Source organism: Olsenella sp. oral taxon 807 (assembly GCF_001189515.2).
Taxonomy (GTDB): Bacteria; Actinomycetota; Coriobacteriia; order Coriobacteriales; family Atopobiaceae; genus Olsenella_F.
Window position 1 is genome coordinate 978,983 of record NZ_CP012069.2, and the last position, 57,671, is coordinate 1,036,653.

At 61.8% G+C, this 57,671-nt stretch carries 44 protein-coding genes and 1 pseudogene (2 of these 45 running past the window's edge); 38 read left to right on the plus strand and 7 right to left on the minus strand.

Annotation, left to right across the window (positions count from 1 at the left end):
- The 21 genes from ADJ70_RS04195 to ADJ70_RS04300 all read left to right on the plus strand — a co-directional run.
- Positions 1-265, plus strand: the 3' portion of a protein-coding gene (locus ADJ70_RS04195) for a hypothetical protein (protein ID WP_050343778.1). 389 nt of this gene lie to the left of the window's left edge; the window shows 265 of its 654 coding nt (coding positions 390-654); the start codon falls outside the window, past its left edge; its stop codon occupies positions 263-265.
- A complete protein-coding gene (locus ADJ70_RS04200) occupies positions 262-711 on the plus strand; it encodes a hypothetical protein (protein WP_050343780.1) in 450 nt (149 codons plus the stop codon). Before ADJ70_RS04195 ends, ADJ70_RS04200 begins: the two co-directional genes overlap by 4 nt.
- Before the next feature lie 10 nt (positions 712-721).
- Positions 722-2,296: an AAA family ATPase gene (locus tag ADJ70_RS04205; protein WP_050343781.1), complete on the plus strand. Its 1,575-nt coding sequence runs from the start codon at positions 722-724 to the stop codon at positions 2,294-2,296.
- 159 nt (positions 2,297-2,455) lie between these two features.
- Positions 2,456-2,947, plus strand: coding sequence for a hypothetical protein (locus ADJ70_RS04210; protein WP_050343783.1), 492 nt, complete (start codon positions 2,456-2,458; stop codon positions 2,945-2,947).
- 1,177 nt (positions 2,948-4,124) lie between these two features.
- Entirely contained in the window at positions 4,125-4,973 is an 849-nt protein-coding gene (locus ADJ70_RS04220; RefSeq protein ID WP_050343787.1) for a LytTR family DNA-binding domain-containing protein, read from the plus strand.
- Between the two features lie 41 nt (positions 4,974-5,014).
- Positions 5,015-5,851: a hypothetical protein gene (locus ADJ70_RS04225; RefSeq protein ID WP_050343789.1), complete on the plus strand. Its 837-nt coding sequence runs from the start codon at positions 5,015-5,017 to the stop codon at positions 5,849-5,851.
- Positions 5,852-6,045: 194 nt separating this feature from the next.
- The gene (locus ADJ70_RS04230) at positions 6,046-8,079 is read left to right on the plus strand and encodes a VWA domain-containing protein (RefSeq protein ID WP_050343791.1); all 2,034 of its coding nucleotides are present in this window, start codon (positions 6,046-6,048) and stop codon (positions 8,077-8,079) included.
- A gap of 32 nt (positions 8,080-8,111) precedes the next feature.
- Positions 8,112-11,567 carry a tubulin-like doman-containing protein gene (locus ADJ70_RS04235; protein WP_050343793.1) on the plus strand — a complete coding sequence of 1,152 codons (3,456 nt, stop codon included), beginning with the start codon at positions 8,112-8,114 and terminating at the stop codon, positions 11,565-11,567.
- A gap of 70 nt (positions 11,568-11,637) precedes the next feature.
- Positions 11,638-13,653 (plus strand): hypothetical protein, encoded by a 2,016-nt coding sequence (locus tag ADJ70_RS04240; RefSeq protein WP_050343795.1) that lies wholly within the window; start codon positions 11,638-11,640, stop codon positions 13,651-13,653.
- A gap of 8 nt (positions 13,654-13,661) precedes the next feature.
- On the plus strand, positions 13,662-14,366 hold the full coding sequence (locus ADJ70_RS04245) for a hypothetical protein (protein WP_050343796.1): 705 nt from the start codon (positions 13,662-13,664) through the stop codon (positions 14,364-14,366).
- Positions 14,367-14,409: 43 nt separating this feature from the next.
- Positions 14,410-16,029 (plus strand): hypothetical protein, encoded by a 1,620-nt coding sequence (locus tag ADJ70_RS04250; RefSeq protein WP_050343798.1) that lies wholly within the window; start codon positions 14,410-14,412, stop codon positions 16,027-16,029.
- Between the two features lie 32 nt (positions 16,030-16,061).
- Positions 16,062-18,620 (plus strand): hypothetical protein, encoded by a 2,559-nt coding sequence (locus ADJ70_RS04255; protein ID WP_157051392.1) that lies wholly within the window; start codon positions 16,062-16,064, stop codon positions 18,618-18,620.
- On the plus strand, positions 18,607-19,761 hold the full coding sequence (locus ADJ70_RS04260; protein WP_050343803.1) for a hypothetical protein: 1,155 nt from the start codon (positions 18,607-18,609) through the stop codon (positions 19,759-19,761). The genes ADJ70_RS04255 and ADJ70_RS04260 overlap by 14 nt, the downstream gene beginning before the upstream one ends.
- 101 nt (positions 19,762-19,862) lie before the next feature.
- The gene (locus tag ADJ70_RS04265; protein ID WP_050343805.1) at positions 19,863-20,303 is read left to right on the plus strand and encodes a hypothetical protein; all 441 of its coding nucleotides are present in this window, start codon (positions 19,863-19,865) and stop codon (positions 20,301-20,303) included.
- 17 nt (positions 20,304-20,320) lie between these two features.
- Positions 20,321-23,341: a tubulin-like doman-containing protein gene (locus ADJ70_RS04270; protein WP_050343806.1), complete on the plus strand. Its 3,021-nt coding sequence runs from the start codon at positions 20,321-20,323 to the stop codon at positions 23,339-23,341.
- 96 nt (positions 23,342-23,437) lie between these two features.
- The gene (locus ADJ70_RS04275; protein ID WP_050343809.1) at positions 23,438-26,458 is read left to right on the plus strand and encodes a tubulin-like doman-containing protein; all 3,021 of its coding nucleotides are present in this window, start codon (positions 23,438-23,440) and stop codon (positions 26,456-26,458) included.
- 95 nt (positions 26,459-26,553) lie between these two features.
- Entirely contained in the window at positions 26,554-26,868 is a 315-nt protein-coding gene (locus ADJ70_RS04280) for a hypothetical protein (RefSeq protein ID WP_050343811.1), read from the plus strand.
- The gene (locus tag ADJ70_RS04285; protein ID WP_050343813.1) at positions 26,865-27,770 is read left to right on the plus strand and encodes a hypothetical protein; all 906 of its coding nucleotides are present in this window, start codon (positions 26,865-26,867) and stop codon (positions 27,768-27,770) included. The genes ADJ70_RS04280 and ADJ70_RS04285 overlap by 4 nt, the downstream gene beginning before the upstream one ends.
- Before the next feature lie 5 nt (positions 27,771-27,775).
- Positions 27,776-29,110 carry a type IV secretory system conjugative DNA transfer family protein gene (locus tag ADJ70_RS04290; protein ID WP_157051393.1) on the plus strand — a complete coding sequence of 445 codons (1,335 nt, stop codon included), beginning with the start codon at positions 27,776-27,778 and terminating at the stop codon, positions 29,108-29,110.
- Between the two features lies 1 nt (position 29,111).
- Complete coding sequence (locus tag ADJ70_RS04295; RefSeq protein WP_050343816.1) at positions 29,112-30,335, plus strand: hypothetical protein; 1,224 nt, start codon at positions 29,112-29,114, stop codon at positions 30,333-30,335.
- A 1-nt stretch (position 30,336) separates the two neighbouring features.
- Positions 30,337-31,167, plus strand: a complete 831-nt coding sequence (locus ADJ70_RS04300; protein ID WP_050343818.1) for a hypothetical protein — start codon at positions 30,337-30,339, stop codon at positions 31,165-31,167.
- 141 nt (positions 31,168-31,308) lie between these two features.
- Here ADJ70_RS04300 and ADJ70_RS04305 read toward each other — a convergent pair whose 3' ends face one another.
- From ADJ70_RS04305 to ADJ70_RS04320, 5 genes are all read right to left on the minus strand, one after another.
- Positions 31,309-31,758, minus strand: a complete 450-nt coding sequence (locus ADJ70_RS04305; protein ID WP_050343820.1) for a hypothetical protein — start codon at positions 31,756-31,758, stop codon at positions 31,309-31,311.
- 163 nt (positions 31,759-31,921) lie between these two features.
- A complete protein-coding gene (locus ADJ70_RS04310; RefSeq protein ID WP_083443802.1) occupies positions 31,922-32,854 on the minus strand; it encodes an Abi family protein in 933 nt (310 codons plus the stop codon).
- Positions 32,855-33,043: 189 nt separating this feature from the next.
- Positions 33,044-33,430, minus strand: a complete 387-nt coding sequence (locus ADJ70_RS04315) for a hypothetical protein (protein ID WP_050343824.1) — start codon at positions 33,428-33,430, stop codon at positions 33,044-33,046.
- A 517-nt stretch (positions 33,431-33,947) separates the two neighbouring features.
- Positions 33,948-34,103: a hypothetical protein gene (locus ADJ70_RS14500; protein ID WP_157051394.1), complete on the minus strand. Its 156-nt coding sequence runs from the start codon at positions 34,101-34,103 to the stop codon at positions 33,948-33,950.
- Positions 34,104-34,150: 47 nt separating this feature from the next.
- Positions 34,151-34,507 carry an ATP-binding protein gene (locus ADJ70_RS04320; RefSeq protein WP_050343827.1) on the minus strand — a complete coding sequence of 119 codons (357 nt, stop codon included), beginning with the start codon at positions 34,505-34,507 and terminating at the stop codon, positions 34,151-34,153.
- A 172-nt stretch (positions 34,508-34,679) separates the two neighbouring features.
- Here ADJ70_RS04320 and ADJ70_RS04325 point away from each other — a divergent pair, with 172 nt between their 5' ends.
- From ADJ70_RS04325 to ADJ70_RS14015, 4 genes are all read left to right on the plus strand, one after another.
- Positions 34,680-35,903 (plus strand): tyrosine-type recombinase/integrase, encoded by a 1,224-nt coding sequence (locus ADJ70_RS04325; protein ID WP_050343829.1) that lies wholly within the window; start codon positions 34,680-34,682, stop codon positions 35,901-35,903.
- A 306-nt stretch (positions 35,904-36,209) separates the two neighbouring features.
- Entirely contained in the window at positions 36,210-36,929 is a 720-nt protein-coding gene (locus tag ADJ70_RS15630; protein WP_172674438.1) for a tyrosine-type recombinase/integrase, read from the plus strand.
- A 385-nt stretch (positions 36,930-37,314) separates the two neighbouring features.
- Positions 37,315-37,482: a hypothetical protein gene (locus ADJ70_RS14920; protein WP_172674439.1), complete on the plus strand. Its 168-nt coding sequence runs from the start codon at positions 37,315-37,317 to the stop codon at positions 37,480-37,482.
- Positions 37,483-37,560: 78 nt separating this feature from the next.
- Positions 37,561-37,872, plus strand: coding sequence for a tyrosine-type recombinase/integrase (locus ADJ70_RS14015; protein ID WP_172674440.1), 312 nt, complete (start codon positions 37,561-37,563; stop codon positions 37,870-37,872).
- Here the strand turns inward: ADJ70_RS14015 and ADJ70_RS04340 are convergent.
- Positions 37,781-38,830: an RNA-binding domain-containing protein gene (locus ADJ70_RS04340; RefSeq protein ID WP_050343837.1), complete on the minus strand. Its 1,050-nt coding sequence runs from the start codon at positions 38,828-38,830 to the stop codon at positions 37,781-37,783. The two genes, ADJ70_RS14015 and ADJ70_RS04340, sit on opposite strands and share 92 nt — an antisense overlap.
- Positions 38,831-39,940: 1,110 nt before the next feature.
- On the opposite strand from ADJ70_RS04340, the gene ADJ70_RS04345 reads away from it, so the two are divergent.
- From ADJ70_RS04345 to ADJ70_RS04390, 10 genes and pseudogenes are all read left to right on the plus strand, one after another.
- Positions 39,941-40,465 carry a hypothetical protein gene (locus tag ADJ70_RS04345; protein ID WP_050343839.1) on the plus strand — a complete coding sequence of 175 codons (525 nt, stop codon included), beginning with the start codon at positions 39,941-39,943 and terminating at the stop codon, positions 40,463-40,465.
- Positions 40,437-40,745, plus strand: coding sequence for a hypothetical protein (locus ADJ70_RS04350; protein ID WP_157051396.1), 309 nt, complete (start codon positions 40,437-40,439; stop codon positions 40,743-40,745). Before ADJ70_RS04345 ends, ADJ70_RS04350 begins: the two co-directional genes overlap by 29 nt.
- Before the next feature lie 18 nt (positions 40,746-40,763).
- Positions 40,764-41,105: pseudogene (locus ADJ70_RS15635) on the plus strand (hypothetical protein); the annotation flags it as partial.
- Positions 41,106-41,329: 224 nt separating this feature from the next.
- The gene (locus ADJ70_RS14505; protein ID WP_157051397.1) at positions 41,330-41,506 is read left to right on the plus strand and encodes a hypothetical protein; all 177 of its coding nucleotides are present in this window, start codon (positions 41,330-41,332) and stop codon (positions 41,504-41,506) included.
- Between the two features lie 98 nt (positions 41,507-41,604).
- Complete coding sequence (locus tag ADJ70_RS04360; RefSeq protein ID WP_050343846.1) at positions 41,605-42,204, plus strand: type IV toxin-antitoxin system AbiEi family antitoxin domain-containing protein; 600 nt, start codon at positions 41,605-41,607, stop codon at positions 42,202-42,204.
- Between the two features lie 1,122 nt (positions 42,205-43,326).
- Positions 43,327-43,722, plus strand: a complete 396-nt coding sequence (locus tag ADJ70_RS04370; protein WP_172674441.1) for a hypothetical protein — start codon at positions 43,327-43,329, stop codon at positions 43,720-43,722.
- Positions 43,723-44,130: 408 nt separating this feature from the next.
- The gene (locus ADJ70_RS04375) at positions 44,131-45,738 is read left to right on the plus strand and encodes an ATP-binding protein (protein WP_050343851.1); all 1,608 of its coding nucleotides are present in this window, start codon (positions 44,131-44,133) and stop codon (positions 45,736-45,738) included.
- Positions 45,739-45,861: 123 nt separating this feature from the next.
- Entirely contained in the window at positions 45,862-46,935 is a 1,074-nt protein-coding gene (locus ADJ70_RS04380; protein WP_050340811.1) for an IS5 family transposase, read from the plus strand.
- 796 nt (positions 46,936-47,731) lie between these two features.
- A complete protein-coding gene (locus ADJ70_RS04385) occupies positions 47,732-48,166 on the plus strand; it encodes a peptide deformylase (RefSeq protein ID WP_050343854.1) in 435 nt (144 codons plus the stop codon).
- Positions 48,167-48,373: 207 nt separating this feature from the next.
- Positions 48,374-49,609 (plus strand): alpha/beta hydrolase-fold protein, encoded by a 1,236-nt coding sequence (locus tag ADJ70_RS04390; protein ID WP_050343855.1) that lies wholly within the window; start codon positions 48,374-48,376, stop codon positions 49,607-49,609.
- A gap of 121 nt (positions 49,610-49,730) precedes the next feature.
- Here the strand turns inward: ADJ70_RS04390 and ADJ70_RS04395 are convergent, their stop codons facing one another.
- On the minus strand, positions 49,731-50,345 hold the full coding sequence (locus ADJ70_RS04395) for a hypothetical protein (protein ID WP_050343857.1): 615 nt from the start codon (positions 50,343-50,345) through the stop codon (positions 49,731-49,733).
- 355 nt (positions 50,346-50,700) lie between these two features.
- Between ADJ70_RS04395 and ADJ70_RS04400 the strand changes: the two genes are divergently transcribed.
- The 3 genes from ADJ70_RS04400 to ADJ70_RS04405 all read left to right on the plus strand — a co-directional run.
- The gene (locus ADJ70_RS04400; protein WP_050343859.1) at positions 50,701-52,008 is read left to right on the plus strand and encodes a glutamate-5-semialdehyde dehydrogenase; all 1,308 of its coding nucleotides are present in this window, start codon (positions 50,701-50,703) and stop codon (positions 52,006-52,008) included.
- Positions 52,009-53,518: 1,510 nt separating this feature from the next.
- Complete coding sequence (locus tag ADJ70_RS14510) at positions 53,519-54,178, plus strand: hypothetical protein (protein WP_157051398.1); 660 nt, start codon at positions 53,519-53,521, stop codon at positions 54,176-54,178.
- A 362-nt stretch (positions 54,179-54,540) separates the two neighbouring features.
- Positions 54,541-57,671, plus strand: the 5' portion of a protein-coding gene (locus ADJ70_RS04405; RefSeq protein WP_157051399.1) for an MBG domain-containing protein. The gene runs 2,752 nt beyond the window's last position; only the first 3,131 of its 5,883 coding nucleotides appear in the window; its start codon is at positions 54,541-54,543; its stop codon lies off the right edge, out of view.

Sequence of the window (57,671 nt, forward strand, 5' to 3'; positions counted from 1 at the left end):
GGCCGATGAGGCCAACGATATGGATACGCTTGCACCTAAAGGCACTGCAGGTGACCCAAGTCCTGCCGACAACGGTGTCGGCAGGATGTTCGCGAGTGTCGACGTCGGCACGTTCGTCAGCCCACGCCCGGTCAACAACGACGTCGGCAAGGGTAACGAGAGCGTTATGGAAGCTTATCCAACATTCGCGCAGGGTTTACCTGATTGGGATCTGACTCCCCCCAGTAGTATGGTTATTCGACATGTTAGGATGGCTCAAAAATGAGAAGCCCCCATACATATGCAGAGTGGGTTGAGGTTATCGACATATTCGGCAATAGGCTTGACGACGATGGCGCCATCTCGGCCATGCGTTCGGGAACTCTCGATTGGCAGGCGGGTGTATCGGATAGGTTTCTTCAAAAGCTTATCGGTGCCGTCAACAAGAGGATGAACGCCGCAGTAGACGCCTTTCAAAAGAGGCAGAGGCGGTCGGTGGCTGACGAGAGATCAATAACCGAAGCTTTGCTTGCGTTTCGTCGAGAGTTCATCACCTTGATGAATGCGGTGGATATTCCAGCTATGCCTGAAAAGTATCGTGAGGAGTGCCGATCTCTCATCCGAGGCCAAGCTGATGCCAATCAGTCAAGCCTCGAGGACTCTGCACCCAGAGTGGACAGAAGCGGCAAGCTTCTTTCCATCATCCATAAGACTCCAGTTAACAAATTCTGAGGTAGCCCGAATGAGCAGCAAGCATGAGACGAGGGACTTGTTGGTGCGCTATGCGAAGGCCCGCATCCCTCTCATAACCATCAAGACGGATGAGAGAAGGCGGGCTATCGAGATCTTGACCGAGGTCGCCGAAGAGCTTGGGGTCAAGGTATATTGCCACACCAAGTCAAAGGGGATCTATGACGTCACATCCATGCAGACCGTCTGCGATGGGGAAAGTGTCTACGAGGCCTTTGATTTCATGCGTGAGCAGATGAAGAAGCGTAGCCAACTTACCTTCGCGTTGTCAGAGACGGGGGACATCTCCACCGAGACGGGAGATGCCCAGGATCTCTACGACCTCGTGCAGTCAGCAGTTGATGCCTCAACCACCATCATTGTGATCACCAACAAGGACGTGTGGGGGCAACTCCAGCAGACGGGGCTCGTAGTCGTTCTGGACCGTCCCAACGAGGAGGAGGCCTATGCTGTCATCAGGGGTCTGATCGATCAATACCGGGGTAGCATCCCCATTGAGTGGACGGATGAGGAGGTTCGTGAGGCCGCCAGCGCATTGGCCGGGGTCTCCCAGATCGAGATCGAGAATACAATCGCCTCCCTTATCGCGAACGGGCACATTGGTGAGGATGATCTCGTCGAGATCCGCGGCTCAAAAGACAAGCTCTTCTCGAACATCAGTGGACTTGAGAAGATACAGACCAGTAAATCCGATGCAGAGGTCGGTGGCCTTGCAGCCTTGCAGGAATGGTGCAAGGAAAAGAAGGAACTGCTTACCCCCGAGAAGCGCGACGCCCTTCTCAAGATGGGGTTGAAGCCTCCCCGCGGGATTTTGCTTGTTGGCGTCCCGGGTTGTGGTAAGTCCCTCTCAGCGAAGTCAATTGCGTCAAGTTGGAAGTTGCCCCTCTATCGCCTTGACTTCGCAACCGTTCAGGGTTCCTATGTTGGCCAAACCGAGAGGCAGCTCAAGGAAGCCTTTACTATGGCGGAAGCCGTCTCACCCTGCGTTCTCTGGATCGATGAGATCGAGAAGGGGTTGTCTGGTGCCACCGCGTCAGCCGGCGATGGCGGCGTGTCCACTAGGATGGTCGGCCAGTTCCTGTTTTGGCTCCAGGAGTGCATGAAGATGGTGTTCGTCATTGCCACCGCGAACAACGTCTCACAGCTACCGCCCGAGTTACTCAGGCGCGGGAGATTCGATGAGATATTCTTCGTCGATCTACCCACCACCGAAGAACGTCAGTCCATCATGTCACTCTATATGAAAAAGTACCTGAGTCTTAATTTCGCAGGACCCCTTGCCGATGAGCTGGTGGAGCTTACGGAGGGATTCAGCGGGGCGGATCTTGAGTCAACAATTCGAGATCTGGCATATCGGAAGGTCGCGAATCCCCAGCTTTCCATTACTGCGGATATTATTAGAAAAGCATTCAACAATGTTGTTCCCCTGTCGCAAACCAGTCCCGAGCAAATCGAGTCGATTCAAAATTGGGGGCGTGAACGTGCCGTCCCTGCCTCGGGCAAGCCAATCGGATCACATCCTCTCCAAAGGTCTGAGGGGCCGCGCGTTCGAGAAGTCCTCATATGAGGGAGTCAGCTTGGTCGATCGTAGGGCTTCCCTAAGCCGCATAGATGCACTCCCAAGACTCGTTGAGCTTGATTTCGCTCCGCGAAAGTCCCGGCCAGCTCGCTACGTACGCGTCAGGATAGCCGCACATTTTGAATCAAGGAGAAAGGAAGTATCCAGATGCCACGCCAGCTACTTAACGTTCATGCAAACAGTAGACGACAGCAGCAACTCGATGTGCAATCTAGCTCAAAAAAGGCTCAACAGAAAGTAAATCCCGTCACATTTGAGCGTGCACTTCGCAAGCATCGATCGAAGCGCTACATCGAACTCATGAAAAAGCTCGACGCTGGGGGACACGTTACCAACCAACAGCAGGTCAATTACTTGATCGCAGCGCTTCGTAACGAGCTCGGAGAGCTTGATGAGAGCCTCTCAGACTCTTTGCGGGGCATTGTCTCAAAATGCTATCTGGGTGATCCATACGAGGTTCATACGCTTGATGTGGCCCAATGCATAATTGACCATTACGCGCGAGGCGAGCGCCTTCCTGGCACGCTCGAGAAAGTTCGAGGAATCGCCATGCTGGGCGGATATGACTTCATCGAGGTCTACGATGGCTATTTCTGCGCGGTAAGCGATTCTGGCTCTGTGTCTGTGATCAGGGGATAGGCTCCATCATCACTGGTCCTCTTCGATCGTGAGCCGGTGCGCATCACGCGCATCGGTACGCTGCCTTGGGCGGCAGACGGGAGATACACGCAAGAGCGTCACCCGCCCATAATCAGGCATGGAGCGGGATTCCGGCAGGTTAAGGTTGGTGATTGGCTTCAGGTTCTGGTTATAAGCTCATAAGCGTGTCGCTAGCCTGGCTGGCCATGGGAGTTCACATCCATGAGCGACAGGGCAAAGTCTGTCAGCGCGCCAAAGGTTGAACCGGCAGCCATGAGGCCACGGTCGGGAATGGTGATCTTGAATTCTCTCTCGATCGCCAATAGCAAGCCAATAACAACACAACGAGCTGCATGGAGTCGACGCCCAGTTCCCCACAAAAACTCGTTTCGCCCGTGATGCCAGACACCTTCAGTGCCGATTCCACGAGCGCGTGCAGACGCTCCTTGGCGTCGTCTTTACCTGCGTCACTAGCTTCTCTCACTATCATTGCCCTCTCAATCCGCCGAATCTCCCTCGCTGCCCGACGGGTGGTCCCGCCTCACCTGTGGCGCGACGTGATATGCCTCGCTACGCTTTGCGGATCTAGGCAGAGGGTGTCGTCGATGTTGGCAAATACGGATTTCAGACTATTTTTGAAGATCATGTGATTTTATGCGCCGTCGCAAGGAGACGCACCGAGGAGAGCACGAGGATGTCCGGCATGATACCGCGAGAGATGTTGTTCTGTGGCGCAAATTTCTTAAGGATCCTCAACCAGAGGGTCTGCGAGACCGGCGTCTCGGCACGGGTGCTGATGACGCAGTGGCCCGCGTGAAGATGACGGGATGGTGGCCAGACAGGAGAGGTTGATGGGCGATCGCGCACTACGACGGCTATGAGGGCAGTGTCTTTGCCCTCATAGGGGCGTGCGCTTGCCCTGCCTTGGGGACGCCGCCTCGCACTCATGTCGCCCAGCCGCGATTTTGTCAAATTCTGCTGCGAGTATATCTTCTGGTGCATCAAGAAGACGTTAACAAAGAAAGTTACAGAAGGTATCACGAAAAGAGCTGTAATATAACTGAATATTGACTAGCGTCTTGCGTTGTGGGACCGCCGTCGGGCGTTTGTGAGGATGGTGTTGATATGATTGCAGACATAACACATACATCTGAAAGCAAAGTATCGGGGGGGGGTAATGGACCTTCATATTGCCGTGTTTGATGCGGACGCGAACCAGTCACAGAACTTGGTGGGCCTGATAGGGAAGCTCGGCCTCACGTGGTACGGCTCCCCAGGCCATCTGGTGCCGACGGTCGTCGAGCGCAGCGCGTATCCTGATCAAGGCATTGACGACCTGGACGTCTTCGTGCTGAGTGGCGTGGACTCGCTTGTGAGCCATGTTCCGGATGTGCTCTTCATTGCCAGCAAGCTTGGCGGAGTGGACGATGCCATCCGAGTGGTGAGCGGCTTCCTCTCCGATAGGCATACGACCCAAATCATATTCATAGTACCCTCGGACGTGTCTGTGGCGCACGGCCACACGGTGCAGCATGTGGGGTTTTTGGTGTGTCCCATCTCCCTCGACAAGCTCGAGCTTGCCCTGAATAGGGCCGTTCTCACCCTGTTTCTCGAGCGATGTCAGCTAGGCTTCGATTGTCCCCTCTGCCTGCGTGGCACCAAGGCGACGTTCTATGTTCTCGTAAGTGACATTCGCTATGTCGAGAGTCGTGGGCGGACGCTGCACATTCATCTGAGGCCTCACTCAAAGGCCATGAAGAAGGACGACGTCTCCGACGGGATGGCCTCCGCCTCCGGCATCCTCGACGAGGTGATTCCTGTCACCATGTCGCTCAAAAAGTTCCAGACCTTCGTGCCAGACACGTTCATTCGCTGCCACAACAGCTTCCTCGTTAATCTGAGCTGTGTCTTCAGGCTCTCGCGTGACACCATCACGCTCAGGGATGGGACCTGCATTCCCGTGAGCGAGCGCAAGAGGCAACACGTGCAGCAGCAGCTCTGTCGTTACGGGAGGGTCGTTGCCTAGCACGTGCGCGGCCCTTGGGAATCGGTATGGGAAGGGGAGCCATGGGACTGTGGGGAGTCGTCATCATCCTCGTGTTCTTGTTCATGATCTATAAGATTATTTTAAGGGGATTCAAGACGGGAGGCAGCTCCGGTTCCCTCGTGCTGCGCCTCATCCTCGTGGTGTTCGTGCTCGTGCTGGTGCCCTACGTCATCCTGATGCTGGTGGACGCCATGTCCATCTCCATGGGTATCGACATAGTGCGGTTTGCGGACGTGGGGCTGGAGAAGTGGCCTGCCGGAAAACTCATCAAGGGGATGCTTGCCCGCGGCACTCCCGTCTCCCCGCTCGACGTGGTTGTGGGCACGCTCCAGGCGATCTGCGTGGCTTTCGTGCGGGCCCTTGCCCCGGAGGTTCCCATCAGGGACTCCCTCGAGGAGGAGCATGAATACGACCTTCGCAACGACAGGCCCCGCCGGAGCCTGAGGGGCTGGATCGGCTGGGTGCTGCTAGCGACACTCGCGAACTCGTTCGTCACGGTGCTCATCAGCACCATCATCGGCCTTATCTTCTCTTCTCCCAAGGAGGTGTTGCCCCTCTTTGGGGTGATTGGGGTCATCGTTGCGGTGATTCCCGCATTTGGTCTTGGCTTCGTCTTTGTCAAACGCATTTTGCACGCACGGGTACTCCAAGGCAGCGAGGGGCCCAGGTTCAAGTATCCCAACATCACGCTTGCCTTCAAGATGTTTATGGCCATCGGGCAGTACGCCTGCATCACGGCAGGCCTGATTGTGATCTCGCAGAACGCCTACCTCGGGGCGTGTGCGGCCCCGTTCTTTCTCGCGGGACATGAGGTGCTGGGCATGGTGAAGAATGCCGTGAAGCTCGACATCGAGTAGGCTGGGGACCTGCAGTCATCGCCGCGATCGTGTACGCAGCGCCGGCAGTCATGAGCGAAGCTCATTCAGATATACACCTCACAGCTGCTATGAGTTCCATTTAGCAACAAGACTCCTTAAACTAGGAAAGTCTTGTACTGGTACACAGGATTGCTGGAATGTATCTGGTAGGTTTGATGTTACGGGGGTGTGGCATGGGGGACAGGCGACGAGCCCGAGGCTTTGCCCGCGCACTTCGTGCGACGGCCCTGCTGCTCTGCGCGACGACGCTCTGTTTGCTGTCGCTCTTGCGCGCGAGCGTGGCCTACGCGGCAGGGTCGGATCTTAAAGGTGACCTTACGAATCGCTACAACGTGGTGATAGTGACCGACGAGAGCGGTTCCATGAGCCGGACCGATCCGGACAACCTGCGAGGCGCGGCGATCGCCCGCTTCGTGGCGCTGCTTGCCCAGGAGGGGAACCGGGTAGGTGCCGTCGCCTTTGGCGAGGGAATCCCCCTGCAGTCCGACCTCAGGGACCTGACGAGCGTCCAGTTGCGCCAGGAGTTCGTGCAGAGGATGGACACGGTCGCGCTCGAGAATTGGACGAACATAGGCGAGGGGCTTAGGGCTGCCGTCGGTATGCTCGACGGCCAGAGGGACGCTAGCATACCCTCGATCATCCTGCTCCTCTCTGACGGCAACACGGACATGCCCAGCGACGAGGCGCGCCAGGCCTCCCTCCAGACTAAGGCCCAGGCCATAGAGGCGGCGCGCGGCGCGGGCTACAAGATCTACACGGTCAGCCTCAACGCGAACGGTGAGGCCGACTCCAACGAGCTGAGGCAGGTCGCCTCGGCGACGGGTGGGGAGTTTCGCGAGGTCACCAGTGCCTCGGACCTCCAGGGTGTCTACGACCTGTACTACTCGCTCGTGTTCTCGGCCAAGGCCGACCAAGGCAGCGACGTCGTCATACCAGACTCCGGCATCGTCAGTGGCGCCTTCGACGTCGCGAGCATCGGCGTGGAGGAGGCAAACGTCCTCATAACGGGGACACCGACGGACTACTCGTTCACGAGGCCCGATGGCACGAGCGTCACGCGCGACCAGCTAGCTGGCTCGACGTTCTCGACGGAGGCGCTCACGGCGGTGAAGGTGAGAGAACCTTTGGCAGGTACCTGGCGCTACACCGTACGCGGGGTGCCCAAGGACCATGTTCGCGTCGATATCGTCCGCAACACCGATGTCTCCGTCCGGCTCGAGTCGAGCGCCAGCGGCAGCAAGCTCTCTGCTGGTGACAGCGTGGACTTCACGGCGACCATCCTCGAGTCCGGAAGACCCGTCAAGCCCGAGGTCTACGGGAGCTTCTCCGGTGAGCTTGTGATCGAGGGAGCAGGCGGCTCAAAGCAGGCACTGGCGCTCACGGCTGGCGAGGGCGGCTTTGCCCTGACGGTTCCCTTCCCAGATAGGGGCAGCTTTGCGGTGCATGCGACGGCCTCGGGCGAGGGCTATGAGCTTTCCACCCAGACGCTGAGCCTCAACGTGGGAAACAGCGCACCTGTGCCCGGCGAGACCATACAGGCGACCGTCAACCTCTGGCCCTTCATCGACAACACCGCGACCATAGACCTCACGCCTGGCGCGACCGACACGGAGGACGGCGAGCTCTCCTATGAGGTCGAGTCGAGCGCCTTCATGCCCGACGAGTACAAAATCGACGGCTCCAAGCTGGTCCTCAGCGGCTACAGCCTTCCCGAGGGGTCGTTCACAGTTCGCGCGACCGACTCGGACGGGGCGTCGTGCACGTTCGACGTGCACGTGAAGACCGTCAACATAGGCCTCATCACCTGTGTTGTCATCCTCGGGGCCATTCTGCTTGCCCTTGTGGTGGCGGGCGTCCTGCTGCGGATCCTCCTGAACAAGCGCTTCTACGGTACTTGCTACGTGCGCCCCATGGACAACGAGAGCTCCGAGTACCAGAAGGAGACGAGCCTGGAGGGGAGCCGCGGGCGCATCAAGCTCGCTTTGTTTGGGGTCGAGACCTATGGCATAGACCCGCAGGCGTACTTCCAGGCGTCGGGCAAGGACTACGTGACCTTTGTCTCTAAGGTACCGGTGTACAGCGGCGGGCACATGCAGAGGAAGGTGCGTGTAGGTGGCAACGGCTACGAAGTCCCGATCGCCGTGGACGAGAAGGGACAGAAGGGCGTGGTTGTTCGGTTTAAGAGTGAGCTGAGTCGTTCAAGGTGAGCTAGACGCTTCTAAGACGAGGGGAGAAGTATATGAGTGGGCAGGATTCTGGAAACAACGTCGGTAAAGTTGTTGATGGTAACAGCGATGAAGTTGTTGATGGGGGACAACGGTTCATCCAAGATGACTCTGCCGTTCTCGCCATCGGCCTTGGGGGTACGGGGGTGGACTGCCTGCGAACCCTTAAGAAGAGGGTTTATGAGCGCTTACAGTCGGACAATCCCGGCGAAGTGGTACCCAGCTACGAGCACATTAAGTTCCTGGCAGTGGACTCGGACGCTGATGGCATGGGGAAGGCGGCAGATTCGTCTGTGTATGCTCCCTACAAGCTTAATATGGACACGGAGTTCTTTGATGTCTCTTGCGCGGACAATCTCTCAGAGATATTTGGGAAAAATCGAGTCAATCTAGCGAAGGACCCCGCGTACCGTGAGTGGCTCCAGTTCGATGACATCAATAAGGTGGGCACGGCCACCGATGGTGCGGGTGGCGTCCGCCAGATAGGTCGCTACCTGCTGGTGAGAAGGGCCTCCGAGTTCGTGTCGACAGTTCGTGACATGGTCACCGAGGCGATGGAGGATGCGAACGGCAACAAACGCAAGGTGTACGTGCACGTCTTCTCCGGTCTAAGTGGCGGTACGGGCTCCGGGACCTTCCTCGACGCGTGCTACCTCGTCCGGGAGGCATTGAGAAGGGCGGGCGCTAATGGCAACAGTGTCATGGGCTACCTCTTCCTGCCCGACGTGAACCTCGCCGACAAAGCTATCCCCACTAACGTGAGGACGTACATAGAGCACAACGGCTACGCTGCGATGCAGGAGCTGGACTACTGCATGGGCTTCGGGAGAAACGGTGACGTCTGGCACCAGACCTACCCCCGCGTGGGAGATGTCCGCTGGGAGACGCCGCCCGTGGACCTCTGTCACCTCGTGGCCGGGAAGACGTCGAAGGGTGTGCCCCTTCCCAAGATGTACAAGCATGCGATGAGTGTCGTGGCGGACTACGTGATGGACTTCCTTGCCAAGCCTGCACAAGTTGCGTTCAGTCTTAAATCTCATCTCAGTAATGTGCAAACCATCAGGGATGCGGAGAGGAACGAGCAGGACGCCGGCGCCTGCTACGACTATCTCGTCCTCGGGGCCTCGTGCGCCGTCGTGCCGTACGGCAGGATCATGACCTACCTCGTCTCGGGCTTCTTCCAGAGGCTCGAGGGGCTCGGCATGCGCGGCAGGGTCCCGACGCAGCAGGAGGTGGAGCGGTTCCAGGAGGGCGTTGGCCTCACGCACGACGCCCTGCTGCGGGAGCTGCAGAGGGGCGTCGGGGTCGACCCCGACTACTACGGCGCGAGGCCGGCCGACGCGCAGAAGAAGAGCCCGAACGTGGAGGATCACTACATGAAGCTCGAGGCCGCCGCGAAAGGTGCCCTCGCCCAGAACCTCTCTGACCTCTCGAGGGATGTCCCGGGCCACGTCCGGAGCGGGCTGCCCACCGACGGCAGGGCCCAGGCCGTGATGGCCAAGGTGGTGAACGCCGTCCTCGACGCCATGGTTGACCCCGAGCGCGGCCCCTGGTACGCCTCCGCGCTCTTGAGATCCGCCAAGGTCACCGACCTGCTCGCGGCGGCCCGGGGCATCGAGGCTAAAGCGGAGAGGGAGCGTGTGCAGGAGGAGGCCCAGGATGAGGAGGGAATGCCCATCTTGGACGACTTCGTCAGGGCGCGAGATGAGTTCTTTAACTGCTCGTTCCGACTGAAGAAGAGGTACGACGCCTTCGTCGAAAAGACCTGCGAGCTGACCCGCTGCCGCATCAGGAGGGACTCGTACGAGGCGCTCGAGAACCTCGCAGGTAGCTTGGCCGCGCAGATCAAGCGCCTCGCGGACGAGCTCACCGGCCCCTTCGAGGATGCCATGGGGGAGCTCATCGATATCTTCGACGAGAGCTGGTCTTACCTCAAACACTTTGCGGACGGCGCGAGCACCTACGAGCAGCCCGTCGTCACGATGAGTCAGATCGCCCCCGTGCTCGACGGGGAGCTAGAGAGTTGCGACGTTGGCAAGGTTACCCAAGAACTGCTCGACACATTGCTGGACAAGAGGGGCAGGGCTGCTTTGGGGCCGGGCGGCGACAGATCCATCCTGATATACCGGGTCTCAGACTACTTCGCGGAGACGTTCAAGGACTGGTCCCAGAGGTCGCTGACAAAGTACCTTGAGGACAAATACGGCATACACAACAACCCGAAGCTGCTCGCCAAGCAGGTGCAGGACGACCTCCTGAAGAATATGGACAAGCGAGCCGAGGTACTCTTCGACACCGACGGGAGGTACGACCTGCCGGACGATGGCTCCGCCCTCTGCTACGTCACGGTGCCGCAGACCTCCCCCGTGGTCGTGAATGCGGCCGATGGCTTTGTGAAGGCAAGGGGCACCGGATTCAAGAAGCGCGAGACCTCCGCGGCCGACCGCGTGAGCTTCCTTCGGCTCAAGATCGGCGTCCCCCTGTGGGGCTATGGTGCCCTCGCGCGCTGCGAGGCCGGCTACCAGCCCGCGCCCGGCAGGCACCTCTACGAGAGGGCGGTGTACGTGGATGGCGTCTCGGACTCCGCAGAGGTCGAGGCGTCCCGCGACTGGGGGAATCTGCCCTCGCCCGTTCCGCTGAGTCTCTCGAATTCTGACATATGGGTGGAAAAGCTTAACGAGGCGCTCGCCGCTGACGTGATTGTCCCTCACAAAAAGGGCTACTACATCCGAACTTTGACCGATGAGTTCATGGGGGGCATCCGCACAAAGCATGATGCGGCGAAGGGACTGCCAATCGTCGACAGGCTCAAGGTGCAGAACGAGCTACAGGCCATGGACTCCAATCGTGTGTACGATCCCAATGTGCATCTCCTTTCCGACATGATGAGACCCCAGAACATCAAGGCCGAGAGGACGATCTGCGCCGACCTCCTGGCCAAGGCCCCGGTGCTCGTCGAGATCGTGCGGGAGGAGCTCGAGAAGTGTCGCGAGATAGCGGGCTACATCGAGGATCTCCAGCCAAAGGTGGACCATGACCTCGAGAGCTTCCGCAATGCCCTGTTCACCGGGGTCATCGAGTTCTCCAATCCCGTCGTCCAGTACGTGAGCGGTGGGCTCAATGGACCGATTGTCCTTTCAGATAGGACATTCGGCCATGGAACCATCCCGCTCTACCAGGCATTACTGAGCTTCAAGGACAAGTCGGTGCTTGTGCCAGCCATGCGCAAAGCGATCGAGGCGCAGACGCAGAGCATCCTGACAGCCAACCAGATCCCTGCCAGTGTCCAGGGGGCCTGCGACGCCGTGCAGAGGGAGCTCGATCGCGGTCCTAATCTCATCGCAATTGCGACGGCAATGTTCCCTCGTGAGGTTGGTGAGGTGACGAATTTGCTCACTGATCTCACAAAACAGTTAACTACCTTTAGGTTGGCGTATCTGATTCCCGGTGCAAAACCAAATACAAACTAATCTTACCCTCCGGTGTCTGATCATGGATTGGCAGGTGCCGGAGGGTCTTTGAAGGGCTCGAAGAGTTGCCATGAAGAAGGATGATATCTCAAAACTGATAAGTGATGCCGCCGCCACCTTGCACTCAAAAGGCAATGATGGGATGAAGAAGTACGTGGGAGTGGAGTATCCTGCGTGCGTCCTCTATTACGGAGAAAGTACGTCCTCATTTCACAACGGCATACTCGAGGCTTTACAAAGCGAATGGGGAATTGTTGCGAGCATCATTCCCTTCTACACCATCTTAAACCCAGACTTGTCAGGTAGGCATGCACTGAAGGACATGCAAACGAGCAGTGATGCGGATGTGAAGGCATTCCAACGAACTGTCATGAACGTACAGGGTGCTAAAAACAGCAATTTCTTCAATGACTCGACTGTACTCTATACCTTTTGTGTTGTCGATACACGAGGCATGGGGCCTGAGGACTTTCATGATTGGTATGCATGCATAGAGAGCATACAGGATCTTCTCGATGGCGTGACACTCAAGACCCTGCTCATTGTGTTATTGAACAATTCTGTGGGAGATGCCAATGCCTCATCGATTACCCAGAAGCTGGCCGAAATCTACGAGGGTGAAGAGCTTGGGCCAGCGAATGGGCACCTTTACGAGGGTGTTCTCCTGTATGGCAACCAGAGCTGGAACAAGCAGTTTAACGGGCTATTCGATGAGCAGGTCGCTTGGGAGCATGGCGATTGGAATGTGTTGGCTGACGTGATAATGCTGACAAATTCCCAGTATGACGCTACCACACCAAATTTCAACGCTGTGTCAAGTCTGAGGCGTCTGCTGTTCTCCACCCGGGTCCATCCGGCGGTGACTGTAGCGCTCAAACAGGTAGAGAAACCCTGTGGTGACATCGCAACTGTTTCCTTGTTGCATGTGGTGAGGCAGCTTGATGCGAGCTTTACCGCAATGAAAGGCGTGCCTCTTAATGAGCTAAGTGTTTTACAGGCACTTGGGTGCAATGAGAATGGATATTTTCAATTTACTGATTATCTTAATGAGCAAATTGATGAAATTGAGAAGAATACATTTAGAGGCTTTGAGGATGGCCTACCCCTATCAATTGAATCTGCACCGCTCACGAATACGCCTGATATGGGCAAGTTATCCTATGGGGAGGCAGATGACAAGACAAGCGGATGTCTCTCTGCTTTTGTTGAGAACAACCATCTTCGCCAGATCGATAGGGTGCTGTCGGATGGCTCCAACGGTATCGATAAGCTGATGCGGGAACGTGTGACGTCGACCCTCACCGCACCCCAGCTGCTCAGTCTCAGCAAATCGGCATGGGAACAGTATATAGAGAAGGCCTTTGTTGGGGCGCGGGCATATGATCCCAAGCGGCTTAAAGTCCACGATGCCATAGATCGTAAGTTGCGCCAAAGGGTAGCGGAGAGGGCGCACAGATGCGTCTTGGAAATCATTAGCGAGCTCTATGATAAGGCTGGGCAGGTTGAGCGTGAATTCAATGCGCTGAAGAGTGATGTGTCGCTTGCCACGAGTAAGGTGGATCCCAATCTTGATAACTTCTATGGGAAGATAGTAAATTCCTTCTGCATATCTGGAGGGCTGCAAGAAGTGCAGCAACTTGTTTTTACCTCTGATGGTGATCGGAAGACGATGATCGAGGCTATTCGTACAAAAGGACTGAAAAATCTCTTTTCCTATGCGATCGATAGACAGAACATATTCAGTCTCGGGTTTATGGATGAACTTACGCTGCGTATGGCAGACGGTAAGGCCCAGGCTGCTGCGCAAACTGTCATCGGGGCTGATCTTGTTAAGAACATCTCTGGTCAAGTCGCCTACCGCTCAATATTTCCACTTTCTAGCCAGCAGGTCGAAGCCTATCTCCTGCACGTTGACACTAACGCGGTGGGCATTGATCGGGCCAGCTCATCTGGCAAGCTTTACTCGTATTTGAATAAGCGCGCCATCCCCAACGGCACAAGTCGCGTTTTCTTGAACATCGGTCGGCGGGACAGCGCTAGCTCGCTGTGGTTCTACGCGCTGGATACCCAGCATCTTCGAGGGTAGGGAGCGCCATGAAGGTTAGGATCTTACCGAGCTCAAACCAGCATTACGTGGGCAATATGCAGCAATCCTCAGGCTCTCTTACATGGGACTCCGCTGGCATTGACTGGACTTTGATGGTGCGCGGTGCCTATGGTGAACCCATAAACATCGATGACGCTATCGTGAGGCAGTTGCAAATCCGGGGTGCCAGTCTTGTAAATGGTCCTGATGGACCCGTCAAATTGTCTGACGGGCGCAGCATCGTCCTGCTACGCTTCAACCCTATGATGGGCGGTATTAATGCCTACAGCTATTCAAATTCCCATGCGCACTATGCCATCTTTGGCTGTGTCTATGAGAGTGAAAGTGACATGCTGACTGTCTACGAGCCCGATTCTTTTGCAGTCACTCAGTGTGACGTGCCCGGTACGGTGAAAGTGTGTATCAAGAAGCAATGGGAAAGACAGCGGCATTGGCTCCCCTTTTGCAGCAAAGACGTCTTCCTTGGTTATAGCGTAAGCATCGAGTATGACGGCAAGCTATCTGATGGTGAGGATTGGGGTCTGCAGTACGAGTTTTCTCCCATTGGCTCGTCTGGTAAGTCATTTTGCTACCCCATCGTGTCAAAAATGGTAGGGGCGAAGCTCTTGGTCCGTGCCTCGCCAGGGCAGGAGCCTCCCAAGATAAAGAGCAGCAAGAAAGGCTATGTGGTCGAAGTAACTGCTGACTTATAGGCATAGGCTGCCAGTCGGCGTAAGTGGGTCGAAGGGGATCGCTATGGGAGACAAGGATGCAGGCAAAAATATTACCTGCCCATTTTGCTTCAAGACGTTCAAGGATTGGCAAGTCCACTTTCGTATGGAGGTACGAGAGGATAACCCGCTCTTTGAGCCTCAGAAGGACCAGAAATATGAGGACTTTTGGAGCGAGTATGGAGGAACAACCGAGTATGGGGAGTCTGATGAGGTGCCTCCGTACTTTCACCGTGTGTATGATCCTTGTGACCCCGGCCATAAGAATGCGTTCATCAAGGAGGATCCTCAGGCTGATCCCCCGCGCACCGTACTTGTACGTGATGTGGACGGCATGGTGATTGGGGCGCGAGATAGCTTTGGTAAAGTGACCAGGGAGCGGGTCTGTCCTCACTGTCATAACTTACTACCGGGGGCTTACGGGCGCAAACCCGTCAAATTCATATCGTTCATTGGCATAACGGGCGCAGGGAAGACAGTGTACCTTTCGCAACTATGCAGGTTCATGCCAGCTCAGTTAGGAGCCTACGGCGTCTCGGTGATGCCAACAAGTCAATACGCAAATGATTATATGAATAAAAACAAGGTCGTGATGGGGGAAAAGTTACCGGATAGTACTAACCCCAAGCGACTGCTGCAACCACTTTGCTTTGACTTCACGTTTTCGGATCCAGATGGAAAGCAGCACACGCAGACGTTTGTGTTTTACGATATTGGGGGCGAGAACCTAGAGGAGAAAGAGGGAGAAAAGCTTGCGGCCCAAGCACAGAAGTTTGGTAGATTTATTCTACATTCTGATGCGCTTATCCTCCTAATTAATCCGGTGCAGTTTACTGGTATGAATAGGGATGCTATCGCCAAGGACGATGAAGAATCCAAGGGCAATGATGAACCCTTGAACCCTGCCACAGCGCTAACGGTTATTTACAATCTTTTTAATCAAGGCCTGAATCCTGATGCTCTCAAGAATATACCCCTAGCTGTCTGCATCTCGCAGGCTGATAAACCGCTAAATGGCATGGATTCGGCTTGTCAGTATATCGCCGAGGGTGAGAGCCTATCGGGCATGCGAGGTGCTCCAATACCAGGCTCCGGTGCCTTGGTGTTTAACGCGGCTGACTACAACCACTGGCAAACGTACATTGATAGCTTCGTAAACTTGCTCAAATCTGGAGCAAACGAACTGGGGACAAAACTTAACAATGGCTACGAATGCTATAACTACTTCATGATCGAGTCAATTGGCGTGCCACTCGAGAAAAAGTCTGAGTCGAGTGGCACTGTCTATCAGGTACCAAGCAAGCAGCCAGTGCCCAAGCGCATCATAGAACCCATCCTCTGGATATTAACGATACTCTCGATTGACGGCAGCGGAAGGCCAGCTGTGGCCGTTGAGGGAAAAATCAATGAGCCCAAGGGATGGAGATGCCCGTCCTGCAATAAGTGGTGTAGCGACACCGTGACCTTCTGCCCCAAGTGTGGGGTGAACAAAAAAGGCGAATGGCGCTGTCGCAAGTGCAAAAGGCTCAACCCTCGCTCTGCAGAGTGGTGCGAGAGTCTGTGCTGTAACACGAATCGCTCCGGTGGATCCAGAGGCTTTTTCGCGGGACTTTTCAGTCGTATCTCGCGTGGGCGTGGGGCGTAGCCGACGGCATGGTGAGCGGAGGTGTCTGACAGGTGGACTACCAACAACTTTGTTACGCGCGGGTAGGTTGTCAAGGCGTAGGCTCTGGTTGGCAGGTGCTGAACGTCTCGCCGGGCGTCTCGGCGCTCGCGAGGTCGGTGTATCCGCGCCTGCAATCGGGAAACGCCAATACCTCGGCAGACGTCCCTTCCGAGGAGGGGCAGCTGCCTCAGGTGCTCGAGCTTCGCTCGGAGGGCGAGCTCGTGTTTCTTACGATGGTCACCTATGGGGTGGCTGATGAGCTGGGGCGCCCCTCGTCCTTTTCCCACGGCCTCGTGTTTGGGCGCGACGAGTTCGAGCGGGACCCGCAGCTGGCCCTTCGTGTGAGGCGCACGAGCTTTGGGCACACCCTGGAAGATACCCTGCCCGAGAGGCTGCGGGTGTCCCTTGCCGAGCCGATGGGCCTCGCTTTGGCGCGAGAGACGTGCGGTCTGGACCTTACGGGCCATGGGAGTCTCCTTTTGTGCGTGTGTGAGGCGCTCGGCCTTGACGGAAGGTTGGGCAGGCCGTTTCGGATCCTGTGCGACTGTGAGCCTCGGACGATCCACGCAGTCCTTACCTGCATCTACCAGTCCATTCCCTATGGGTTGCGCGGGCGGGTCTCGTTCAGCACGTTTCAGACCAATGGAGGGCTGCCCGTTGACGTCGTGTTTTCCAAGGACGACCAGGGTCGCGGCTTCGACCTGGCCAGAGGCGCGATGCGAGGGGGCAAACCGCGCGAGACCAGCGTCGCAGGTCCCGAAAGACGGCTTCCCGCGTTTGCCGCGCACGTCCTGAGGACGGAGGTCAGCGAGGGGGAGCTCTCTCGATACCTCGGGGCGCTCGAGGACGAGGTCCAGACCTTCTGCGATCCCAACGAGGCCTCCGTTTTCGCGTACGAGGCGGCGTACGATAGGCTTGTGAAGAGTGGCGTCATCGAGCGCCTTGAGTCCTATGAGCGCCCACTCGATCCAGAGTCGATCGTGAGGCGGCTCCTATGCTCCATGGGCCTGCCGAAGTCCGAGGACGCATCGCGCCGTGCCGAGCGGGACGGGCTTGTGTCCGGTGCCCTGCGAGACGTCGTCGAGCATAGCGTGGCCTTGGATGACTGGGTGTATGATGAGGTGGCGAGGGAGGCTGAGGACTCCAAGCTCGACTCGCTCGAGGATGCGCGCTTTGACTATGACACCTCTGTGAGGTTCGCAGGCAAGACCCCAGAGGAGGGTGCCGCCTATCTGGCACAGGAGTACCCGGACGCTGCGTCTCGCTCGACGGCCGAGTTCCTGAGGCTGCGCTTTGCCCTAGCAGGCAGGCCCGCGTCGAAAGACGTCTTGATACGCTATTATGAGAGGCTTGCTGATAAGCTGCAGGGGCCGGGCGGACCTTCGCTAGATGACATCAGGTCGTTTCATGACGAGACGGCCATACTCGAGGACTCGTGCATCGACGAGCGCGTCGCCGCGCTCTGCGAGGCGCATGCGGTGGCCCGGGTGGTGCCAGACGGCGACCCGGTCGAGCTGGACAAGGCCATAAAGGCGCTCTTCTCCCAGGTCGAGCTATCTGAGGACGCAAAGGCCCGCATACGAGGCGCGGTTGCCGTGGCATACTGGCGCAGCTTCAGCTTCAAGGCCTTCAACTTCAGGTGGAAGACGTACAAGAACAGCGTAGTGAACCAAGAGGATGTCTGCAAAGGACAGCAGGAGTACCTTGCAGCACTGCTTGCGTCTCGAGTTGGTCAATACATTATTAGAACCCAGTACGAGCTTCTCGCGAGATCATACCGGGTGCTTGAGAGGGCGCTCGAGAGGCTGGAGGGCGAGAAGAGCGAGGCCCTTAGGGAGCGCCTTGCCGCGTACCTGAGGAAGTGGGCACGCGCGGGAGCGCATCCGCAAGACTTTGACACCTTGTGCCGGGTAGCCCAGGCCATCTGTAACCCTAGTGAAGGCGCGAAGGCGCCGCAGGTGTCCTCGACATCTCCCCGAGGATCTGACGTCCAGGCCGTCTGTGACCCCGGCGACAATGCGAAGGCGTATGCGTACATGCTCGAGAGCGGCATGCTTCCAGACGACCCCGCTGCACTTAGGGCCATGCTGGACCACTCGAGGGTACTGCGGGAGGACGGGGAGCGTAAATGCTTGCTGGAGCAATGCAAGCGCATGTCCAGGCAGCGACGATCGCCCGTCTCCAAGCATGCGAAAGACGTCGCCCGCGCGCTGCGCTCCCACGAGAGGGAGTCTCGAAGGTCTCGGAAACCAAGGCATGCGGAACCCGTCTTGAGGCACGGGGCGCGGCGTGAGGGGCGCGATGTCCCGGCCAACGCGGGACCTGGCACTCTTGCGCGCTTGTTTGGGTTCGGGGGAAGAGGAGATCGCGAGCCTCATCGCGAAGATATCGGGACACGGGGCTTCGAGCCCCCAGAGGGTGAGGACCTGACCGCACGCAGGCTCAACGGGCTCATAAAGCCAACAGAGGTGCAGGGGGCAACGGGAGGGTCGTCTGACCGTGTCGGCTCTTCCGGGAGCCATTCGATCAAAGGTTCGAGGAAGCAGGGTAGCCGAGATGGGAAACGATGAGATGACCGCTGGCCTCGATACCGGCAAAGACAGCCTTATCAGCGTGATGTATGCGCCACACCTTGCCTACGTCACACGTGGCAAGACGGTCGCCTCTCCTGGCGGCGAGCGTCGGCTCGTGGATGCCGTGCCGCGAGCCGGTCATCCCGCGCAGATCGGGGCGCCCCTTGCCAAAGAACGTCTCTTCCTCGTCCCGATAGACTCCCTGTTTCACATCCCGCGTGTCTCACCAGGGGAGGGCATGACACCCATGCGCAGGGAGCGACGCGAGATCCTGCAGCACTGGAACAGCATCATCATCTACCCCAAGGAGCGCTCGGACTGGTGGCTGCGCGGCGTGCCGGAGCACCCGCTGCGGTCCCACTTCGACTGGCCCGTCGACGTGGCAATGACGACCGACAGGGAGCGGAGCTTCCTCGTCTTTCCACTCGCGTCTGACGCCGGACGACTCCGCCCGCTCTCGGAGCTGATGGTGAACCTGGACGATGGTCGCCCGCCCCTCGAGTTCGGCCAGGAGATCGCCGACCATCGCGACCTGCGCATCGCGCTGGCACGATCGCTGGTGGAGGCTTGGGGGCAGCTTCGTTCCTGTGGCTATTGCTACGGCTGCTATGACAGCTCGAACATCTTCTACGACCCCAAGGCGAAGGAGGTGAGGTTCGGCTTCAGCATGGCGACGCGTTACCTGCCTGACGGCGATGCCGAGTCCCCCTCGCCGATTGCCGTAAGCAAGGGCGCGAGGGAGAGCCTCATGTTCGACTACATCGATCCCGTCTCCTACGGACCGATACGGGAGGCCGTAGACCATGGGGAGCAGCCCAGTGCGATCCTCTCGCGGACGGATGACTTCGTCATGTGGGCCATGGCGTTTCGCCTGCTGGTGGGCAGGCTACCCTTCTATGGTCCCAGCGCGCTGACCGTGCCAAACACGAGCGGGGAGGATCATCTCAGGTGGATAGACCAATACCAGAAGAACGCGGTTTTCATCTTCGACTCGACCGATGACTCAAACCAGGTTGGTGGGAGGGACGGCTTCGCGGGTGAGGAGGTATTCAGGGAGAACTGGGAGGCGATACCTGATGACCTGCGCGACGAGATGTTCGATCGCTTTGATAGCGGTGGCACGGCGGCGGCAAGCTGAGGAGTCGCGATTTGTCGCCGCACGTCCTTGGAGCCTGCCCTGTTGGCGAGGCTGCCTCGGTGGACATGAGCAGGAGAGACGGAAAGTTGGGAGGTTAAGGCATGGGTTTATCTGATCTTTTTAAGAGGCAGCATCTGATACTCGTCATGTCCTTTGACTGCGATGACAGCGGCCATATTTCGATGAGCCCCATTTCTCATATCGAGAACTGCCCGAGTCTCATCAAACCCGATGGACAGGTAGACACTGTCAATGCGTTCGGAATAATGAAGGTGACATTGTTCACTGTTGAGAGAGCAAGAGCTTGTAAGGAATTTGCGCTCTGGATTGGGGAGATGCCCAAGAAAGGCTCTTCTCCGATCTTCTATGACTGCATCAAGGTAAAGGACTTGGATTTCTCAGTGCCCGGAAAGATAAGGGGTCAGTTTGCTCACATAGATTTTAGGAATGTCAATGACTCATCCGGACATCACAGCGGCATGGTTTTCAAGGTTCCGGTTCCTGATCGCAGTTTCAGTGTAAAGCTCAATTACGATTGGTAATCCTAGGGAGGTTGGCCATGCCCAAGAACTCATTTCATTCCTTTTGGGGCGGGATCACAGACGAGGTGTGGCAGTGCGCTCAGGACGATTTTGCCGCCCTCGCCATCGGCCTCGGGGGCACGGGCATCGACTGCCTGCGAACCCTTAAGAAGAGGGTTTATGAGCGCCTGCGGCCGGACAACCCCGGTGACGCGGTGCCCCGCTACGACCACATCAAGTTCCTGGCAGTGGACTCGGACGCCGTGGGCATGAAGAAGGTGGCAGATTCGTCCGGGCATGCTCCCTACAAGCTTGATATGGGCACGGAGTTCTTTGATGTCTCGTGCGCGAACAATCTCTCGGGGGTATTTGGGAGAAATCGAGTCAATCTAGCGAGGGACCCCGCGTACCGCGAGTGGCTCCAGTTCGATGACCTCAATATGGTGGGCACGGCCACCGATGGGGCGGGTGGCGTCCGCCAGGTGGGCCGCTTCCTGCTGGTGAGGAGGGCCTCCGAGTTCGTGTCGACAGTTCATGACATGGTCACCGAGGCGATGGAGGATGCGAACGACAACAAACGCAAGGTGTACGTACACATCTTCTCCGGCCTGGGTGGCGGCACGGGCTCCGGGGCCTTCCTCGACGCGTGCTACCTCGTCCGGGAGGCGCTGAGAAGGGCGGGCGTCCAAGACTGCATGCTCATGGGCTACCTCTTCCTGCCCGACGTGAACCTCGCCAACACAGCCATCCCCCCCAATGTGAGGAAGTACATAGGGCACAACGGCTACGCGGCGATGCAGGAGCTGGACTACTGCATGGGCTTCGGGAGAAACGGCGACGCCTGGCGCCAGGCCTACCCCGGCCTGGGAGAGGTCCGCTGTGAGGCGCAGCCCGTAGATTTCTGTCACCTCGTGGGCGGGAAGACGTCGCAGGGCGTGCCCCTCCCCGACGCGTACGGCCACGCGATAAGCGTCGTGGCGGACTGCGTGACTGACACGCTCGTCAGGCCTGCGAGTCCTTCGTACAGCCTTGAGTCTCTCCTCAGTAATGTGGAGACCATCAGGAGCTCTATGAGGGGTATGCAGGACGCCGGCGCCTGCTACGACTACCTCGTCTTGGGGGCCTCGTGCGCCGTCGTGCCGTACGGCAGGATCATGACCTACCTCGCCTCGGGCCTCTTCCAGAGGCCCGAGGGGCTCGGCATGCGCGGCAGGGTCCCGACGGAGGAGGAGGTGGAGCGGTTCCAAGAGGACGTGGGCCTCACGCATGACGCCCTGCTGCGGGAGCTGCGGAGGGGCGTTGGGGTCGACCCCGGCCACTACAACGCGATGCCGGCCGGTGCGCAAAAGAAAAGCCCGAACGTGGAGGATCACTACATGAAGCTCGAGGCCGCTGCGAGGGGCGCCCTCGGCCGGAACCTCGCGGACCTCTCGAGGGGCGTCCCGGGCCACGTCCGGACCAAGCTGCCCACCGACGGCAGGGCCCAGGCCGTGATGGCCAAGGTGGTGAACGCCGTCCTCGACGCCATGGTTGACCCCGAGCGCGGCCCCTGGTACGCCTCAGCGCTCGTGCGCTCCGCCAAGGGCACCGACCTGCTCGCGGCGGCCTGGGGCATTCGGGCCGAGGCGGAGCGGAGGCGCGACCACGAGGCGGCCCAGGATGAGGAGGGAATGCCCATCTGGGACGACTTCGCCAGGGCGCGAGATGAGTTCTTTAGCTGCTCGTTCCCACCCTTTCTGAAGGGGAAGTACGACGCCTTCGTCGAGGCGATCCGCGTGCTGACCTTCTGCCACATCAGGAGGGACTCGTACGAGGCGCTCGCGAAGCTCGCAGGGATGCTGGGGAGGCAGCTCACCGACCTCGCGGACGAGCTCACCGACCCCTTCGAGAGGGTCATGGAGGGGCTTATCGACACCTTCGGCGCGAACTGGTCCTACCTCAAAGCCTTTGTGGACGGCGCGAGCACCTACGAGCAGCCGATAGTCACGATGGGTCAGATCGCCCCCGTGCTCGACGGGGAAATCAAGAAATGTGACGTCGGCAAGGTCACCCAAGGGCTGCTCGACGCCCTGCTGGGCGAGGGGGGCAGGGCCGCCTGGGGGCCCGGGGGCGACGACGCGCCCTTGGCGCGCCTGGTCTCGCGCTACTTTGCGGGGACGTTCAGGGGACCTCTGAGGTCGCTGGAGGGCTACCTGGAGGACAGGTACGGCATACGCAATGACCCGAAGCTGCTCGCCAAGCGGGTGCAGGACGACCTCCTGAAGAAGATGGACAGGCGGGCCGAGGTGCTCTTCGACACCGGCTGGAGGTACGACCTGCCGGACGACGGCCCCGCCCTCTGCTGCGTCACGGTGCCGCAGGGCTCCCCCGTGGTCGCGAACGCGGCTGCGGGGTATGTGGCTGCCCAGGGCGCCGGCTACAGCGTGCGCATGACCTCCGCGACCGACCGCGTGAGCTTCCTCAGGCTCAAGTTCGGCGTCTCCCTGTGGGGCTACGCCGGCCTCGCGCGCTGCGAGGCCGGCTACGAGCCCGCGCCCGGCAGGCACCTCTACGAGAGGGCCGTGTGCGTGGAGGGCGTCTCGGATCCCGCCGAGGTCGAGGCGTCCCGCGACTGGAGAGAGCTGCCCTCGCCCACGCCCAGGAGCAAGATGGGCCAGGGCACCGACCCCGAGGTGCGCCGCCGCGCCGACGAGGCGGCGGGCGTCCTCGACGAGGCCCTGCGTGAGGGCATCGTCGTCAGGGGGATAGGCGAGTACACAATACGCACCATCTCGGACGGCTTCATGCGGGGCGTCCGAGATAAGTACGATGCGGCGGCGAAGGGGCTGCCGGCCGACGACAGGCTCAAGGTGCAGGACGAGCTGCGGGCCATGGATGCCAACCGTGCGTATGACCCCAAGAAGCACGTCCTCTCCGACATGATGAGACCCCAGAACCCCAAGGCCGAGAGGACGATCTGCGCCGACTTCCTGGCCAAGGCTCCGGTGCTCGTCGAGATCGTGCGGAGGGAGCTCGAGAAGTGTCGCGAGATAGCGAACTGCATAGAGGACCTTGGTTGAGGAGCGGGATCTCCGATCGGATACCGCCTGCCGCAGCTTCGACACCTCAGCCCACGTTGTCCCCCACGCCGGTGGGGGAGGATCTAGGAGTTGGCCATGTATGAGAACCTCTTGCTCTCCGCTGGGGGTGGTATCGTAGACGAGGCGTTGCAATGCGCTCAGGACGACTCCGCCGTCCTTGCCATCGGCCTCGGGGGCACGGGCATCGACTGCCTGCGGACACTCAAGGCAAAGGTCCACGAGCGCCTGCGGCCGGACAACCCCGGTGACGCGGTGCCCCGCTACGACCACATCAAGTTCCTGGCAGTGGACTCGGACGCCAAGGGTATGAAAAAGGCGCAACGGGATGGCTTTGGGGAGCTCGACCTAGACACGGAGTTCCTCGACATCTCGTATCCGAACAGCCTCTCCACCCTGTTTGCGACGAGCCGCGATGGCCTCGCGGCGGACCCCGCGTACCGCGAGTGGCTCCAGTTCGATGACCTCAATAAGGTGGGCACGGCCACCGATGGGGCGGGTGGCGTCCGCCAGGTGGGCCGCTTCCTGCTGGTGAGGAGGGCCTCCGAGTTCGTGTCGACAGTTCATGACATGGTCACCGAGGCGATGGAGGATGCGAACGACAACAAACGCAAGGTGTACGTACACATCTTCTCCGGCCTGGGTGGCGGCACGGGCTCCGGGGCCTTCCTCGACGCGTGCTACCTCGTCCGGGAGGCGCTGAGAAGGGCGGGCGCAGCCGGCAACATGCTCATGGGCTACCTCTTCCTGCCCGACGTGAACTTTGCAAGAGATTACATCCCCAACGTCGTCAGGCGATGCATTGGGAGCAATGGCTACGCGGCGATGCAGGAGCTGGACTACTGCATGGGCTTCGGGAGAAACGGCGACGCCTGGCGCCAGGCCTACCCCGGCCTGGGAGAGGTCCGCTGTGAGGCGCAGCCCGTGGACCTCTGTCACCTCGTGGCCGGGAAGACGTCGAAGGGTGTGTCCCTCCCCGACGCGTACGACCACGCGATGAGCGTCGTGGCGGACTACGTGACGGACATTCTTGCTAAACCCGAAGGCATATGTGGCAGCCTCACGATCCTCCTGAGTAAGATAAGGATTTTCAGCGCGATGGAGAGAGACCGTCAGGACGCCGGCGCCTGCTACGACTACCTCGTCCTCGGGGCCTCGTGCGCCGTCGTGCCGTACGGCAGGATCATGACCTACCTCGCCTCGGGCCTCTTCCAGAGGCTCGAGGGGCTCGGCATGCGCGGCAGGGTCCCGACGCAGCAGGAGGTGGGGCAGTTCCAGGAGGACGTGGGCCTCACGCACGACGCCTTGCTGGAGGAGCTGCAGAGGGGCGTCGAGGTCGACCCCGGCCACTACGACGCGAGGCCGGCCGACGCGCAGAAGAAGAGCTCGAACGTGGAGGATCACTACATGGGCCTCGAGGCCGCCGCGAAAGGTGCCCTCGACCGGAACCTCGCGGACCTCTCGAGGGAGGTCCCGGGCCACGTCCGGACCGGGCTGCCCCCCGACGGCAGGGCCCAGGCCGTGATGGCCAAGGTGGTGAACGCCGTCCTCGACGCCATGGTCGACCCCGAGCGCGGCCCCTGGTACGCCTCCGCGCTCGTGCGCTCCGTCAAGGGCACCGACCTGCTCGCGGCGGCGTGGGGCATCGAGGCCGAGGCGGTGAGGGAGTGCAATCACGAGGCGGCCCAGGAGCAGAAGGGAATGCCCATCTGGGACGACTTCGCGAGGGCGCGAGGGAAGTTCTTCGTGGCCCCGAACATCCCGTTTCTCCTGAAGGGGAAGTACGACGCCTTCGTCGAGGCGACCCGCGAGCTGACCCTCTGCCGCATCAGGAGGGACTCGTACGAGGCGCTCGAGAACCTCGCGGGTAGCTTGGCCGCGCAGATCAAGCGCCTCGCGGACGAGCTCACCGACCCCTTCGAGAGGGTCATGGAGGGGCTTATCGACACCTTCGACGCGAACCGGTCCTACCTCAAAGCCTTTGCGGACGGCGCGGGCGCCTACGAGCAGCCGATAGTCACGATGAGTCAGATCGCCCCCGCGCTCGACGGGGAGCTAGAGAAATGCGACGTTGGCAAGGTCACCCAAGAACTGCTCGACACATTGCTGGACGAGGGGGGCAGGGCCGCCTGGGGGCCCGGGGGCGACGACGCGCCCCTGGCGCGCCTGGTGTCGCGCTACTTCGTGGGGACGTTCAGTGACTGGTCCCAGAGGTCGCTGAAAGAGTACCTGGCGGACAGGTACAATATTCACGGCAACGATCAGAAACTCGCCAACAAGGTCCAGGGCGACCTCCTCCAGACTATGGGCAGCAGGGCCGATGTGCTCTTCGACACGGCGGTGGGGTACAAACTGCCCGTGAGTTCCACCCTCTGCTACGTCACGGTGCCGCAGGGCTTCCCCGTGGTCGCGAACGCGGCTGCGGGGTATGTGGCTGCCCAGGGCGCCGGCTACAGCGTGCGCATGACCTCCGCGACCGACCGCGTGAGCTTCCTCAGACTCAAGTTCGGCGTCCCCCTGTGGGGCTACGCCGGCCTCGCGCGCTGCGAGGCAGCCTATACGCCCGCGCCCGGCAGGCACCTCTACGAGAGGGCCGTGCACGTGGAGGGCGTCTCGGACCCCGCAGAGGTCGAGGCTTCCCGCGACTGGGGGAATCTGCCCTCGCCCACGCCCAGGAGCAAGATGGGCCAGGGTACCGACCCCGAGGTGCGCCGCCGCGCCGACGAGGCGGCGGGCGTCCTCGACGAGGCCCTGCGTGAGGGCGTCGTCGTCAGGGGGGCACGCGAGTACACAATACGTACCATTGCCGACACCTTCATGCGGGGCGTCCGAGATAAGTACGATGCGGCGGCGAGGCTGCCTGCCGCCGACAGGCTCAAGGTGCAGGACGAGCTGCGGGCCATGGACTCCAACCGCGCGTACGACCCCAAGAAGCACATCCTCTCCGACGTGATGAGGCCCCAAAACCCCAAGGCCGAGCGGACGATCTGCGCCGACCTCCTGGCCAAGGCCCCGGTGCTCGTCGAGATCGTGCGGAGGGAGCTCGAGAAGTGTCGCGAGATAGCGCGTTGCATAGAGGATCTCGAGCCGAAGGGGTGATCACGGACAAGAGCCTGACTGCGTCCTATACTCACGCCGGGGTCGTTGGACCTGGCCTTTTGTTGCCCCTCGGGGCGGGATCTAGGAGGTATAGCATGACCCATGATTCTGTGACGGTATCCGAGCTCAGTCGTCGCCTGCTTCTGGAACATCCCTCTTGGGCAGCTGGCGGGGCCGAGGTAGAGGCGCATCGCCTGCTTTCTGTGATCGATGACAGCCTCTCGCGCGCGCTTGCCCTTTATGTCCGCGATGGAGTCGAGACGGACTTCGAGGCAAACGGATTCTCCGTGCTCGGCTTGCGTGCGCTCATGGGCTCTACCTACCTCGAGGCCTTGGAGGTCATGAGCATCTCCCTGAGCGACCCGAAACGGGCACGGGCGATTGTCACGCGACGGGGGATGGCCCGATGAGCGGCTTCCCGTCCCGCACGCGATACGCGAACCTCACTGACCAGGAGCTGAACATGGTCTTCTCGACGGGCCATTGGGAGCGTCCTGACATGGGTTTCGAGGAAAGGCTCGAGGCCTGCCAGGAGCTGGAGATGCGCCTGGCAGACAGGGATGGGACGATTCCGCGTACCGTGATCGGTGAGGACATGCCCAATAGGGCATATGGCTATCAGCAGGGTGGCATCATCGCCCTGAACGCCCACATGCTTCAAGACGGAGCTTTCAAGCCTGCCTACGATGAGCAGCGGATGGCGCAAGCGGATCCGATACCGGTCCTGGCACCCAACTGGATGATCTACGATACGGTCTGCCATGAGCACCAACACTGCGTCCAGCATGACGAGGGACGCTCGCAGGGCAGTGCCTACATAGAGCCCAGCTCTGAGTACTCCTTGTATCGCATCCAGCCTTGCGAGCGCGAGGCATTCGAGGCGGGCGAGCGTGGGACATCGCGTGCGCTTGCCGACGTGCGGAAGGTCACTGGTGTCAAGGACCCCAACCAAGAGGATTACTACGCAGTAAACTCCACATATACCTATAAGGACGCTCTCAGGCAGGCGCAGGAACACTACCAGGACCCTGATATCCAGCAGGCGGTCGACACGGTGGTCAATGACTACCGCGATGGGGTGAGCCGCTCCTACCAGACGTCCGGCGAGCGTGCGGTCGCGCAGGTCCTCGACAGCCAGATGGCACAGGGCAGGGAGCAGGGCAACGAGGCCCAGTACCAGCCGGGCGCACGACAGACCGTTGACGACGCGATTCCGCTCTGGGAGGACGAGCCGTCGTCCGGCAGGGACAACAGCTCGCTTACCTGGGAGAGACCAAGGGAGAACGATCGGCACCAGGGGATGGGGATGTGATCCTGATGGCAATCAGACAGCAGGTCCTCCTTGGCGCGACGCTTGACGACGGACGCTTTCGACATCCGGGGGGTGAGCCGTGGTACGTATTCCAGGACGCGCGTGATGAGAGGAGCCACATGTGCATCAACGACGTGGCTGCATCCCGGCACGTGCTGCTCCTTGGGGGAAGTGGTACGGGCAAGACGAACGTGATGAACCTGATGTTCAGGCAGGCCCGCAAGCTCTCGGTTGCTGGTGAGGCGTCCTACATCGTGTTTGACACGAAGGCTGACTACGTGACCCACAGGGGCTTTCTTAGGGGAGGCGACGAGCTTGTGGGCAACAACCGTCGCTTCAGGGACATGAGCGCCGTCTGGAACGTCTTTGCCGAGGTGCTCGTCGATGGCCGCGACGCACGTGACATCAGGTCGAACGCCCACGAGATCGCGAGGACCCTGTTCGAGGGGAGGGGCTCGAAGACGCAGCCCTTCTTTGCCAACGCCGCCAGCGACATCTTCGCGAATGCCCTCGTCTACCTTACGAGGCGGGCGCAGGAGCGTCCGTCCACAGGGGTAAGGCAGCTCAACAATGCCAACCTGGTGCGCTTCCTGGATAAAGGCCCCAACACGCTCTCTAAGGCGTTTAACACGTACGATGACATGCGAGGGCTGACGACGTACTTTGGCGACGGGACCAACGACCAGGGGATGGGCGTCCTCAGCGAGCTAAGAAGCATGCTGCGTGACTGCTTCCAAGGCGTCTTCGCATCCAGTCCTCCCGCAGGCTCTGACGGCCTGTCGGTGAGGAGGCTGGTGAGGCGCAGGGGCGGACGGGCCCTCTTCGTGGAGTATGACCTCTCGCTGGGCCTGTCCCTGCAGCCCGTCTACCGCCTTCTCTTCGACCTTGCCCTCAAGGAGGCCCTGGGATCGAATGCAAGGGGTCACACGATTGTCTACCTCGACGAGCTGAGGCTCCTCCCACAGATACACCATCTTGAGGACGCCCTTAACTTCGGGAGGAGCAAGGGGGTCTCGGTTGTCGCGGGGCTCCAGAGCGTCGAGCAGCTTGATGCCACCTACGGTTCCGAGGAGGGTCGCACCCTCCTCGGTGGGTTCGGCTCGATCATCGCGTTTGGTTCTGTCGACCCGAAGACCATGTCGTATGTCTCCGACCGCTTTGGCGCGAACCTCATCTCATACCGATACCCCGATTCGAACGGCCAGCCCATCGATAGGGAGCGCGAGAGCAGTGTCGTCGAGCCCTGGAGGGTGAGGTCCCTTGGGCTCGGGGAGGCCATCGTCGGGCTCGCCACGCAGCCAGACCCGTTCCTGTTTCGGTTCCGGAAGGAGGGAAGCTAGCATGCGCGACACGACGTATGTGAGGCGGGTTCTCATGAGGCGCACATGCCACCTGTCGAGCCTATTTCCCGATGGGCGCCTCATCAGCTTTGGGGCATTTTGTGGGAACCCCTCGCAGCGCTCCTCCGTCGTACTGAGGGGCATGAGATCGGCCCTTGGTAAGATGGGTGTCGTGCTGCTACATACGGACCTCAAGCTCGAGGCTGCCGCCGCGAGCCTCTGCTCCCAGCTGGGAGTACCGATGGTGAGGGTCGGTGCCTCTGGCGCGGCGCAACGACAGGCGGGAGGCTATGATCCTCTGTACGGCCTCGATCGTTTCGGCGTGCTTCGCGCGCTTGGCGTTGCGGATGACCACTCCGCAGCCACGCATGTCGGCCACTACCTCACGATCCTCGACACCCTCTACAGGATGAGTCCCGGTCGCTTCGGGTGCTATGCCTACAGCCTCGGCGCGCTTCTGAGATTCTCCTCCCTGCCTGTCGTCAATCTGCAGACAAACGTCCTGCAGGCGTTTTCCTCGGCGCTATCCCAAGATCTCGTGCAGTCCATAACCATGCCGGGCGTCCAGATGGATGTGTATAGCAGGGTGTCTGCTTTGGCTCAGCGGCTCAGCGGCACCCTCTGCCCCGCGCTGGCCCAGCCCGGAATGTCCCTCCCAACGCCTACGACGAGCCTCGTCGCACTCTCCACCATGCGTGCGGTGACGAGCGTCTACCTTCCCTCGGGAGATGTGGGGACCCTTGACTACCTGGACGCTGAGCTTGACTACCTGGTTCGTTCGCACGTGCCGTTCATGCTCGTGCTGTCGGGCATCGACGTCACAGGCACTGATATGCGCCAACGGCTTATCAGCGAGAATGCCGGGTGCTCCTATACGGTGGGCGTTGCCTCCAGTAACCCACTGTCACTCATGCATGACCAACAGGACGTGGCCGCGCTCTTTGCTAAGCTGAACCGGATAGTCGTCTTTCCCTGTACGACCAGCCAGGTCGCAGAGTCCGTCTCATCAATCTTTGGCACATACGACCATGTGGTGCGTGACAGCAACGCCGGTGTCTCGAGGGGTCACGGGCAGCTCTTCGGGACATACTCCGAGGGGTATGTCGAGCATACGGTCAAGGAGCAGAACGTGCGGCCAGAGGACCTCATGGGAACAGATCGCGGAGCGCTTGTCGTCTGGGGAGGCGACCGGGCGCTCGTCGATCACTTAGACGAATGGAACTGACATGGTGAAGCGATGCGATAGGTGCAAGGTCGCCTTTGACGATCGGGTCAGCTTCTGCCCCAACTGCGGCTCGCCTTCGGTGGATGATACGCGGACCCTCGACGAGCTCGTGGCTGTCGGCTATCGGGCCTTCCATGGCGGCAGGTCGGCGGCGTTGCCCCAAGAGGCGCCCATGCCGTCTTCCGCTCCCACCGCTCACATAGAAGAGGACGAGGACGAGCGGCTGAGGAGGGGGTACGAGGACTTTGTGCTGCGTGAGCAGCAAGGGTCGACGTCGGTTGCTGGCTCGAAAGATGAGATGGGGGCGACGTCCGCACAATGGCTTGATTCGAGCTTGCATCCACTTGTCTCGAGCGAGTCTGCCGCAGATCAGAACTGTCATGAGAGTGACGCCGATCATGTTGACCGGCTGATGACGGGACTTGGGCTGGGGATATCGCCCGAGGCGTCACCTGGCGTTGTCTCCTCGCAGGAGATAGTGCGTGAGAGCGGAACGTCTATTCAGCCGATAGCAGGCCAAGGCGCGGCTAACCCCGACTACGACCTGGTTTTCAGCGACATTCGTGTTGAGCACGAAAGGCCTAAGCACGAGCTTGCGGAGTTTGTGAGGGACAATGCCTCCAGTCGGTTCTTTCGGGACCTCTTCGTCCCGGGAACCGTCTTGAACAGGATAGGGCGCGCGCTGCTTCTGGTCGTGGGCATATGGCTCACCATCGTCCTCGTCGTTCCCCTTATGGTGGGCATGGCGATCAATGCGTTCGAGGCGCTGCTCCCGCCTCTGCTGTGCATCGGGTTCTTGTGGTATCTCATGCGAGGTATTTTTCGCAGATGATCTACTGACGCATTTCGCGAAGTTCATGGCGTTAGACGCCATGACGTTGTGATTACTCATGGAGGGGACTGTGTTAACCCTACCCTGATACGGCGAGTTCGGGGTGGAACGGGTACGGCGCGGCGACTCTCTGTCTCCACGTCAGTCGATGTGGAGGGCATGGGAGCTGCTCGACGATCGGGTCGTCGGGGCGACGAGCCTCGTGCAGTCACGCGAGGTAGCCGTGGAGTCTCCTGGTGGACATGTCACGGAACCTGGCAGGGAACGCCTCAGGTGTCGAGTGGGTCGCGCATCACGAGGTCGGGCGGTGCCCTCGGTCCCGAGGACGCGAAACTCTGGTGCGCCGCCACGCCCATCTCTGCGAGCGCGGACGCAAGTCCCCTGCCTGTTGGTCGACGCGACAGCCCGGCGGGTGCGCACTCCGCGAGAGCCTCCCTGGCGCTGCCGACGCCGAGTCTTCCCCTGCAGCCGCGCGTCGTCTCCCTCGGGCGGCAGCTCCTCCGCCATCGCCTGCGACAGCAGCCCAGGCATCCTCTCCCGCTTGTCGTCGCGCATCGTGCGGACGATCACCTTCAGCCCCTTCGCAGACATGCCGCCTTCCTCACCTCCGGGTGTGGGAGAGGCATATGACTGTGGGGTCAAAAATATCAAACGGGGGTTAACGCAGCCATTGACAAAAAACTAGGGCAGGACTGCCTTCGCAACCCCGCCCCGCAAAACCCGAAGGTTTTTTGTCTGATTCCATTATGGGTGATTACACCCAGTTGTCGAACACCTTCGCAAGAAATCTGTAAGCGGATACCACACAATCGGTGTTCGTGTACCAGTCGGCGTGCTCGACGGCACGATGCTTGAGGGCATCGACCAGGCTCCTGCACATCTCCCTCGTGTGGGAGCCCGCGACCATCTCCCTGTAGGCGAACGCCATCATCGTTATCTGCTGGACGCGCGGGTTGGCCATCTTCGCTCGCCTCGCACGCCTATTGATGCCCATCTCGTCGAGCGCCAGCGCGACCTCTCTCGGGGTGCGGATGGTGCTTGTCTCGCCTGGCGCGAAGCCGTTTATGATGTCGGTGGAATGGGCGCAGGCGTTCCTCACGGCTTGGGCTTGCCTGAAAAGGTAGTGCTCGCTTCTCATCCGCCGGTCCTTCCACCTATCTGCGCAGAAGAGATAGAAGTTGATGAAGCCTCCGAAGGAAAGTAGCTCGATGAGGACCCATACGGGCTTCTCGTTGTCGTACTTGCGGGCCATGCCCCCGCTGTACCTATCCCTCTTCAGCCGCTCCATCTCCTTCTCGCGAATCGATCGGTTCCTCTCACTCAGGCTTTCCAGGTAGTCGGCGACGATCGAGTAGCCGTCCTCGTCTGCTCGCTCGGTGACCTCGCGCATGAGCCTGACCTTGGCAAAGTGCTTGATGTCCAGCGTCATCGGGAGCAAGGTGTACCTGAGCATGTGGTCGATGGCCGCGAGATCCCGCAGATGCCCGAAGTCGAGACCGACGTACTCGCTGCCATGCGCTCCTCCGATGCGCTTTTCAAACAGGACGCGGTAGGCCGCGAGCTGCCTGTTACCGGGTCTGCCCGAGCCCCTCGACCTGCACCTCTCCTTCGCCGCCCTGACGTCGCTGTCCCCCTCGACGCGCGCGCAGGAGTCGGGGCCCGTGGTGGCCGGGCTCGGTGCCGGTATCGCGTACCCTCATAGGGCGGCATGAGGTCGAGATTGCGAGGACCTGTCAGCTGCTCTCGTGCGAAGGGTACGGGTGCCCGTGAGGCGGGCAAAGGTCGACGCGGCGGCCGTGGGGAGGTGCGAGCACATGCGGAGCGCAGGTGGGGTCACGTTGCGAAGGTGTGGGGAGGTCCCCATGAGAACGCCCGCTCACCTGCCTTGCAGCTTATGCACGAGCTCGGCGAACTCGTCGCGCCTCTGGGCTGGGGTGCGCGAGTCCTCGCTGGACTCCCTCATGGCGTTTGCCGCGATGGCGCCGAGGGCGCCAAACGAGCGTCCCAGCGCGGCCTTGAGAGGCGAGAACTCAAGGCGATACTTCGTGCCGTTCATCTTGATGGAGTCACCGCTCCACGTCTTGAGCTTCGCTTCCACCTCGCCTATGGGTGCACGATCGAACTCGTTGCCCTTGTTGTCAAAGAGGATGAGCTCGCCTGAGCCATCGATGCCTATGAAGCCGTTTGTCGCCCGTTGCCTGATGCCTTGGACTATGTGCATGCCGTCGCACCAGAATTGCCAGTCGCCCCTGTTGTCTGCCATGGAGTTCCTCCTGAGGTCGTCTGTTGACAAGAAGTGAGCCACGTGCTAGCAGAGAACTATACCGTAGATGGCATGGCGGCATGCCAGCTGCACAATATACGATGCATTCTGCAAAGGAGCGCACCCGGTGGGGAGGTGTGTCTTGCGGGGCACGGTGCACCGGACGCCTCCCGAAGTGCTGGGGGCGGTTGCCCCTGCCGTGAGGCTGGGGGGCCGACAGAGGGGGGCGTGGGTGACGACTTTGGCAGGCGGGGCATCGACAGCCCCTCCGACAGGCGCTATCTGCTGTAGCTCTACCGTACGGGCATCACGGCGATCACTGCGCGATGGGTGGAAGGCAGGCGTGCAAAGTTCGTCGAGCGCACGGTCACGCTCATCTCGGGCTGCATCCACAAGGCGTGATGCGAGTGGCGTGAGGCGCTTGGACATCGGCCATCGGAGGGGCTGGGACAAGCCGCCCTTGTCGGCAGGCGTCTTTCCACCATGCGCATCTGGCCATTGGGAGGCGCGAGGCAGGTCAGTCGCCCTCCTCCAGATATCTCCTTGCAGCCCTCTCGTCCGCGATCATGTACGTGCGCCAGCGGTTGGAGCCCTGTGCAGCCAAGATGCCATCGCTTACCAGATCGCCGAGCAGCTCGCTTGTCCGTGACGCGCCCAGCCCGGTTGCCTCCATGATAGCTGCCCTGCCGAGCGGCTCTGCGGCTGATGCGATATGTTGAACTATGTGGCGCTTTGTTCGATCGGTTGCCTTCGTCCGATTTTCGCGTCCGATTCGTTCGAGTTTCCAGATGAGACGAGCTCTACGTGCGAACCTGGACGGTGGAATGCCACACGCGTGGCGTTGCCCTCTTGGAAGTACTCGAAGCTCACGCCAGCCTCGTCGCAGGCCTGCTTGATGCGGCGCAGACCACTACCGAATGCCTCGATGTAACCGCCGCGGAAGAGGGCGTCGGCAATGCGTGGGTTTCGGTTCTGTGGCGCCCTCGCCACCCCCTTGAGGTAGTCGTCTGGTGTGGTGCCTGCAGGGAAGAGGCCGGGATTCGTGATCTGTACCGTGTCCGTAAAGATATCGATCATCACGCGGCTGTCACCTTGATGCTCTTTGTGTTATCGGAAGCCCCGCGTTATGAGAAGCCGCCAAGCAAGCCCGCAGGTCGCGGGCTTTTTTGATGCCCGACGGCTTCGCATAACGTGACCGTGCATCCATAATCGTTCCCGTATGTCCGACATCGAGACTGAGGAGGTCAACATGGACGTACGGGAGTTCGAGGAGTTCGTGCCGTGCGTGATTGAGCGCATGCGCGCGGACGGCTGCGCCGAGGGCCCCATCGGCACGGCCGAATGGGTCCTGCGGTGGTTCGCGGAATTCTGCCGCGAGGAGGAGGTCGGCGACGTCGGTGATGACGCCGTCGCCGACTTCTGTGCCAGGCGCTTCGGCTTCGATGCCGGCGATGCGAAGCTGCCGACGCGGACGGCGTTGCGCAAGCCGCTCCTCACTGCGATGGGATCGTGCCGCACCGGGTCGTACTGCAAGACCCACCAGCCAGGCGTCGTCCACGAGGTGCCGGAGTGCATGAGGGGGGTGTATTCCCTCGTCATCACCGACTTCGTCGGCGAGCGGCGCGAGACCGGCCTGAGGACCAAGGAGCGCAAGGCCTGGATGGCGGCGAAGTTCCTGACGTTCGTCGCGGAATCGGGTGTGGGCGACATCGCGCGCTTGCGCATGGAGGACGTCGACGCGTTCGTCGGGTCGCTCTCCGGGTACGCGCCCGCCACGCTGCGCTGCCTCAGGGGGACGCTGCGGGAGCTGCTCGACTGGATGGCGGGGCGCGGGATGGTGGGGCTCTCGGGGCGCATGGCGTTCCCCGTGCCCAAGGGGAGCAGCCGCTCGACGGTCCTGTCCTACTACACGAAGGACGAGGTGGAACGCATCGTCGCCGGCATCGACGCGTCCACGAGGAGGGGCAAGCCCTGCCTGCTCGTCGTCGCGCTGTTCGCGCTCGCCGGGATGCGGGCGGGGGACGCGGCGAGCCTCACGCTATCCGACATCGACTGGGACGCGGGCCTGATCCGCATCGCCCGGCAGAGGACCGGGGAGCCCCTCGACGTCCCGATGCCCGACGAGGTGCGCTACCCGCCCGTCGACCACATGCGCAACGCCCGCCCCGACAGCGCCAGCGGCCCCGACCACCTGCTCGTCACTGTGAACGCGCCCCACACGCGCATGCGCGGCGCCGGCACGCTCGGGCGCATCGTGGGCCGGCGCGTGGAGGCCGCCGGGGTCGAGCCCGGCAGGCGCCGCCACGGCCCGCACTCCCTGCGCCACTCGCTCGCGACCAACATGCTCGCCGCCGACGTGCCGGTGAGCGCCATATCCGACGTGCTCGGGCACGGCAGCGCGAGGACCACCGAGGCCTGCCTGACCGTCGACCTCGCGCACGCCCGGGACCTCGCGTCGGGGGTGCCGCCATGATGTTCGACAGCAACCATTCCCCCGACTGGGTCCCCAACATGGACGGGCCGTTCGCGGAGGAGCTGGCGGCCCACGTCCGGCACAAGCGCGCGCTGGGCCACCGGTACGCCGAGCCGGTCTGCCACGCGCTCAAGAAGACGGGCCGGACGTTCGCCGAGATGGGCTGCGACGGCACCCGCATCACCCGTGAGACGGCGGGCGCGTGGTGCTCCGCGGGGGAGGGCCAGACGCGCGCCACGCTCGGGAAGAGGCGCACTGCCCCCCGACGGTCTCGCCAAATACCTGATCTCGAGGGGCTGGGAGGACGTGGCCCTCTGCGAGGAGGGCGGCGCCCTCGGCAGCTCGTTCGCCCCGCACGTCCTCGGGCGCGACGAGGTGGCCCGCGTGTTCCGCGCGGCCCGGGCGTCGGCGGCCGGCGAGCGCGCCCACTCCCGCTACGCGGCGATGTGTCTGTGCCACGCGTGTGGCCTGCGCCGCTCGGAGGCCGGCAACCTGCGCGTGTCCGACTTCGACCCCGGCGCCCGGGCGGTCGCGGCCGGGCATTCGAAGAGTGACGTGTCGCGCCTGGTCGCGATGTCCGAGTCGACCGCGGAGGTCCTGGCCGAGCACGCCGCGATGCCCCGCGACCCCGCCCCCGGCGCCTTCCTGCTGCGCGGCCGGCACGCGGGGCGGGTGGCCCTGCCCGTTCTGGCACGACTGCCTCGATGCCGCGGGCGTGGTCCCCCGCGCCGACGGCAGCCGCCAGCGCCCGCGCGACCTCCGGCACACGTTCTGCGTCCGCGCGCTGGAGAAGATCGCGGAGGGAGGCCGCGACATACGCGCCGCGCCGCCCCTCCCCGGCGCCTACCTCGGCCACAAGGGCATCGTCGAGACGGAGCGCTGCCTGCGCCTCGTCGAGCCGGCGTACCGCGAGGTGTCCGACGCGGCGGCCGGTGGCTTGCCGGACTTCTACGGGAGGGGGAGCCATGGGCGAGGGCAGGCGGGACTTCGGGTACTACGCCGAGCGCTTCCTGGGCGACTACCTGACGGCGAGGAAGGGCTGCTCGGCCAAGACGGTCTCGTCCTACCGCGACGCGATCGTCCTGCCCATGGGGTTCACGCGGGGGCGCTGCGGCGGGCGCTTCGGGCTGGCCGACATCGACGCCGGGGCCGTCGGGGCGTTCCCCGACCACCTCGAGGCCGACCGGGGCAACTCGGTCGCGACCCGCAACCAGCGCCAGGCTGCCGCGAGCCCGTTCCTGTCGTTCGTGCGCACGCGCGAGCCCGAGCCGTGCGGCCAGTACGCGGCAGTCCTCGACATCCCGAGGAAGAGGCCGCCCAGGCCGGCGATTGCGTACCTCACCGTCGCAGAGGCGGGGGGCCGCTCGCCTCGATCGACGAGTCGGACCGCCGGGGCCTCCGGGACAAGGCCATGCTCGCCTTCCCCTGCGAGACCGCCGCGCGCGTCGACGAGCTCTGCGGCTGCCTTTCCCGCCAGCTGCGCCTCGAGTCGGCGCCCTACGCGGGGCCGCGCGGCAAGGGCGGCAAGGCGCGCAACGTGCCGGTCACCGAGTCGTTCGCCGAGCTCGTCGGCGACTAGGCGGGGGCGTTCGGGATCGGGGGCGGAGACGAGCCGCCGCTCGCCAACCGGTACGGGAGACCGCTCACGCAGAAGGGCGTGTCCTACGTGCTCGGCAAGCGCCTGGCCGCCGCCGCCGCGTCGATGCCGAGCATCGGGCGGAAGGGGATAACGTGCCATTCCATGCGGCACTCGCGTGCGACGCACCTGCTTGAGGCGGGGGTGAACCTGATCTACATCCGCGACATACTGGGGCACGCGTCGGTCACGACGACCGAGATATATGCCAAGACCAACCCCGAGCTGAAGCGCAAGTACCTCACGGAGCACAGCGCCACCCACTCGACGGGCGAGAGGTACACGCCCGAGGAGAGGAACGACCTCGTGAAGTGGCTGAAGGACAACTTCTAGGCCACTGAGTTATGCGAAGCCGTCGGGCATCAAAAAAGCCCGCGACCTGCGGGCTTGCCTGGCGGCTTCTCATAACGCGGGGCTTCCGATAACACAAGTTATCAGCATATGCTGATAAGCGGTGACAGAAGGCATTGATGACCGCCTCGCGGATGGCCTCACGTGGAATCTCAGGGATCTCCTCGCGTGTCGGGCTGCCGTCAATCACGATGCGGCGACGGATATTGGAGTTGACGTAGTACTCCGCCTTGTCGATAAGCTCAAGCACAGGGGCGTCTTCCTGCTGAAGATCAAGGATGTTGACGCGATCGTTACCGGCGAGCACCCCCATGGTCAGACGTTTGTGGGAGGGTGAGCGGCAGAATAGCACGGTCGCGGCATTCGTGAGGCGCCCATCGCGCGCGAGTCCGAGGCGCTCAAGCACGTTGGCAGCATCAGAAGACCCGGCATATGTCGTGGGAATGCGATTCTTCTTGATGCCCGCATCGATGTACGCATGGAGAAGCGCTGCGCTGACATCGGACACAGGACAATCCGAGAGGCGCGTATCCCATGGCACCTCCCTGTCTATGGCCGCAGCAAACATGCGCTTGACTTGCGCAGGTGTCATGAGCACATCCTCGTCGGCACGGCGGATGCGGTAGCGTCCCTCGCAGGCGTACGGCGTTTCGTCCCCCTCGAAGTCGATGCGGATGTACGTCTTGCCGCTGTCCTCACATTCCGTGCGTATCTGTGGCGTGATCCTTGGCTCGATCTTGGATCCAATCTCTTGGCTGATGGAACGCAGCGTCTTGTCCGAGACATCTTGGCCCATGACCTCCCCGTCGTTTCGTACGCCAAAGTAGAGCACGCCGCTGCCGTGCTTGTTGAGGATCGATGCGATGGACTCCATGGCTTCACGATGCTCACCCGTGGACCTCTTGAACTCCACTTGCTCTGATTCGGCTCCAAGGTTCATGTCCTACGCTCCCTTCCCGCTGACGATAGTCTCATGGGCAGGTGGCCGCTTGCACGCCTTGAGACCAGGGATGGCTTGCCGTCTGGTAGTGAGCATCGATGATACCTTTGATTTCTTGGCGTCCAAGTAATCGGGATGACGCGTTGTTGCCTGCCAAGGGAGGGTCCCATTGCCTTCTGGGGCTCCTCGGGGGTTTGTGTGGGTTGCTGCCTCGGCGAAGACGCCAACCTAGCGGCAACTCCGCTCGTGCAGAGCCTGTTTTTCCGACCAAGGGGGAGGTGGCCACCGAAGGGGCGCCGGCGGCACGTCATGGTGGTTGGGGCACTCGTGCCAACCGACGCGGCTCGCGGCGCAACAGTGTACACGAATGCCCCAAAACAGCACCGAGGGGCCGTTTTCGCCGATTTGTGTACACTCCTGCGTTCCCTCACCTGTCCACAACGGCGCAACAGTGTACACGAATGCCCCAAAACGGCTCCGAGAGGCCGTTTTCGTCGATCTGTGTACACTCCTGCGTCCCCACGACCGCTCGCGCGACCGGGTGGGGTCATGGGTCCCACGACATCGACGGCCCTATGGCTCTTGTGATGCCAGGGCTCTTGGATCTGAGGCCCACGCCGCCAGGGCAGTGACGCGACCACCTACCCACACGAACTCACGAAGCCTTCATCTTGGCCGCCTGATTGACACTGGGAAGCGGGTGTCCGAACGAGTTGTGCGTGACGTATGGAATGTAGTTATGATGTTGTATCTGTCGTATGCTCATGGACATCAAGAGCCCTTTGAGCTGTGAGAAGGATTGATCATGGGCAGAGAGATGCTGGGGACGATGCGACGTGTCGCAAGGGCATCTCTGGCTTTATGCTCGTTATTAGCGATGGCCACCCCGAGCTGCTCGCCAGGGGTGGTGGTGCAAGCCGCCACCGGGCAGGCAGGGGCAGATGCCATCGCCTGCAAGCTTGTGGCGGGACAGGCGCTGACGTTCCGCATAGCCGCTCGGCATTTGCCGCCGATGTGTGGAATAGCATGTTTGACGATGGCTTGCTCACAAAGGGGCCATGGCCGAGTCTGAGGCTCTCGGCATGCCATATGCGGCAGGGAGGGGGGGACATGAGGTCAGAAAGCCCATGCGTTCGGAGCGGCCATAGGGTGCGCAGGGCGCTCGTCGGCCTGCTCGGCGTCGCCTTCACGCTGTGGTTCACAAACTCGCTCTTCCACTGCGAGACCAGTCCAACAGGATTCATCTACTTCCGTGACGTCCGCGTGTCGGATGGGGTGGTCTCCTTCAACCCGGAGTGGACCATGACAATCGGCTATGTGAGCGACTACTCGTGGAGGGTGGAAGGCGACTGCCTCTACCTGAGGCTCTACATGAGCTATTTCGACGGGGGTCCGCTGCTGGAGCCGTTCACAAACCCTCCGAAGAGGGTCAGCATTCCTGGGGGCCAGATGTACTCCGTGAACCCCCTCGGGAGGGTCAGCATCGACGCCGGCCGCCCGCTCCGCCAGGTCGTGGTCGTCGGTGAGGGCAAAAAGGCCGTGCTGTGGGAGCAGGGATCTCCTCCTCGCGAGGGGCCGCTCGGGCCGAGCGACTTAGGAGAGGATGGTGACGGGAGAGGGAGGGCTCACGAGTGACATACCGTCAAGTGGAGTGTTCGTCCTTGGCCGCGCACAGCCCAACGCCACCGTCATCGGCTTCACCCTCATGCTCCGGCAGGGGGTTGTCGCACCGACGAGTGGGCATGTGAGCATGCACGAGGAGGGGGTCATCGAGCGCGACGGGTATCAGGTCATCGAGCTGGCTGCATGTCTTGGTAAGGTCATTGCGGAGCAGCTTGACATATGCGCGCTCGCATGGGAGCGTGACGCCAACAGGGATCATATGGTCCAGCTGGGGATGGCTTACCTGTCGTAGCCCACCGAGTGTGGCACCCTCTACTCGCTCATGGAGCTCGAGGCCCTCTCAAAGATCTGTCACGAGCACGGCATGAGTCTGTCCGTCGATGGTGCGCGGCTCGCCTATGCGCTCCTCGCGAAGGGGCGCGTGCTGGGGCTCAGCTCGAGGCGCTCTTCGAGGATGGTCTCTATGAGCACATCGGGCTTCGGTTGCACGGAGGCCGGGAAGGTGGCCTTCTTTGGTGATGTCCCAAGACCGAGTCGCGATGGCTTGCGGGAGCCCGGACCTTCTGGGGTGTATCACAGCTGGGGAGCCTGGTCGTCCCTTGGGTACCTGTGTTTTTTTCGAGCATTCGCTCAGTGGGCGCAATACGGGTAAACGAGTCGTCTTTGCCATAGTCGGCGATAATGCCCCCAATGCCCTTGTTCATCAATGGTTCCTTTCTATGTGCTGCTTAGCACGCCATTTCCAGTATGCGCTTCGAAAGTTGTTGTGCTGTTTGGCAAAGCCTCCGGCAACCTCGACGACCTGTGCGTCGCGGTGATCGAGCTCCGGAACGACGTGAGGGAGATCTCCAGCCACGCGATCGTCTCCATCTAGCCATGCCTTACGTCAAATGCATCTCGGGCCATACGAGCGCCCGGGGCGTGCAGCGCTACCTCGAGAAGGACGGGCGCGCCCTCGCAACCGATTTCCTCAACCTCGACGCCCCCGTCAAGGGAGTGAGGGACGGGCTCGAGGACTATGCGGCGTTCGAATGGTGGCGCGGAGATATGTGAAGGTTGCGGAATCGGATATCCCATCTTTACATGGCGTTCAGACGTTCATACATCTTATCGATTAATATGTTGTCTATACGTCTGACTGGAGGTTGCGAATGGCAGGTGTAGACATATCTGAGCAGATCAACGGCCTCGGTGGCATCGCGACGTCGTCCGAGCTGAAGTCGGCAGGCTTCTCTGCCGGCGCGATAGCGTACGCCCTCGAGACGGGCTCGATAGACAGGCTCACGCGCGGGGTGTACTGCGCTCCGGATGTTTTCGAGGATGATTTCGCGATAATCAGCTACCGCTGGCGCAAGTGCGTGTTCTCGCACGCGAGCGCTTTGTACCTGCTGGGCCTTTCCGACAGGCTGCCCTCCGAGCAGCACGTAACGGTCCCCAGGGGATACAACCCGAAGGGGCTGAAGAACGCCTACCCGGGAATCGGGATGCACTGGGTCAGCTCTGAGCTCTACCCCCTCGGCGAGACTACCGTGAAGACGCCTGTGGGCAACACGGTCCGGTGCTACGACGCTGAGCGCTCGATCGCCGACCTCATCCGCCAGAGGAAGAGGGATGGGGCCAACGCCCAGCTCGTCCGCGACTCGGTGACGGGATATTTCAAGCGAGCGGACAAGGATCTTCCCAAGCTTGCTGAGATGTGCGAAGCGCTCGGGGTCAGGGACGAGCTGCAGGTCTACCTGGAGGTGATGTGAGGATGGCCGGGATCAGTAACGATGCGAGCCTGCGCGGCAAGGTGCGCGCCGTCGCCAAGAAGAACGGTCTGCGCGCCCAGGAGGTCCTGCAGATGTACCTCTTCGAGCACCTGCTGCTCAGACTCGATTGGTCTTCCATCGGGGCGCCTGCCCCGAGCCGAGCGCCGCGGCTCCCGGGGCAACACCACCGCCGACCCGGGCCGCCTGCCGGCCGGCGACTCGCCGGGGCGCGTGCCGTCGACCTGGCGGGAGACGGCCGTCCCCTCCCGGGCGGCGCAAGGGCGCGGCCCACGGCCTCGCTGGGCCCCGTGCGCACGAGCCGGGACGTGCCCGGGCACACCCCGCAGGCCCTCGCGCACTCCCCGGGCGTCCCGCCCGCGCACGCGCGCCCGGCGCGGCTCGCCCGGACGTCCCCCTCGGGCTCGGGGGCACCCGAGCGGGCCCATGGCCCTGCGCGAGGGGGCGCGGCCGCAGGACCCGCGGGACCGCCCCTGCGACCCGTCCCCGTCGCGCCCCTCGCACGCGAGGTGCGTCCCGCCGCACCTGGGGCACGCGTCCGGCTCCCCACCCGCCCTGCCGGGCCCGTCGGGCACCTGCGCGCGCAGAGGCCCTATGAGCCTCCTCCTCTCGCCGTGCGCCCGGCCCCCTCGCCCCTCGCGGTATCATGCCAGGCATCCCGCGTCTCCCCTCGACATGTCTTCTCGCTGACAACATCGTGGCGGAGACGCGGGGCGTCGTCATGCCGACGGTGGTCTAACAGAGAGTTGCGTATACCTATCCTCCAAGAACGAGCCTTGGAGAGCACGCAATTGTATCCCACTATATCTTTCTGCTGTCTCGAGATGGTAGCACTCCGCAGGTCGCCGTCACGAGCCTGCGTGGCGCTCGTCGGTGCTTGACGCCCCCTGCGAGCTCCCAGGTGGTGGGCTCGCGAGCGTGGAGGCGCGGCGCTCGGGGCACGGGGGCCACCAGGGGCGGACGCGCCACTGCGCCTCCCTGGTGACAGCCGACAGGACGTCGCCGGAGGGCGCCTCGGGGACGTCCCGGACGTCTGCGTAATACTCGTCGGCGAGTTCGACCCCTTCGGAGCCGCCCGCTCGCCGTATCATGTTGGGCAGGGTCGTGAGAGAGACCGGCGGGATCGCCGGGAGCGGCCTTCGAGAGGTCTACGTGAGTGCCCTGGCGAGGGACGGCAGCGACGTCGCCGCGCTCATGGGGGCGTTCGAGGAGGCAGAGGCGTACGACGAGACGCGCTTCCCGGCCACGTCCGGGGAGAAGCGCAGGCTCAGGCACACAAAGGAGGGGCGAGGGACGATGAGCAGGGTGGTCGAGGAGATCCGCGCCGTGGGAAGGCGCGAGGGGATCGAGATGGGCAGGGCCGAGGGAAGGATCAAGGGCAAAGCCGAGGGGAGGGCCGAGGCGCTCGGTAGGCTCGTGCGCGACGGTCTTGTGGACGCGCGCGCCGCAGCGGCGTCGCTGGGGCTTGATCCCGAGGAGGTCGAGCGCATGCTCGCGTAGCACGCGACGTGACAGGTACGCGGGGGTGCTTCGCACAGCGCGGCGAAGAGGTGCCTCTTGCTCGCGTATAGTCCTCTCGCGCCCTTCAGAGCCGTGAGGAACCTGGGGCTGGCTATTATATCGTCGAGTCGAATTGTGGTATAAAGGAAATGTTGCGCGACGTCGCTTCAAGGCTGCCGGGGTGTCCTTTGGCGCTCCTCTTATGAGGGGATGGTTTGGAGGAGCTTGGCGTCTCTGTAGATGAGCCAGGCGATCAAGGGGCCATTTTCGCCACATGGCATCTGTCATGCGCCCCTCTCGGTACGTCATGTTGTGGCATTGTGGCTGGGATGCGGGGCATGGTATGCCGACGGCTGCCTGGCAGAGGGAGTCGATTTAGACGCGACGTGCTGGTGGCGGGAGGTGCCCATGCTCAGCGTCGATAGCCTAAAGGGTCATCGCGAGGGCAATCGCCTCGAGTTCAAGAGGGCGGAAGGCGGCCTGCCCCATAGCTTCTGGGAGACCTACTCCTCATTTGCCAACACCGATGGCGGCATCGTGGTCCTTGGGGCCGTCGAAGGTACCGATGGCCTACCTGTCCCATCGGGCATCGGTGATGTCGGATCGCTGCTAAAGGATCTCTGGGATGGGCTGAATAATTCCCAACGTGCGAGTGCCAACATTCTCGTGGACTCAGACGTGACCGTCGAGGACTGGGAGGGGCGCGAGGTCGTCCTCGTCCACGTGCCCCGCGCCGATCGCCGCATGCGCCCGGTGTACGTGGGAAACAACCCCAGGACGGGTACCTATCGTCGCAGCGGCGAGGGCGACTACCACGTGGCGGAGGAGACCTATCGCTCCATGGTGCGCGACAGCGCGCCGGAATCGGTTGACAGGACGGTGCTTGACGCGTTTTCCCTCGATGACCTGCATAGCGAGACGATGCGGGGATATCGCAACCTGTTTCGCTCGACACGTCCCGGGCACCCGTGGACGGGCCTGTCAGACGAGGCGTTCCTCACGAGGATCGGTGCCATCGCACGTTCAGGCGACGACCATGCGCTCCATCCCACGCGCGCCGGCCTGCTCATGTTTGGCGAGGCGTGGCGTATCGTGAGTGAGTTTCCCCGTTATCTGCTGGACTGCCGCCAGGAGCTTGCCGACAACAATCGATGGAACAATCGTCTCGTGTCAGATAGCGGCGACTGGTCGGGCAACGTCCTCGACTTCTGGGGCAGGGCGAGCAGGATGCTCACGGAAGGTCTTCCGGTGCCGTTTCGCCTGGGGCCGGACATGCGTCGCATCGATGACACACCGCAGCATCGTGCCGTGCGCGAGGCCCTCACGAACGCGCTCGTCCACGCTGACTACAGCGGACGTACGGGGGTGGTGCTCGTGCGAAAGCCCGACCGTGTCATCGCCTCGAACCCCGGTACGCTCCGCATCGCCCTCGACGAGGTGGAGGCAGGCGGAGTCTCTGACCCGCGCAACGAGACCATGCTGTTCATGTTCAGCCTCATAAATATCGGTGAGCGCGCTGGTAGCGGTTTCGACGTGCTGCGCGAGGGGGCTCGAAGCGCGGGCAAGCCCGAGCCGCTGCTCGAGGAGCTCTACGAGCCGGATCGCGTGCGTCTCACGCTCCAGATCGAGACAAGTGGCCTGGTGGGGTTCCATCTTCCCGGCATGGGCGGCGAGGGTGCGCCCCTCGTCACGGCGGTCAAGCCTCCGAGCGGCCAGAGTGTCATCGGTGCCGACGGTGCCAATGCGGGCGCTGTGGTCGGTGCCAATGGTGCCAATGGTGCCGATAGCGGTGCCAATGCTGGCGGTGGCACCGGGGGCGCAGGAGGGCCGCTTTCGGACGCAGGGGCACGGGTCCTGGATGCGCTGAGGGCCAACCCACGGGCGAGTGCGGTCGCCCTTGGAAAGGAGCTCGGTATGACCCGCAGGCAGATCCAACGCGTCCAGGGTAATCTGAAGGGGGCTGGTATTCTAGAGCGTGTCGGTGGCACGCGGGGCTACTGGAGGATCAAGGCCTAGGAAAGCGATGATAAAGTCCCGCCGAGAAGCCCGGGACAGGGGCGGATCGCTGTCCATCCATACCTCCTACCTGCGGATATGATATAATTCGAGGTCGTTGGCGACTAGGTTGGGGGTATCCGCATGGCACAGCTCACATTCTCTGACGTCGAGATGGGCATGGGACGGAAGCGCGAGACCAGGCGCTCCCGGTTCCTCGACCGCCTCTCCAAGTCCTGCCCCTGGGACGCCTGGCTCGCCCTCGTGAGGGAGGCCCGCGGGGCCGACGCCGGGGCGAGGGGGGCCGGCCCCGCGATGGGCAGGCCGAGGGTCGACGACCTCGTGCTGCTGCGCATGTACATGGTGCAGGTCTGCTTCGGCCTCTCCGACCGCGAGTGCGAGGACCAGGTCTGGGACTCCGCGACGATGCGCTCCTTCGTCGGCGTGGCGCCCTTCGAGGTCCCCGACGCCACGACCCTGTGCAAGTTTCGCCACCTGCTCGAGCGCTGCGGGGTCGGCGAGGCCATGGTCTCCTCGGCCTTCGGGTCCGCCGCGGACGGAGGGCTCGCCGTGAGCCGGGGCACCATCGTGGACGCCACCTTCATCGAGAGCCCGTCGTCGACGAGGAACGCCGACGGCGCGCGGGATCCCGACGCCCACCAGGCCAAGAAGGGGCAGAACTGGCACTTCGGGTACAAGCTCGGGGTGGGCGTGGACGCCGAGACGGGCGTGCCGCACTCGGTGCGCATGGACGCCGCGAACGTCCACGACCTCGACCAGGTCCCCGACCTCGTGCGCGAGGGTGACGAGCGCGTCTGGGCCGACGCCGGCTACGTCGGCGTCGGGAGGAGGCCGGAGGTCGCCGGCGACCCCTCCCTCTCCGGCGTCGAGTGGATCGTCGCCAAGAGGCGCTCGCAGGTCGGCGAGGACGACCTGGTCGCAGAGGCCGCCAAGTCGGCCGCCCGCAGTGTCGTCGAGCACGTCTTCCACTGGGTCAAGGACATATTCGGGCTGCGGAAGACGCGCTATAAGGGGCTCGCCAAGGTGTCCAACCAGGCCTTCGCCGCCGTCGCCGCAGCCGGCTGCATGATCGCGAGGCGGGGACGGCGGCTCTGCGGGCCGCCCCTCGCGCTGTCGGCGGAGAGGATAGCCCTGCAACGCGAGAGGCTCGAGGAGCGGCGACGGAGGGCGGAGGGTGGGGCGCCGGCCGCGGCATAGCCTACCGCTGGCCGTCCCGCCATGGTCTGGGAGGCTGCGGCATGGCCCCCGGAGACCGGCGTAGCCCGCTTGGGGGCGTTGGAGCCCTCCTCACGTCAAAAATCACCCATGCTGGTCCCGAAGGGACGGGATCGGCGACTTTATCATCGCTTTCCTAGGCCTGCCGGGATGGGCGATTTGGCCAGGGCTTAAGGGTGGCCCATGGCCACCGTGCTGCCGTCCGGGGCCGCCCCTCCTCCCTGACGGCCTCTGGGGCGTGCCACTCGATGCTGCCGAGTGGCACGCGGACCGCGCACTCGGCGCCATCGAGTGGCACGAAAGCCGACATATGCGCAGTTGTCAAGAAATGTGGTGCCACTCGGCGCTGTCGAGTGGCACGTCCATCGCGCACTCGGCGCCATCGAGTGGCACGGTCGGGCCTCGTGGGCCCGGCGCCCGCAACCTCGCGCATTCTTCGCCGCGTACCCCAGATCCTGTACAGGCACCTGAGGCGGGAGGGCTGAGGCCTCAAGCGACGCCCTCTCACATCGCGCGAGAGGACGGGTCAGCGGGTGGCACCACCGCTCGCGCAGCTTCTTGGGGGCGTCCCATCCCTGCGGTCGAGTGGGTCTGCAAGGCGTGCGATGGCACGGGACCCACATGCGGTGGTGCAAAACACACATGTGATGGCGCAGGACCCATGCTTGTACTACACTGCTGAGGTCCTCCGCCATGTAGGCGCTGTCGTCGCAGAGGACGGGGAGACGAGCGCGGCCACTGCGCGAGAAGTGGCAGAGACGATATATGAGGAGAAGCCGTGATCAAAGAACTGGTCAAGGACAAGGAGATTCTCTCGGCCCGCTGCGAGAGGGCAACGCCCGAGGACGCCCCCATCGCGCAGGACCTCATCGACACGCTGGCGTCCATAGAGGACGGTGCCTGTCTGGCGGCAAACCAGATCGGCATCACCAAGCAGATAGGCGTCTATCTGGACAAGGACAAGAAGGACGAGGAGAAGCGACCCCACGTGCTCTACAACCCGCACCTCATGATGGGGCTTGGTGCGAAGCGGGGAGAGGAGACCTGCCTGAGCCATGAGGAGAACTCCACGGTCACGCGCTACACCAAGGTGAAGGTCTCCTTCGATGAGCTGGTGGACGGCGAGTTTGTGGAGCGCAGGCATGACTTTACCGGCTGGACCGCCCAGATGGTGCAGCACATCATCGACCACTGCCAGGGCAAGCTGGTCTAGCCCTTCGCGTGCCGCAGTCGCGTATCCACCCGCAGGCGCCTGCTGCCCTTACCGCGCCCGTTTGCAGGCGCCTGCTGCCGATTTACCCGGCACTCTGGCGGACTTTGGCGTGCACCGCACCCCAGCTTGCATACAATGGGGACAGACCACAGCCGCCGAGGTGCTCGGGCGGCGCGAGCATGGCAGGCGCCTATCTAGGAGGACAGCATGGAAGTCAAGAACTACACCCTTCACGGCGACAAGGCCAACAAGGACTTCGATCTTGTCGTCTATGGCAGCACGGGCAGACCGGCCATCGCGTTTCCCGAAGGTGACTCGTCATGCCTGAGCTGGGAGAACAACGGCATGGTCGACGCTGTGGCCGATCTCGTCGATGCCGGCAAGGTCCAACTCTTCTGCGTGGACACCTCCGACAGCGAGAGCTGGCATGCCCACGGGGCGCTGCGCGAGTACCGCCTGGAGAACCTCGAGGGCTTCTTTGCCTTCGTCGAGGGGGAGCTTGCCACGTTCATCAAGAAGGCCAGTGGCTCCAAGGAGCCTCCGCTGGTCCTTGGGGCGGGCATGGGGGCCCTCAATGCCACGATCGCCATGCTCAGGAGGCCCAAGGACTACTCGGGGCTGCTCGCGCTCTCTGGTACCTATGACGTGCACCAGCTCATCGAGGGTGACCTCGACGAGCCGTGGCGCGCCTTCTCACCCTTTGACCTGCTCGCTGACCTCACGTCGCGCAAGGCGGAGGCCACGCTCCTGCGCGAGCGTCAGCTTGCCTTTGTCTGTGGCCAGCATGGCAGCGAGACTGGCGCGGACACCCAACGACAGCTCGACGCTGCCATGGCCGAGAGGGACGTTCCCGCGACGTTCGAGTACTGGGGCTTTGACGTCTCGCATGATTGGTACTGGTGGCACGAGGAGCTCAGGCAGTTTCTGCCCTGCCTCCTGGTCGAAGGCGGACTCAAAAGGCGCATACAGGATGCGCTGGTCGCTCGCGCGCAGGGGGAGGCGAGCCGTGCCAAGGAGGTCACGGATCAGCGCGAGCAGGAGCTTGCCGATGCCAAGAACGCGCTCAGCCTCGCGAAGACGGCCGTCAAGGAGAGCGAGGGGCGTCAGAGGGACGAGGAGGCGCACATCAGGGAGCAGCGGGATAGCTCTGCCAAGCTCGCCCGGCTTGCGGCAGACGCCTGGGCCGAGCGGGACCGCATCGCCGCGCTCCTGAGCGAGGCCATCCAGAAGGGCGAGGCCGCCCAGGCCCAGGCCGACGCCGCCGCAAAGGGGTTGGCCGATGCCGAGTGGATCGCCGGTGAGGCCAGGGCAGCAGCTCAGGAGGCCGTCGCCCAGCGCGAGGCTGCCAGCCGGCGTGTCAAGGACTGTGAGGCCGCCCTCGAGGAGGCGCGTGCGGCTCAGGCCAGCGCCGACGATGCGCTCGAGCGTGCCAAGCGTGGATAGGCTTCCCTTGCGCACGCACTTCTCGGCGTGGCAGTGACGACAGGCGCGGTCTCCCTCGAACCCATACCCTCGGTTCCTCACCGACTTGGCAAGGGAGCTCGGGCCTACAGCCCTGGGTTGTTTACAACTCTGGGTCGTAGATGTTCGCGTAGAGCGTGAACAGGCGGTCGAAGAAGTACGTCACGCCAAAGGTCGCATAGATGCGGTGCAGGGGGCTGCCCTCACTGGCCCCCTCGCCGATGGAGAGAACCTCGTCGAACTCCGCGTGAAGCTCGGGATCGTCGTGTGCGGTTATGATCACCTTGTGCGCCTCGCTTCTGCAGATGTTCGCGCGCTGGCGATGGGCGAAGCCGTTCGAGGTGGTCACGACGATGAGCAGGTCGCCTTCGCTGAGCGCGCCGATGCCGTTGATGTCCGATGAGTCCTCGCCCACCATGCGCACGGGCCTTCCCTCGGAGAGCATGGCCAGCTGGAACTCCTCGAGCGAGATCCGTGACGCCTCGGTCGAGAAGAGGACTACGTGAGCGCTCGTGTGCATGGTGCTGACCAGGCGATCGAGCTTGCCCGAGGACGCCAGCTCGTCCACCGTGGCATAGATGTGGTCGAGGTCGGCTCTCAACTTGCGACCCTGCCCAAGCTCTGCCTTGGCGTAGACCAGGTAGTGGCGGCGAAGCGTCTCTCGCTCCTCGTCGCTCAGTGCGCCTGGCTGCAAGATGTCGTAGCTGACCCTGCTCATGATGGTCTCCTTTCCTGGCGATCGCCCCGCAGGGGGCGTGGGTGTGCGGCGCATGTTCGCCTCGTGTCCGACCTGTGCCTTGGCGCGTTCGTCGGGCGAGTCAAGACGGTTCCATTGTACGATTTCTCTGGGAGAGAGGGCCTCGTCCGGAGGCCTCGCGTGGCATCTTTTGGGGGCTGCGTACCGAGCGAGCTTGGCCCTGCGGCGAGTGGTGCGTGTGCGGGAGCCGGCGCGTGTGCGCAGATGTCGCGCCTTCGTTTGCAAGAGCGATAAATCTTTCATTGGGGCGGAGCCGACAAAGACCTTCTGCGCCAGACTATGGACGTTGGTGCAAAGGGGAGACGAGGAGGCACCCATGGCAGGAGGCACAGGCAGCAGCAACACCACCATCCGTGACACGGTGCAGAGGATGAGGATCGAGAGTCCCGCGATGGCCTCGACGCCCCTCTCGCAAAGAGACGCCGCTCTCGTTCGCGTCAAGGAGGCGCTGCTCTCGCACCAAGACGACATCTTCTCTGCCAACACGGAGGACCTGGCGCGGGCCAAGAGGGACGGCGCCGCCCCTGCGGTGGTCAAGCGTCTCCTCTTCGACGAGCACAAGCTCAAAGACGTCTGCGCGGGCATAGATAGCCTGCTTGGGCTGGAAGACCCGGTGGGCCGCGTGCTGCTGCGCCGCGAGCTCGACGAGGGGCTTGAGCTCACGCGCGTGAGCTGCCCCATTGGTGTCATCGGCGTCATCTTTGAGGCGCGTCCAGACGCGCTCGTGCAGATCTCGGCCCTCTGCCTCAAGAGCGGCAACATGGCCATGCTCAAGGGTGGCTCCGAGACGGCGGAGTCGAACAGGACGATCTTCTCGCTCGTGCACGAGGCCGCCGTCGCGGCAGGCCTTCCTAGTACCTGCCTCGCGCTTGCGGAGTCCCACGCCCAGATAGACGAGCTGCTCGGCTGCTTTGGCCTCGTCGACCTGCTGATTCCCCGTGGGTCGAACGCCTTCGTGCGCCACATCATGGACAACACTAAGATTCCTGTGATGGGCCACTCTGACGGCGTCTGTCATATCTACGTGGACGTGTCGGCCGACCTGCCGTCTGCCATATCCATCTGTGTGGACGCAAAGTGCCAGTATACGGCCGCCTGCAACGCCGTCGAGGCGCTGCTCGTGCACAGGGACGTTGCGGGGGACTTTCTGCCCTTGCTGGCAGGCGCCTACGCTGCGGCAGGCGTCGAGATCAGGGGTGACGAGCGGGTGCGTGCCCTCATTGATTGCAAGAGCGCGACCCAAGAAGACTGGGGTGCGGAGTACCTCTCGCCCACGATCTTTGTCCGGGTGGTGGACTCCCTCGACGAGGCCATCGACCACATCAACCGCTACGGCTCGCACCACACCGACGCCATCCTCACCGAGGATGCGGCGGCGGCCGAGAGGTTCATGCGGCTCGTTGACTCGGCGGGCGTCTACCAGAACGTGTCGACGCGCTTTGCGGATGGCTTTCGCTACGGCTTTGGCGCAGAGGTGGGCATATCGACAGGAAAGCTCCACGCGAGGGGTCCGGTGGGCCTCGATGGGCTCGTGACCTACAAGTACCAGCTGCGCGGCCATGGTCAGATCGTGGGGGACTACGCCGAGGGCAGAAGCCAGTTCCACTTTTGCGACCTGACGTAGGGCGGGAAGGGACCCATTACCCTGACTTCCCAGCGCTTCCTTAGCCCGCTGGACACAGGCCTGAGCCGTTGCCTGCCCTGAGGACCTGTGCCCGGCTGCGAAGACCCATGGGCCGCGAGGGAGGGCTGCGCGTGCGGCCTCACGGAGAGGCGCATCCCGGCCCGACGCCTCACGGAGAGGCGCAGTCTGCGGCTCCCATGTCGCACAGAATGCGCTTTTCCGTGAGGGGGTACCCCCAGAGTGCGCTTTTCCGTTACGTCACCGCCCGGGAGGCGCGGGGCGCAACCCCCCCGCCAGCCTGCGGGGCACTATGGAAAGTGGCTCAACTGGGCAAATGCGCTCGAGCAACCCCCCGCCAGGCTGCGGGGGGGTTGCGCCAGGGTCCGCAGGCGTCGGCCTGGGGCCTGACTGCACGGAAAAGCGCAGTCTGGGCAGAGGGCCTCGCTGATGGCGCACCCTGGGCCAGGCCGGGACACCATCAGGCTGCCAGTTGTGGGCTAAGGAGGTGCCGGGAACTGGGGCTTCGTGAGTTCGTGTGGGTGGTTGCGTTACTGCCCTGGCGCCGTGGTGGGTGTCACCGCCAGGCGGCGACGCAGGAGTGTACACGGATCGGCGAAACTGGCCTCTCGGCGCCGTTTTGGGGCACTTGTGTACACTGTTGCGCCGTTGTGGACAGGTGAGGCAACGCAAGAGTGTACACAGATCGGCGAAACTGGCCTCTCGGCGCTGTTTTGGGGCATTTGTGTACACTGTTGCGACGCGAGCTTTACGATGCGAATTACGTCGGGTGGCACGAGCACCTCAACCACCATGGCGTGCCGGCGGCGCCCCCTCGCTGGCCCCTCTCGCTTGGTCGGGAAGACAGGCTCTGCGCGAGTGGCGCCGCCGTTAGGCTGGCATCTTCGCCAAGGCAGCAACCCACACAAATCCTCGATGAGCCTGGGAACTCAGGGTTATACGAAGGACGAGAAGGCCGTCCATCGCGCGAAGGCCCCGTCACCTTGGATTTGCTCACCCGATGGCCTCGTCACCTTGTTCCCATTCAAAGTGGGGCGTGATTGGTCCGATAGTGGGGGAATTCAGGTGATAGGCTTCGCAGTCGAGCAGATTCCAGGTGAGGGGGTTGCGGTGCGATCGGTAGGCGTCCTGTCGAGGCATTGGTCAGGTCGTGAGACACAGACCAGGAACCGTGGGAGGTCCAGAGGGACAGCGCGCCTACTGCTCGAGAGTACCTCACGTTAAAACTATATACAGAGTTGAGAAGAATTATTGACACGTTGGTTTTACAACATTAATGCTCCTATCCCTATAGTAATAGTAGGGCATTGAGTTTGTTAGGGTTATCTAACGATCACGCTCGATGACCCTAAGGGTCGGCTTTGCCACGGCAGTGATGGTGTAGCGATCATTTCTATCGAGAAGGGAGCGAGAGGGCCTAACCGTACGTCACGAGCCATTTCCATTGCCCGGAGCTATTAGAGAACCAGTCCCATCTTGAAGGGAGATTTGCATGAGCGAGCAAACAAGACTGAACACGTCAGCGAACATGGATGAGCCGACGAATCTGTCCCGCCGTGACTTCCTGAAGGGTGCGGTGGGGGTGACGCTTGCCATAGTTGCCGTATCGGCGGGACTGAGCCTACCGGGCGCAGGTGAGGCGCTGGGGACCGCGCCACAGAAGGCCTACGCGGCCACCGCAACGTCAGCTGGTACGTATACAATAACTGCAAACCTGTATGTGGATAAAAAGGATACGCCGATCGGGAAGTATGCGTATGTGACAAATAGTGGAAATCCACCGTTCCACAAGCCGACTTCTCCCGTATCGGATAATGCCAAACTTCAGGTGACCGAATCAGGTAAGAAATTGCTGACAGTTCCAATCGTCAACAATACATTTGGGGTACTCTCGATTGCGACGACATCAACAAATAACTCAGTGAAAGTCATTGATAAGTCAATGACTACATGGAGGGCCCCTTGGCCATGGTCTACTCCATATAAAGAGCGTATCTCTTCCATTACATTCGATGTGACTAATTTTAGTGGTGGTAATTCTATTGCCGATTTCACACCTTGCGCGGAATACGCGACTTTCCCACTGTACAAAGGTGATAAGCACTGGGATCTGCACCTAATTGTTAACTTTAACAGCGCAAAGTCAGTCTAGGTTAATTGGCGCTTGAATAGTCTCAATACAAAGGAGAATTAGCTTCTCCATGCTGACGAAGGTGTGATATGGGCGTTCTGACAAGGGATAGGTTCTTACGCAGCTTCCTTGCAGTCTTTTTGACTGCAACTTTAGTGGTCTCTATGGTTCCCACACCGGCGTTGGCTGCGGTTGCATCGAGGGGTCTGGATGGCGCAGTCGGCGTAGCGCAAGGACAACCCTCGTCAGAGGAGAGCTTTCCTCAGGGGGAGACGGTTGGGGTCGTCTCCCCTTCGGCACCTGCTGATCCCTCAAAGCCTGATGAGGCGTGGGGCCAGGGGGCTGGCTCTGCATGGTGGGCCGGCGCGGCAGAGGATGGCTCAGTGGGAACATCCAGCAGTTCACGCGATGGCGCAACGAATGACCCATTAGGGGAGTCAGTCCCAGAGGAGTCTTACGCCGACGCGCTCGAGCGCTCTGTTGTCGAGGGAACTGATCTGCTCTCTGCAGCCTTGTCGTCGGCTCCTCATGATGCGAACAACCCCCATACGAAGGTAGAGGTGGGCAAGTACGCTCCCGGTACGTATACCGTGACGGCCAACCTGTTCATCCCCGCCTCAAGGAACCCGTTTAACGGTGCCATCCAAACGTACATGACGAACCCGGAAAACCCGCTCGGCATCGTCGAGCCGGACAACGGGGACCCTGGCGCGGTCACGGGCGGCGTGCCAACCTTCCATGTGGAGAAGAACGCGACGCTCACGGTGGGTGAGGACGACTCTCTGACGCTGACGGTTCCCATCCGCAATCCCGTGTTCACCTTGCAGGGCATCGGTAGCGGACAGGGCGCCGAGCTTGTGAGTGCGCATACGCGCGCCGGTGAGTACGGCCCGCGTGATGCCTCGGGCAAGGTGACGATCGTGGGCCATACGAGTCGTGTCGACTCTATCACCTTCAGGCTGTCTGATAGTGGCAAGACCACCGACGGCAGCGATGGGTACACCATTCAGAGGTGCAGTGAGTATCCCACCATCCTCAACCAGAACTGGCATGCTGACCTTGACCTAACGGTTGATCTTTCGAACGTGCCCGCCTCTCAGAAGTACGTCTCCGACCCGACGGTCGCACAGGATCTCACGTATAACGGTCACGAACAGCAGGGTGTGACGTTCGAGACGGACAAGTGCGATGTTATCTCCGGTGCGGCTACTGCCACCAATGCGGGAGACTACTCGCTCACCCTTAAGCCCAAGAACGGTCTCACGTGGCTCGATGGAACGACGGATGCTCGCTCACTCGATTGGAAGATTGCCGAGGCGCAGGGCGTCAAGGAGTACGAGACGGTCGCACCCTGCCCGGAGGATGCATCCAAGACGATCGCGGCGCAGCCCTCGGCCGATGCCGTCAATGCTGGTTTCCCCTACGAGGGGCTCATCGGGAGCCATGCCCCCGAGTCGTTGGGCATCACCAGCCAGACGTCTGATGCGTGGAACCCAGGAACCTTCGGGCATGCTCAACTCATGTCCGAGCCCCGCGTCCTCGAGCCGGGCACCTACACGGTAACGGCCAACATCTCGATGATGACCCCACTGGGGTTTCCGGGCTATACGACGAATCCCTTCAATCCCGAAGGCATTGGCGGTAAGGGTGGCATTCCGAACACTCCCGTGTCCAATAACGCTACATTGACGGTGGGTGCCGATGGATCGCGCATGCTCTCTCTCAACCTGGTCAATCCCGTCTTCACCGTGCAGAATGCGGAGAGTAGCAAGGGAGTGACCGTTGAGGCCACAGACAGGGTTCCCATTGAGCAGAAAGGTGATGACGAGGAATATAACAAGGCCGTTGCTGCCGATGGGATCACCTCGCGCATCGCACATATGACCCTCAGGTTAAATGACTGGAGTGGCAGCTATCACTTCGACAACTGGAAGGTGTATGCGACTACCCTTCGTACGTTCTTCCCGAATAACAAGTATCCGCAGATAAAATCCCTTGACTTGTCCGTCGATATAAGTCATGCGCAGAAGCAGGTGGAGGGTGATTACTTAAAGACCTTCACCGACAATGCGACGGGTGTGAGTGTCACGGTTTCAGCTGAAAAAGGTACCAGTGTAATTCCTCAGTTGGAAAAGGCGTCTCTTCAGGTCGAGAAGATCGAGTCTGGTATGGAGCACGACGGTGTCAAGCAGGCGTTGACGCAACTGTATGCCTCCGCACCTGGCTTTTCTCTCTACAGGGTTTTGCTTATCGCAGATGGAAAGCCTATCAGCCTTGATGACAAGACGTCTGCGGAGGTCTCAATTCCAGCTGCACGGCCAAACGCTGCTGTCTATTCCTTCAGGGCAGCATCGCTGAGTGCCGTTGAGTCCCGCATGTCTTCAGGCAAGATCTCATTCAAGCCATCGCAGCTCGGTAGTTTTGTAGTGGTCGATTCTCAAGGTGTAGCGAAGTTCTCGTGGTCTCATACAGTGCGAGATGCATCGACTGGTGCCTCGATGACCTATTCTACCGATGCGAGCGTGGAAGATACGCTCTTCGAATCCGCTTACGGTCCAGGGAAGGGCCTTGAGGCTCTTGAATGGTACGCTAGCTACATGGACGCGAGCGGGGTTTCGTCTTCGCAGGCGCCTAGTTCATTCGGTGAGAAGGCGCTTTCTGCCGCGAAGGAATCCGGCAGCGGAGGTTGGACCATTGCGGGTGCCTACGCCATGGGTATCTCCTATTCCATGGATGGCTCGGGTGTGCCCAATAACCTGTTTGATTCCCTTTCTCTTGGCTACACTTTCACTGCTGGTATCAATCCACTTTCAGCGATTGTGCCTGTAGCTAGCGGTAATGCCTCCGTGTACGCCGTCTATGGGACGGTTGGTGCGGGAGCGACAGGTGTTAAGAAACTTAGCGCACAAATAACCGATGGATACGCCAAGGTATCGCTCAACGATTCTGACGCGCAGATACCGGGGCTGAGTTCGATGCTCTTTCATGCTGCTGCGGGCGTAGGTGATTATACCGGCGCACCGCAGACGGCCGAAACACAGATCGCATATCTGATGGTGGTTGAGCCTTCGACTCAGAAAATTGCCGAGCCCTCCGTCGCCCGCGGGCTCGTCTACAGCGGCCGCGAGCAGGTCGGCGTCCCCGCGGGCGAGGGGTACGACGTCTCCGGCGGCGCGGCCGTCGCGGCGGGCGACTACGAGGCCACGGCCACGCCGAGGGACGGCTACGCCTGGGCCGACGGCTCCGTCGCGCCCAGGGCGTACCGCTGGTCCATCGCCAGGGCGCCCCTCACGGCCGCCTACGCCGGCGAGGAGGTCGCCGAGGGCGGGACCCCCGCCCTGAGGGTGTCCGTCTCCGGCTTCGTGGGCGGCGAGGGCGCCCGGACGGCGGCCGGCTACGTGGCCCCCACGGTGGCCGCCCCCTCGCCTTTGAGGGCGGGCTCCTACGAGCTGGCGCCCGCGGGCGGGGCGGCGGACAACTACGCGTTCTCCTACGTGGCCGGCACGCTCACGGT

What these genes read in the sequence shown, in the direction of transcription:
- ADJ70_RS04200 (WP_050343780.1), top strand. Translation starts at nt 262, where the DNA reads ATGAGAAGCCCCCATACATATGCAGAGTGGGTTGAGGTTATCGACATA.
- ADJ70_RS04205 (WP_050343781.1), top strand. Translation starts at nt 722, where the DNA reads ATGAGCAGCAAGCATGAGACGAGGGACTTGTTGGTGCGCTATGCGAAG.
- ADJ70_RS04210 (WP_050343783.1), top strand. Translation starts at nt 2,456, where the DNA reads ATGCCACGCCAGCTACTTAACGTTCATGCAAACAGTAGACGACAGCAG.
- ADJ70_RS04220 (WP_050343787.1), top strand. Translation starts at nt 4,125, where the DNA reads ATGGACCTTCATATTGCCGTGTTTGATGCGGACGCGAACCAGTCACAG.
- ADJ70_RS04225 (WP_050343789.1), top strand. Translation starts at nt 5,015, where the DNA reads ATGGGACTGTGGGGAGTCGTCATCATCCTCGTGTTCTTGTTCATGATC.
- ADJ70_RS04230 (WP_050343791.1), top strand. Translation starts at nt 6,046, where the DNA reads ATGGGGGACAGGCGACGAGCCCGAGGCTTTGCCCGCGCACTTCGTGCG.
- ADJ70_RS04235 (WP_050343793.1), top strand. Translation starts at nt 8,112, where the DNA reads ATGAGTGGGCAGGATTCTGGAAACAACGTCGGTAAAGTTGTTGATGGT.
- ADJ70_RS04240 (WP_050343795.1), top strand. Translation starts at nt 11,638, where the DNA reads ATGAAGAAGGATGATATCTCAAAACTGATAAGTGATGCCGCCGCCACC.
- ADJ70_RS04245 (WP_050343796.1), top strand. Translation starts at nt 13,662, where the DNA reads ATGAAGGTTAGGATCTTACCGAGCTCAAACCAGCATTACGTGGGCAAT.
- ADJ70_RS04250 (WP_050343798.1), top strand. Translation starts at nt 14,410, where the DNA reads ATGGGAGACAAGGATGCAGGCAAAAATATTACCTGCCCATTTTGCTTC.
- ADJ70_RS04260 (WP_050343803.1), top strand. Translation starts at nt 18,607, where the DNA reads ATGGGAAACGATGAGATGACCGCTGGCCTCGATACCGGCAAAGACAGC.
- ADJ70_RS04265 (WP_050343805.1), top strand. Translation starts at nt 19,863, where the DNA reads ATGGGTTTATCTGATCTTTTTAAGAGGCAGCATCTGATACTCGTCATG.
- ADJ70_RS04270 (WP_050343806.1), top strand. Translation starts at nt 20,321, where the DNA reads ATGCCCAAGAACTCATTTCATTCCTTTTGGGGCGGGATCACAGACGAG.
- ADJ70_RS04275 (WP_050343809.1), top strand. Translation starts at nt 23,438, where the DNA reads ATGTATGAGAACCTCTTGCTCTCCGCTGGGGGTGGTATCGTAGACGAG.
- ADJ70_RS04280 (WP_050343811.1), top strand. Translation starts at nt 26,554, where the DNA reads ATGACCCATGATTCTGTGACGGTATCCGAGCTCAGTCGTCGCCTGCTT.
- ADJ70_RS04285 (WP_050343813.1), top strand. Translation starts at nt 26,865, where the DNA reads ATGAGCGGCTTCCCGTCCCGCACGCGATACGCGAACCTCACTGACCAG.
- ADJ70_RS04290 (WP_157051393.1), top strand. Translation starts at nt 27,776, where the DNA reads ATGGCAATCAGACAGCAGGTCCTCCTTGGCGCGACGCTTGACGACGGA.
- ADJ70_RS04295 (WP_050343816.1), top strand. Translation starts at nt 29,112, where the DNA reads ATGCGCGACACGACGTATGTGAGGCGGGTTCTCATGAGGCGCACATGC.
- ADJ70_RS04300 (WP_050343818.1), top strand. Translation starts at nt 30,337, where the DNA reads ATGGTGAAGCGATGCGATAGGTGCAAGGTCGCCTTTGACGATCGGGTC.
- ADJ70_RS04305 (WP_050343820.1), bottom strand. Translation starts at nt 31,758, where the DNA reads ATGTCTGCGAAGGGGCTGAAGGTGATCGTCCGCACGATGCGCGACGAC.
- ADJ70_RS04315 (WP_050343824.1), bottom strand. Translation starts at nt 33,430, where the DNA reads ATGGCAGACAACAGGGGCGACTGGCAATTCTGGTGCGACGGCATGCAC.
- ADJ70_RS14500 (WP_157051394.1), bottom strand. Translation starts at nt 34,103, where the DNA reads ATGGAGGCAACCGGGCTGGGCGCGTCACGGACAAGCGAGCTGCTCGGC.
- ADJ70_RS04320 (WP_050343827.1), bottom strand. Translation starts at nt 34,507, where the DNA reads ATGATCGATATCTTTACGGACACGGTACAGATCACGAATCCCGGCCTC.
- ADJ70_RS04325 (WP_050343829.1), top strand. Translation starts at nt 34,680, where the DNA reads ATGGACGTACGGGAGTTCGAGGAGTTCGTGCCGTGCGTGATTGAGCGC.
- ADJ70_RS14920 (WP_172674439.1), top strand. Translation starts at nt 37,315, where the DNA reads ATGCTCGCCTTCCCCTGCGAGACCGCCGCGCGCGTCGACGAGCTCTGC.
- ADJ70_RS04340 (WP_050343837.1), bottom strand. Translation starts at nt 38,830, where the DNA reads ATGAACCTTGGAGCCGAATCAGAGCAAGTGGAGTTCAAGAGGTCCACG.
- ADJ70_RS04345 (WP_050343839.1), top strand. Translation starts at nt 39,941, where the DNA reads ATGAGGTCAGAAAGCCCATGCGTTCGGAGCGGCCATAGGGTGCGCAGG.
- ADJ70_RS14505 (WP_157051397.1), top strand. Translation starts at nt 41,330, where the DNA reads ATGCCTTACGTCAAATGCATCTCGGGCCATACGAGCGCCCGGGGCGTG.
- ADJ70_RS04360 (WP_050343846.1), top strand. Translation starts at nt 41,605, where the DNA reads ATGGCAGGTGTAGACATATCTGAGCAGATCAACGGCCTCGGTGGCATC.
- ADJ70_RS04375 (WP_050343851.1), top strand. Translation starts at nt 44,131, where the DNA reads ATGCTCAGCGTCGATAGCCTAAAGGGTCATCGCGAGGGCAATCGCCTC.
- ADJ70_RS04380 (WP_050340811.1), top strand. Translation starts at nt 45,862, where the DNA reads ATGGCACAGCTCACATTCTCTGACGTCGAGATGGGCATGGGACGGAAG.
- ADJ70_RS04390 (WP_050343855.1), top strand. Translation starts at nt 48,374, where the DNA reads ATGGAAGTCAAGAACTACACCCTTCACGGCGACAAGGCCAACAAGGAC.
- ADJ70_RS04395 (WP_050343857.1), bottom strand. Translation starts at nt 50,345, where the DNA reads ATGAGCAGGGTCAGCTACGACATCTTGCAGCCAGGCGCACTGAGCGAC.
- ADJ70_RS04400 (WP_050343859.1), top strand. Translation starts at nt 50,701, where the DNA reads ATGGCAGGAGGCACAGGCAGCAGCAACACCACCATCCGTGACACGGTG.
- ADJ70_RS14510 (WP_157051398.1), top strand. Translation starts at nt 53,519, where the DNA reads ATGAGCGAGCAAACAAGACTGAACACGTCAGCGAACATGGATGAGCCG.